Annotated in this window: 48 protein-coding genes (1 of these 48 running past the window's edge); 20 read left to right on the top strand and 28 right to left on the bottom strand. The window is 42.4% G+C overall.

What is annotated here, in order from left to right; all coding sequences use genetic code 11:
* Positions 1-2,273 carry the 3' portion of a M1 family metallopeptidase gene (locus AC1DU2_RS08265; protein WP_477383684.1) on the top strand. Its footprint begins 439 nt before the window's first position, so only the last 2,273 of its 2,712 coding nucleotides appear in the window; its start codon lies off the left edge, out of view; the stop codon is at positions 2,271-2,273.
* A gap of 212 nt (positions 2,274-2,485) precedes the next feature.
* A complete protein-coding gene (locus tag AC1DU2_RS08260) occupies positions 2,486-3,481 on the top strand; it encodes a PDDEXK nuclease domain-containing protein (protein WP_477383683.1) in 996 nt (331 codons plus the stop codon).
* Between the two features lie 220 nt (positions 3,482-3,701).
* Here the strand turns inward: AC1DU2_RS08260 and AC1DU2_RS08255 are convergent, their stop codons facing one another.
* Positions 3,702-6,377 (bottom strand): DUF7133 domain-containing protein, encoded by a 2,676-nt coding sequence (locus AC1DU2_RS08255; protein ID WP_477383682.1) that lies wholly within the window; start codon positions 6,375-6,377, stop codon positions 3,702-3,704.
* A 248-nt stretch (positions 6,378-6,625) separates the two neighbouring features.
* On the opposite strand from AC1DU2_RS08255, the gene AC1DU2_RS08250 reads away from it, so the two are divergent.
* The 6 genes from AC1DU2_RS08250 to AC1DU2_RS08225 all read left to right on the top strand — a co-directional run bounded on the left by AC1DU2_RS08250 (position 6,626) and on the right by AC1DU2_RS08225 (position 16,369).
* A complete protein-coding gene (locus tag AC1DU2_RS08250; protein WP_477359963.1) occupies positions 6,626-7,585 on the top strand; it encodes a FecR family protein in 960 nt (319 codons plus the stop codon).
* A gap of 208 nt (positions 7,586-7,793) precedes the next feature.
* The gene (locus tag AC1DU2_RS08245) at positions 7,794-11,192 is read left to right on the top strand and encodes a TonB-dependent receptor (protein WP_477383681.1); all 3,399 of its coding nucleotides are present in this window, start codon (positions 7,794-7,796) and stop codon (positions 11,190-11,192) included.
* A 10-nt stretch (positions 11,193-11,202) separates the two neighbouring features.
* A complete protein-coding gene (locus AC1DU2_RS08240; RefSeq protein ID WP_477383680.1) occupies positions 11,203-12,834 on the top strand; it encodes a RagB/SusD family nutrient uptake outer membrane protein in 1,632 nt (543 codons plus the stop codon).
* A gap of 41 nt (positions 12,835-12,875) precedes the next feature.
* The gene (locus AC1DU2_RS08235) at positions 12,876-14,012 is read left to right on the top strand and encodes a SusE domain-containing protein (protein WP_477383679.1); all 1,137 of its coding nucleotides are present in this window, start codon (positions 12,876-12,878) and stop codon (positions 14,010-14,012) included.
* A 62-nt stretch (positions 14,013-14,074) separates the two neighbouring features.
* Positions 14,075-15,235: a glycoside hydrolase family 76 protein gene (locus tag AC1DU2_RS08230; protein ID WP_477383678.1), complete on the top strand. Its 1,161-nt coding sequence runs from the start codon at positions 14,075-14,077 to the stop codon at positions 15,233-15,235.
* A 60-nt stretch (positions 15,236-15,295) separates the two neighbouring features.
* Positions 15,296-16,369 carry a glycoside hydrolase family 76 protein gene (locus AC1DU2_RS08225; protein ID WP_477383677.1) on the top strand — a complete coding sequence of 358 codons (1,074 nt, stop codon included), beginning with the start codon at positions 15,296-15,298 and terminating at the stop codon, positions 16,367-16,369.
* A 78-nt stretch (positions 16,370-16,447) separates the two neighbouring features.
* Here AC1DU2_RS08225 and AC1DU2_RS08220 read toward each other — a convergent pair whose 3' ends face one another.
* The 22 genes from AC1DU2_RS08220 to AC1DU2_RS08115 all read right to left on the bottom strand — a co-directional run bounded on the left by AC1DU2_RS08220 (position 16,448) and on the right by AC1DU2_RS08115 (position 40,257).
* Positions 16,448-16,699, bottom strand: coding sequence for a hypothetical protein (locus AC1DU2_RS08220; protein WP_477383676.1), 252 nt, complete (start codon positions 16,697-16,699; stop codon positions 16,448-16,450).
* A gap of 15 nt (positions 16,700-16,714) precedes the next feature.
* The gene (locus AC1DU2_RS08215; RefSeq protein ID WP_477383675.1) at positions 16,715-16,948 is read right to left on the bottom strand and encodes a hypothetical protein; all 234 of its coding nucleotides are present in this window, start codon (positions 16,946-16,948) and stop codon (positions 16,715-16,717) included.
* 271 nt (positions 16,949-17,219) lie between these two features.
* Complete coding sequence (locus tag AC1DU2_RS08210; protein WP_477359979.1) at positions 17,220-18,182, bottom strand: acyltransferase family protein; 963 nt, start codon at positions 18,180-18,182, stop codon at positions 17,220-17,222.
* A gap of 30 nt (positions 18,183-18,212) precedes the next feature.
* Entirely contained in the window at positions 18,213-18,602 is a 390-nt protein-coding gene (locus AC1DU2_RS08205) for a hypothetical protein (RefSeq protein WP_477359981.1), read from the bottom strand.
* On the bottom strand, positions 18,602-20,347 hold the full coding sequence (locus AC1DU2_RS08200) for a DUF1565 domain-containing protein (protein ID WP_477359983.1): 1,746 nt from the start codon (positions 20,345-20,347) through the stop codon (positions 18,602-18,604). Before AC1DU2_RS08200 ends, AC1DU2_RS08205 begins: the two co-directional genes overlap by 1 nt.
* A gap of 2 nt (positions 20,348-20,349) precedes the next feature.
* On the bottom strand, positions 20,350-21,696 hold the full coding sequence (locus AC1DU2_RS08195; protein ID WP_477383674.1) for a hypothetical protein: 1,347 nt from the start codon (positions 21,694-21,696) through the stop codon (positions 20,350-20,352).
* The gene (locus AC1DU2_RS08190; protein ID WP_477383673.1) at positions 21,696-22,310 is read right to left on the bottom strand and encodes a DUF6712 family protein; all 615 of its coding nucleotides are present in this window, start codon (positions 22,308-22,310) and stop codon (positions 21,696-21,698) included. Before AC1DU2_RS08190 ends, AC1DU2_RS08195 begins: the two co-directional genes overlap by 1 nt.
* A gap of 175 nt (positions 22,311-22,485) precedes the next feature.
* Complete coding sequence (locus AC1DU2_RS08185; protein WP_477383672.1) at positions 22,486-23,775, bottom strand: hypothetical protein; 1,290 nt, start codon at positions 23,773-23,775, stop codon at positions 22,486-22,488.
* A 169-nt stretch (positions 23,776-23,944) separates the two neighbouring features.
* Complete coding sequence (locus tag AC1DU2_RS08180) at positions 23,945-24,532, bottom strand: hypothetical protein (protein WP_147058272.1); 588 nt, start codon at positions 24,530-24,532, stop codon at positions 23,945-23,947.
* Positions 24,533-24,695: 163 nt separating this feature from the next.
* Entirely contained in the window at positions 24,696-25,904 is a 1,209-nt protein-coding gene (locus AC1DU2_RS08175; RefSeq protein WP_477383671.1) for a hypothetical protein, read from the bottom strand.
* 177 nt (positions 25,905-26,081) lie between these two features.
* Positions 26,082-27,278, bottom strand: a complete 1,197-nt coding sequence (locus AC1DU2_RS08170) for a head maturation protease, ClpP-related (RefSeq protein ID WP_477383670.1) — start codon at positions 27,276-27,278, stop codon at positions 26,082-26,084.
* 685 nt (positions 27,279-27,963) lie between these two features.
* A complete protein-coding gene (locus AC1DU2_RS08165) occupies positions 27,964-28,122 on the bottom strand; it encodes a hypothetical protein (RefSeq protein WP_477383669.1) in 159 nt (52 codons plus the stop codon).
* A gap of 16 nt (positions 28,123-28,138) precedes the next feature.
* On the bottom strand, positions 28,139-28,678 hold the full coding sequence (locus AC1DU2_RS08160) for a DUF6934 family protein (RefSeq protein ID WP_477383668.1): 540 nt from the start codon (positions 28,676-28,678) through the stop codon (positions 28,139-28,141).
* A 59-nt stretch (positions 28,679-28,737) separates the two neighbouring features.
* Complete coding sequence (locus tag AC1DU2_RS08155) at positions 28,738-28,986, bottom strand: hypothetical protein (RefSeq protein WP_477383667.1); 249 nt, start codon at positions 28,984-28,986, stop codon at positions 28,738-28,740.
* Between the two features lie 100 nt (positions 28,987-29,086).
* Positions 29,087-31,486 (bottom strand): zinc ribbon domain-containing protein, encoded by a 2,400-nt coding sequence (locus AC1DU2_RS08150; protein ID WP_477383666.1) that lies wholly within the window; start codon positions 31,484-31,486, stop codon positions 29,087-29,089.
* A gap of 293 nt (positions 31,487-31,779) precedes the next feature.
* On the bottom strand, positions 31,780-32,631 hold the full coding sequence (locus AC1DU2_RS08145) for a hypothetical protein (RefSeq protein ID WP_477383665.1): 852 nt from the start codon (positions 32,629-32,631) through the stop codon (positions 31,780-31,782).
* Entirely contained in the window at positions 32,628-34,706 is a 2,079-nt protein-coding gene (locus tag AC1DU2_RS08140; protein ID WP_477383664.1) for a hypothetical protein, read from the bottom strand. Before AC1DU2_RS08140 ends, AC1DU2_RS08145 begins: the two co-directional genes overlap by 4 nt.
* Before the next feature lie 152 nt (positions 34,707-34,858).
* Complete coding sequence (locus tag AC1DU2_RS08135; protein ID WP_477383663.1) at positions 34,859-36,931, bottom strand: hypothetical protein; 2,073 nt, start codon at positions 36,929-36,931, stop codon at positions 34,859-34,861.
* Between the two features lie 38 nt (positions 36,932-36,969).
* A complete protein-coding gene (locus AC1DU2_RS08130; RefSeq protein ID WP_477383662.1) occupies positions 36,970-37,410 on the bottom strand; it encodes a hypothetical protein in 441 nt (146 codons plus the stop codon).
* A gap of 244 nt (positions 37,411-37,654) precedes the next feature.
* Positions 37,655-38,362 carry a hypothetical protein gene (locus AC1DU2_RS08125; RefSeq protein ID WP_477383661.1) on the bottom strand — a complete coding sequence of 236 codons (708 nt, stop codon included), beginning with the start codon at positions 38,360-38,362 and terminating at the stop codon, positions 37,655-37,657.
* A gap of 106 nt (positions 38,363-38,468) precedes the next feature.
* The gene (locus AC1DU2_RS08120) at positions 38,469-39,740 is read right to left on the bottom strand and encodes a PBSX family phage terminase large subunit (protein ID WP_477383660.1); all 1,272 of its coding nucleotides are present in this window, start codon (positions 39,738-39,740) and stop codon (positions 38,469-38,471) included.
* A gap of 115 nt (positions 39,741-39,855) precedes the next feature.
* On the bottom strand, positions 39,856-40,257 hold the full coding sequence (locus AC1DU2_RS08115) for a hypothetical protein (protein ID WP_477383659.1): 402 nt from the start codon (positions 40,255-40,257) through the stop codon (positions 39,856-39,858).
* A gap of 425 nt (positions 40,258-40,682) precedes the next feature.
* Here AC1DU2_RS08115 and AC1DU2_RS08110 point away from each other — a divergent pair, with 425 nt between their 5' ends.
* From AC1DU2_RS08110 to AC1DU2_RS08075, 8 genes are all read left to right on the top strand, one after another.
* Positions 40,683-41,186, top strand: a complete 504-nt coding sequence (locus tag AC1DU2_RS08110) for an antitoxin Xre/MbcA/ParS toxin-binding domain-containing protein (protein ID WP_477383658.1) — start codon at positions 40,683-40,685, stop codon at positions 41,184-41,186.
* A 135-nt stretch (positions 41,187-41,321) separates the two neighbouring features.
* On the top strand, positions 41,322-41,786 hold the full coding sequence (locus AC1DU2_RS08105) for an RES family NAD+ phosphorylase (RefSeq protein WP_477383657.1): 465 nt from the start codon (positions 41,322-41,324) through the stop codon (positions 41,784-41,786).
* 103 nt (positions 41,787-41,889) lie between these two features.
* The gene (locus tag AC1DU2_RS08100; RefSeq protein ID WP_477383656.1) at positions 41,890-43,098 is read left to right on the top strand and encodes an AAA family ATPase; all 1,209 of its coding nucleotides are present in this window, start codon (positions 41,890-41,892) and stop codon (positions 43,096-43,098) included.
* A gap of 1 nt (position 43,099) precedes the next feature.
* Complete coding sequence (locus AC1DU2_RS08095; protein ID WP_477383655.1) at positions 43,100-43,663, top strand: DUF4276 family protein; 564 nt, start codon at positions 43,100-43,102, stop codon at positions 43,661-43,663.
* Positions 43,664-43,736: 73 nt separating this feature from the next.
* The gene (locus tag AC1DU2_RS08090; RefSeq protein WP_477383654.1) at positions 43,737-44,990 is read left to right on the top strand and encodes a BamA/TamA family outer membrane protein; all 1,254 of its coding nucleotides are present in this window, start codon (positions 43,737-43,739) and stop codon (positions 44,988-44,990) included.
* 228 nt (positions 44,991-45,218) lie between these two features.
* Positions 45,219-45,812 (top strand): hypothetical protein, encoded by a 594-nt coding sequence (locus tag AC1DU2_RS08085; protein WP_477383653.1) that lies wholly within the window; start codon positions 45,219-45,221, stop codon positions 45,810-45,812.
* A 155-nt stretch (positions 45,813-45,967) separates the two neighbouring features.
* Complete coding sequence (locus AC1DU2_RS08080) at positions 45,968-46,270, top strand: RNA recognition motif domain-containing protein (RefSeq protein ID WP_090651108.1); 303 nt, start codon at positions 45,968-45,970, stop codon at positions 46,268-46,270.
* Between the two features lie 265 nt (positions 46,271-46,535).
* The gene (locus AC1DU2_RS08075; protein ID WP_477383652.1) at positions 46,536-52,577 is read left to right on the top strand and encodes an NHL domain-containing protein; all 6,042 of its coding nucleotides are present in this window, start codon (positions 46,536-46,538) and stop codon (positions 52,575-52,577) included.
* A 67-nt stretch (positions 52,578-52,644) separates the two neighbouring features.
* On the opposite strand, the gene AC1DU2_RS08070 is transcribed toward AC1DU2_RS08075, so the two are convergent.
* Positions 52,645-53,001, bottom strand: coding sequence for a hypothetical protein (locus tag AC1DU2_RS08070; RefSeq protein WP_477362868.1), 357 nt, complete (start codon positions 52,999-53,001; stop codon positions 52,645-52,647).
* A gap of 253 nt (positions 53,002-53,254) precedes the next feature.
* Complete coding sequence (locus AC1DU2_RS08065; protein WP_477383651.1) at positions 53,255-53,758, bottom strand: GNAT family N-acetyltransferase; 504 nt, start codon at positions 53,756-53,758, stop codon at positions 53,255-53,257.
* 470 nt (positions 53,759-54,228) lie between these two features.
* On the opposite strand from AC1DU2_RS08065, the gene AC1DU2_RS08060 reads away from it, so the two are divergent.
* Positions 54,229-54,525 (top strand): hypothetical protein, encoded by a 297-nt coding sequence (locus AC1DU2_RS08060; RefSeq protein ID WP_477383650.1) that lies wholly within the window; start codon positions 54,229-54,231, stop codon positions 54,523-54,525.
* A 60-nt stretch (positions 54,526-54,585) separates the two neighbouring features.
* Here the strand turns inward: AC1DU2_RS08060 and AC1DU2_RS08055 are convergent, their stop codons facing one another.
* A complete protein-coding gene (locus AC1DU2_RS08055; protein ID WP_477383649.1) occupies positions 54,586-55,287 on the bottom strand; it encodes a S24 family peptidase in 702 nt (233 codons plus the stop codon).
* Between the two features lie 194 nt (positions 55,288-55,481).
* On the opposite strand from AC1DU2_RS08055, the gene AC1DU2_RS08050 reads away from it, so the two are divergent.
* Together AC1DU2_RS08050 and AC1DU2_RS08045 are read left to right on the top strand one after the other, a co-directional pair.
* Positions 55,482-55,679 (top strand): hypothetical protein, encoded by a 198-nt coding sequence (locus tag AC1DU2_RS08050; RefSeq protein WP_477383648.1) that lies wholly within the window; start codon positions 55,482-55,484, stop codon positions 55,677-55,679.
* A 157-nt stretch (positions 55,680-55,836) separates the two neighbouring features.
* Complete coding sequence (locus tag AC1DU2_RS08045; protein ID WP_477383647.1) at positions 55,837-56,247, top strand: hypothetical protein; 411 nt, start codon at positions 55,837-55,839, stop codon at positions 56,245-56,247.
* Positions 56,248-56,458: 211 nt separating this feature from the next.
* Here the strand turns inward: AC1DU2_RS08045 and AC1DU2_RS08040 are convergent, their stop codons facing one another.
* Entirely contained in the window at positions 56,459-56,797 is a 339-nt protein-coding gene (locus tag AC1DU2_RS08040) for a hypothetical protein (protein ID WP_090651100.1), read from the bottom strand.
* A gap of 260 nt (positions 56,798-57,057) precedes the next feature.
* Between AC1DU2_RS08040 and AC1DU2_RS08035 the strand changes: the two genes are divergently transcribed.
* Entirely contained in the window at positions 57,058-57,369 is a 312-nt protein-coding gene (locus AC1DU2_RS08035; protein WP_477383646.1) for a hypothetical protein, read from the top strand.
* Positions 57,370-57,459: 90 nt separating this feature from the next.
* On the opposite strand, the gene AC1DU2_RS08030 is transcribed toward AC1DU2_RS08035, so the two are convergent.
* On the bottom strand, positions 57,460-57,671 hold a 212-nt coding region (locus tag AC1DU2_RS08030), incomplete at its 5' end, for a hypothetical protein (RefSeq protein WP_477383645.1).

The raw sequence follows: 57,671 nt of genomic DNA, 5'->3' as shown, positions 1-57,671 counted from the left end.
GGCCGGTAATCCCTTTTGAGGCGAAGGACGAGCATATCATTATAGCCACTAAATATTTAAAGGCCGGGCATAATGATATCACGATTGATTTTGTGGCCGGTAATGGATCGTTAAACCGTAACGACGATTATTTGTACGCCCTATTTGTGCCCGACCGCGCCCGTACCGTTTTCCCCTGTTTTGATCAGCCGGATTTGAAAGCTACTTTTAAATTAAGCCTGAGGGTGCCCAAGGAATGGAAAGCGTTGGCCAATGGCAGCGTAAAGGATGTAACTGATGAGGGCGACTTTAAGCATTATGTTTTTAATACCAGCGACAAATTGCCCACCTACCTGTTCTCTTTCACCGCAGGGGCGTATGCTGATGTAAAACAGATGATAGGCGGGCGCAATGCCGAATTTTTGCACAGGGAAACAGATTCAACCCAGATCAGGTTAAGTGTCGATTCTATTTTTAAAGCCCACCGGGATGCCATCAGCTTTTTAGAAAACTGGACGGGGATACCTTACCCTTTTCAGAAAGTGGGCTTTGTGGCCATACCCGATTTCCAGTTCGGCGGCATGGAGCACCCGGGCGAGGTGCAGTACAAGGCCTCGGGCTTGTTTTTGGATGAAGGGGCTACCAAAGATCAGTTCATCGCCCGGTCTAATTTAATTTCGCACGAGACGGCGCATATGTGGTTTGGCGATATGGTGACCATGGAGTGGTTTAATGATGTGTGGATGAAGGAGGTGTTTGCCAACTTTATGGCCGATAAGGTGACCGAAAAACTAATGGGCGCCGAAACTTTTAACCTTAAATTTTTGCAGGATCATTACCCGGCAGCTTACGGAATTGACCGCACCATGGGCGCCAATCCAATTAGGCAGCAGCTGGATAATTTGCAGGATGCGGGCTCGCTTTACGGCAATATCATTTACCACAAAGCCCCCATTATGATGCGTCAGCTGGAAAGCCTGATGGGGAAGGCCAATTTTCAGAAAGGTATCCGCGAATACCTGAAAAAATATGCTTACGGCAATGCTACCTGGCCCCAACTGATTGCTATCCTGAGCAAATACAGTACGGCCAACCTGTACACCTGGAACAAGGTTTGGGTAAGCCAGCCCGGCAGGCCGGTGTTTGATTATAAAGTGAGTTACAGCGATGGTAAAATCCGCACTTTTAACATCAGCCAGCATCCCGAAGTTGGCGCGCCGCGCATATGGCCGCAGGTATTTAATATCACGTTGGTGTATCGTGCTTACAGCAAAACCATCCCGGTGAATATGAACGCGCGGCAAATTGTACTAAAGGCAGCTGCGGGATTGGCGAAGCCGCTATTCATTTTATTTAATGCGGATGGCATGGGCTATGGATTGTTTCCGGCGGATAAGGCGATGACGGCCAGTCTGTTTAATTTAGAAAGCCCGCTGCAACGGGCTTCGGCCTATATTAACGGGTACGAGAATATGCTGGCCGGGCGTGCTTTTAAACCGGCCGAACTATTAAAGCTTTACCTGCATGGCATCAGTATCGAAAAAAATGAAATGAACCTGCGCCTGCTCACGGGCTATATTACCAGCATATACTGGACCTTCACGTTGCCAAAAGACCGGCTGATTTTAAGCACGGAGCTGGAGCACACCCTATGGCAGGCCATGGAACAGCAAACAGCGCCGAATAACAAGAAAATACTGTTTGGCGCTTACCAAAACACCTGTTTAAGTGCCGAAGCAAAAAGCCGTATTTACCAGGTATGGCTAACCCAAAAACCGCCCGCCGGTGTTAAACTGGCCGAGGATGATTATACCGGCATGGCGCTTTCCATAGCCCTGAAAAGCGATACTGTTACTTCGGTACTAAAACAACAGCAAGCCCGGATAAACAACCCCGAACGCAAAAACAGGCTGGCTTTCCTGATGCCCGCCCTCTCGTTAAACGCGCAGGAACGCGATGCCTTTTTCAACAGCCTGGCCGAGCGTAAAAACAGGGCGAAAGAGGCCTGGGTTACCACAGGTTTAAGTTATTTAAATCACCCCTTAAGGCAAAGCACATCCATCAAATACCTGCCCAAAAGTTTGGACCTGGTTGAAGAACTTCAGCGTACCGGCGATGTGTTCTTCCCCCAATCGTGGCTGGGCGCGGTATTTGGCAGTTATCAGACTAAAGAAGCTTGCCAAATTGTACGCGATTTTCTGGAACAGCATCCTGGTTATAATCCTAAGTTAAAGGATAAAATATTGCAGGCTACTGATAATTTGTATCGGGCGCAGGGGATATTGGAGCGTTGATTTTAAAGGAGGATTTAGGACTGTGCGATTCTCCGACTTTGGGGTGACTACATCTGATAAGGTTATGGTGGGATTAATAATACAGTTGTTAAAAACTACAGGCATAATGGTTCGAGTCGGATGCTTGGAACAGCAGCGGGGGGAGTATTCAGTTTTCTTTAATACATCCTCTATTTTTGTAGTTTTGCCATTGAACCATAATTCTTCATACGATGCTTATTAATCAATCTGTAATAGCCGACATACAGGCCATTATCCATGATGCTAAAGACAAGGCTATCAGATTGGTTGATCATGAGCGTACTTTAATGTATTGGCAAATAGGACAACGCATTTTTGAAGAAGAACAACAAGGGAAAGACCGGGCAGATTATGGCAATTACCTCACTAAATTTATTGCTGATCAATTAGAGCCGGAATACGGTAGTGGGTTCTCGAAAAGACAGATAGAATTATTTCGCCAGTTTTATCGCACATTTCCAATTGCGAACGCACTGCGTTCGCAATTGGGCTGGACGCATTATAAAATATTATTACGTATTGATAGTACTGACAAAAGAGACTTTTACATAGCAGAAGCAATAAAAAACAACTGGACAACCCGTCAATTAGAACGACAAATCCACAGTAGTTTATGGGAACGTCTCTTAATGAGCAACGACAGGGAAAGTGTATTGGCTGTAGCCCGAAGCGAAAAACAGCCTTCTGATGCGAAAGAAATAATCAAGGACCCAATGTATCTTGAGTTTTTAGGATTGCACCGGGAAGCATCCTATTACGAAAAAGATCTGGAGCAAGGGATCATTACACATTTGCACGATTTCTTATTAGAAATGGGCAACGGTTTTGCATTTGTTGCAAGGCAAAAGAGACTGCATATTGAAGGTGATGAATTTTTTATAGACCTTGTTTTTTATAATCGTCTCCTGCAATGCTTTGTAATTATAGAGATAAAGACCACAAAATTTAACCATCAGGATATTGGCCAATTACAGATGTACGTAAATTACTATGACAGATTCGAAAAGAAAGATTTTGAAAATCCAACCATCGGTATTTTACTATGTGCAGAAAAGAACAATGCCGTTGTGAAAATCTCTCTTCCAGAAGATAATAAAACCATCTTTGCAAGTGAGTACAGATTATATCTGCCTACAGAACAACAATTAATAGAAGAAGTTAAAAAGGAAATAGAAAAGAGAGGGTAATTATTGTCTTATCCTAAATTTACTGGTTCATGATTCACGAACCAGTAAATTTATGTTCCCGCGGGGTCTCTCGAAGAGGACCCAGCGGTTATACAAAGCCAGTCGCAGTCCCAAGCCGCGTTATGCGAGAATGATTAGGTACCTCAGGGTCTCTCGGAGAGGCCCCTGAGGGGACATAAATTTAATCAACATAAAAGAGCTCCACCACTCAAACCCGCGCTTAATTTTTTTGCTGCGACAGAAAAGTTACGAGGGAGGCAAATTCATCATATGAAAGTGCGTTGGCAAGGCCGGTTGGCATCATGGATGTTTTTAGCTCTTTGCGGCTCAGTATGTCGGCGGTGTTAATAGTAAAAACGTCGCCGGTAATATTCCTCATCACTATTTTGCGGGCCGATTCTTCTGTAATAAAGCCCATGTAGCTCTTGTTGCCTTTCGCCGATATCATTACTGTGGCAAATCCCTGTGAAATGGATGCATTTGGTTTAAGAACAGATTCTGCAATTTGTTGCCGGGTCATGATCGAGCCTATCTGCCCCATAAACGGGCCTTTCTGTTTTTCGGCCCTGGTTAAACTGTGGCAGGCTATACAGCCCTGGCGGGCAAAAAGAACTTTTCCCTTAAAAGGGTCGCCCTTTATTTTCGCAAGCATCAACATAATATCTTCAATAGATGATTTTCCTATCTGGCCTTTCTTGTTAGCAATTTTTGCCAGGTCTATCTTCACTTCTTTGGTGGTTTCGGTTTTTTCTTCGCCGCCAAAGGCTGCAATGCCCATTTGATGACGGGCATTTAAATCGGCAAAAAACTGTTTTCCTTTCGGGGTTGATTTTGTCCATTCGGTCTTTAAAAATCCGGCAATCCGGGCCGAGCCATCCCAGGTAACGCCCTTGTAAATTGGTCCGTGCGAATCGGGCCTTGTGCCCCACCACCACGAAGCGTCATAGTCAGCTTCTTTTTTGTACAGGCGCGACAGGGTTACCAGTATTTGCTTTTTTGTTTTTTCGTCCTTAACAGTTGGGTACGATGCTATCAAACCATCAACCGCTTTGGTATCATACATATACCTTAAAGCCCATAGTGCCAGCGTTGAGTGTGCCGTACCGATAGCTTTAACACAATCATTAACCGCGTTTAAGCTAACAAGCGCCCTTACCGCCAAATGTGCCGGGATGATTGCCGAATTGGGTTTGGCATGCGGGCCTTCCGCATTTTTGCCCGGTGCTACAAAGCTGGCGGGTACAGGTGTTGCCAATAAAGGCTGCGCCGCTGCCTGGCTGCCAATACGGCCCAGGCCCACAATAGCCGCTGCTTTCACACGGTCGGAAGGATCTTTCAGTCCGGCTAAAAATGGATCCAACGGTACGCTTTGTATGCCTTGCTTTCTGTCGGCCAGCGCCCTTAAAGCGAATTCTTTTAATTTGCTGTCCTGCGTTAGTTGCACCAATGCCGGTACGCCTTTTTCGCCAGTTGCCTGGGCATAAGTAAATACACCGGCTACGCGGGCATACAGTGGCAAGGTAGCATCAGTTGCAACGGCCAGCGATAGCCTGCCAGCTTCTTCGGCCGGGCGGGTAATCAATTCCTGTGATGCGTTTAGCCTGGTAACCGCGCTTGCCGATTTCAGGTAGTTAGCCAATTCGGTAGCAGAAGCAGCCTTAAGGTCGGGGAATGCTTTATAGCTCCAGTTACGTGGTACGGCGCGGACCACGTAGCCTTTGGCAGGGTCGCCCGAGTAGCCTGCGCCATCCCAAGCCGAAAGGTAAAGTCGGCCGGAGCCATCTACGTCAAGGTCGGTAATTTGCGGTAACGCTATAAATTCTTCTTCTTTTTGTTGAAAACTGGCGCCATCGGCGGTTACCCTGTTGATATACAGTTCGCTTCGACCCCAGTCGGCGGTCATGGGTACGTGGTTGTATTTTTCTGGCCAGGTAGGTTCGTCCATAAACAACGATCCCGTGCCCGATCCTCCGCCCAAATCAACCAGGGCCGGTAAAATCTCATCGGTAAAATGCTGGAACAATACCGGGTATCCATACTCGGCCGATTGGATGTGGTGCGAAAAACGGATGTTCCAGCCGCCACCATCATTGGTATTATCCCTTGTAAAAATATTCATGTAAGCATCAATGGCCACATCATAAATGTTGCGGGTACCATGTGTATAAATTTCCATCTCGGTTCCGTTTGGCCTTACCCGTACAATGCCGCCGCCCAGTATGGTCAGCTTTTTGCCGCTTCTGTCGGTAGCGTCATGAAAGCCGAAATCGCCTACGGCAATATAAATCCAGCCATCAATACCCATCCGTATACCGTTTGTCGCGTGGTCAGTACCCCGCTCGGCCAGCATGTGCGCATTGCTGATATGTTCAATAAGCGGCTTCGCTGGTCCATCGGCAATACCGTCCCTGTTTTTATCTTCAAAAACTTCCAGGTTCATGCCGGTAGCTTTGCCGGTTTCTTTTGAAAACACGGTATGCATTACAAAAACCTGGTCGCCCATTACCAGGATTCCCCGCGGATCATCTACTTCGGCAAATTCGGTATGCTTATCCAGCTTGCCATCATTGTCGCTATCCACCAGCCTTAAAATTTTTCCTTTGCCGGGCGTTTTACCTAACGAGCCTATCATATCCACGCCAACAAATACCTCGCCTGTTGGCGCTGCGGCAATACAGGCCGGGCTCGGTGTAAGTTCCGGCCCTGCAAATGTGCTCACCGTTAAATCGGCAGGCCATTTCAATGTATCCGGGTGCGGGTTAGTGTTTCCGTTTTTTTGATGTTGTAATGCTGGCTTACGCCCACCGGGTTCGGGATTAAACATGGCGCCGACTAAGTAGCTGAGCATACCTAAAAAGATAATGACGAAAATAAGGTTGAAGGAAACTTTAAGCATAGGTGTGTAAATTGGTTTTGAATAAGCAGGTTAATCAAAAGATAAATCTATGTGTTTAGTTGAAGTATAGGTACAATTATTTTCAAATTATTTTACGGAGATCAGCTAAACCCAATAACTGGGCAAAACTTATGGTTGTAAAACACTCCCGGCACGAGGTGAAAAATTCTGATTTTAAACAATGCTTAAAAAAAATCAAATTCTTTTGGGGGGTAGGGCATGTTCAATGCATCCTGCATATATAAACCATGAGAAAGTTTAATTTCAGGAAAAAACAAGTCTCTGCTAAAGACCAATCTTTGCAGGAAGAAATCGTAAATCAGTATTTTGACGAATTGGATTTGGGTACCCTGCCCGAAGCAAACCATCATGGTGTTGAGTTTAACAGCGATAAGGTATACAACCGTATTGCCGCTCAAATTGATAGCGGCGGCAAAATCAAAACCCTAACCAGGCAATGGTTGGTTGCTGCATCGTTGCTTGCCGGCTTGTGTTTGTCGGCATATTTGTACCGCAATGATATCCTCAACTATGTTTCGCCTATAGCCACCAAACAAATTACGGCGGCCAATGGCAAAATTGTGAATATAACCCTTGCCGATGGCACTAAAATATGGCTTAACGGCGGTAGTAAACTTACCTATCCCGATAAATTCCGGGGCGACCGCCGCGAGATTACTTTAACAGGCGAAGCTTTTTTAGATGTAGCGCACGATGATCATCAATCATTCATTATTCATACCGGTGCTGTGCGCACCCAGGTGTTGGGTACAAGTTTCAATATAAAAGCCTATCCCGAAGATCATTTTGTGAAGGTAGATGTACTGAGCGGTAAGGTAGGTGTAATAGCGGCGGCTAACAATGCCAAAAAATCGCAAACTGTTTTCTTGACCCCAGCCCAGGAAGTGATTTTTAATAAGGACAATAACCAGGCCGTTAAAACCGAAATGGTTGATGTGGATGTATTGGTAAGGTGGAAGAGCGGCGACCTGGTATTTAAACGTATGCCGCTCCCAGAGGTAATAAACACGATTGAGCATCGCTTCAATGTTAAAGTTGATGTAGATATCAACCTTGTGAGATGTTCAATAACAGCCGACCTGACCAATAAATCGTTGGAAACCGTAATGAAGGTTTTATCAAAAATTGTAAAAGGCAAGGCTATTCAGGATAAGGGGCGCTACCGCCTTAAGGGCAAAGGCTGTTAACCAATAAAATAAACCAATTCATTTAAAATATAACCAATTATTAGCTAACCTAAATAGAAGAGCATGACAACATAAATACATACAAAAAACCCTGATCAAAGGGATTTGAACAGGGTTACTAAAATGCAGCGTATTAATAAGTGCAACGTTTCGAGGTCCAATTCAGAACAAAGCACTCAATTTCAAACACTTTAATTATCTCAAATCTATGAATATATCTCTATTTTCAAATGGAGTAGTTCGTTATGTATTAATATTAATGAAATTTACCTCGCTCGCCTGCTTTGTTGTTTGCTTCATGTGCCTTTCGGCGGTAGCAAATGATTCATTTGGCCAACGCTTTTTGGAGATTTCGGTTACGCTGAAGCTCAAAAACGCAAGGCTTTCTGATGCGCTCGATAAAATATCGGCCGATAAACATATTAAATTTGCTTACGCGGATAATGTGCTGAAGCCGGATTTCAGGGTAACGTTGAATGCCAAAAATGAAAGCATCAAAACCGTGCTCAATGAGGTGTTAACTCCATTTAACCTTAGCTATAAAATTATTGATGACGTAATTGTCATTGATGAAAAAGCCGAGGTAGAAAGCAGCACAGGCGGCATACAGCAGGCCCCGCCGGTCCCCATTAAAATTACTGGTAAAGTAACCGACGAAACGGGCCTGCCATTTCCGGGCGTAGGCATCAAAATAAAAGGAACTACAACCGGCACCATAACTGGCGTAGATGGTACTTTTACCCTGCCTAACGTGGGCAGCGATGATATACTGGTATTTAGCTTTATTGGTTACGCGCCAAAGGAAGTGCCGGTAAATAATCAAACTACTGTTAACGTGCAACTATCGCCGGAACGAACTTCGCTAAATGAAGTAGTTGTGATTGGCTATGGCACACAAAAACGGGCTAATATTATTGGCGCGGTCGATCAGATCTCGTCAAAGGCCATCGAAGGCAAGCCGTCTGTAAATTTAACGCAGGCATTGCAAGGCACATCGCCAAATCTTATTATCCAGCAAACCAACTCCGAGCCGGGTGCTTATCAAAATATTAACATTCGTGGTGTAAGTACTTTAGGCGATAACAGCCCGCTGGTGGTTATAGATGGCATTACCGGCGGCGACATTAACCTGCTTAATCCGCAGGATATTGAAAGCGTTTCTGTTTTGAAAGACGCCGGCAGCGCCGCCATATACGGTTCGCGATCAGCAAATGGCGTAATATTGGTTACCACCAAAAAAGGAAAGAAAAACTCCAACACCCAGCTTACTTATAACGGGCAGGGCGGTGTACAGGAACCACATGTGGGTTATAAACCTGTTCATAGTTACGAAAATGCCATCCTTAGAAACGAGGCTGTGGTAAATGCAGGTTTACAACCAATTTACAGCCCGCAGGACATCCGCAATTTTCAGCAGGCAGGCGATCAGCAATGGTTTTTGGATGCCATTTTAAAAAATGCGGTGTTGCAAAACCATAACCTGGCGCTAACCGGTGGTAATTCAACGTCATCATACCTGGTATCGGCCGGAGTGACAGATCAGCGGAGCAACCTTGTTGGACCTAACTATGGTTTGCGCCGCTATAATTACCGCATGAACCTAAGTACCGAATACGGTAAATTAAAGCTGACCAGTATTTTGGCTTATTCGCGTACCGAAATTAAAGAGCATTCCTACAGCACAGGAACCCTTATTGTAGATGCGGGCAGAACGCCAACTTATTACAAAATAAAGGACGACCAGGGACGATACCTCACTAACGATGTATTAACAGAATTTAACCCGCTGGGGATTTTAGAAGCAGGCGGCTACCGCAAACGCGATAACGATAACATATTCGGTAATTTAAATGCCGAACTGGCCATCACCAAAGACTTTAAACTAAAGGGTGTTTTTGGCGGTACATTATTGTCAGACCACATGTATGGCAGGGTGATAGAGGTGGATTATTTTCCTAAAGGAACTTATGGTGCCGACAGGAATACCAACGATGAAAACAATAAAAACCTGTTTTTAAATACCCAGGTAATTGCACAATACACCAAAACATTCAATAAATCGCATAATGTGGATGTGCTTATTGGTGTGGCCAATGAGTCGACAACTAACCAGGGCAACAAACTTTACCTGAAATATACCGACCCTGAATTGGGTACGCCAACAACGGGTACTATTATTGACCCTGCGTCATCAAACACAAATAATAATACTACGGAAACAAGTTTGAACTCGGCCTTTGGGCGTGCGAGTTATAATTATCAGAATAAGATATATGGTGAGTTTGATTTCAGGGTTGATGCTTCATCAAAATTCAATACTCAAAACCGTAATGCTTTTTTTCCATCCGGATCGATAGGATACCGTATTACCGAGGAAAACTTTATGCAAAACTACCGCGATCACTATGGCGATCTGAAAGTGCGGGCATCATACGGTATTTTGGGTAACCAGAATGTTGGCGATTACCAATACCAACGTACTTATAGTCTCTTCCAGAATGCATATGGATTTAACAATGCGGGAGTTGGAGGTGCTTCATTATTAGTTGCTAACCCTGATATCCGTTGGGAACGCGCCTCGACATTTAATGTCGGTATTGATGCGGGTTTTTTCAAAAATACCTTGACAATTTCAGCCGATTATTTTAACAAAGTGACAAAGGATATTTTGCTTCCACCAGTTATACCAGGAGTATATGGCGTAAGCGGGAATCAAGTACCCGATTACAACGCCGGTAAGGTTCAAAACAGGGGATGGGAACTAACAGTTAATTACCGCCTGTCAGGCAAAAACTTTAACCATTCATTTTCATTTAACGTAGCCGATACTAAAAACAAGGTATTATCCCTTGAAGGCGGCGACCAGATTAAAACCTACGATGAATTACAGGTTATTAACAAAGTTGGCCTGCCAATTGGCTCATACGTTGGATTAAAACGCGATGGCTATTTTCAAAACCTTAACGATATTGTTAACGGGCCAAAACCGGCCGGTTTAACTGTGTCGCCGGGCGATAACCGTTATGTGGATGTTAATAAGGACGGCGTAATTGATGATAACGACAGGTTTGTTTTAGGCAATGGTTTCCCGCGTTTAACATTTGGCTTTACCTATAACGTAACTTACAAGGGCTTTGACTTCAACCTGTTTATGCAGGGCGTAGGCAAACGCAGCATGTTTGTGCGTGGCGAACAGGTTGAGCCCTTCCATTTCAACTATTCGCAGGTTATTTACCAGCATCAATTAGATTTCTGGACTCCCGAAAACCCCGATGCCCGTTATCCGCGCCTTGCAGCTGCCGGCAGTCAATCAAATACCAACAATTTCAGGCGCGGATCTGATATGTACATTTTCGATGGTTCATACCTGCGTGTTAAAAATGTAACCCTGGGTTATTCATTACCACAAAGCGTGGCCAAGGCCATAGGCACGCATAAAGTAAGGGCTTACGTTTCGGGCCAAAACATCCTCACCTTTTCGGGCATGAAATTCCTTGACCCTGAGTCGACAGAATTTAACGGTAATGTACAGGCAGGCGGTGCTAATAGCGGCAGGGCCTACCCAACGCCGATATATTATGGGTTTGGTATTGATGTAACATTATAATTTATTATACATGAAGAAATTAACGACATATAGAACCGCGTTTTTTATAGCCCTGTTAACCGTTATGGTTTCAGCCTGTAAAAAGCTCGATCTGGCACCGGTAAATAAGTTTACCGATATCAACTTCTGGACAACTACCGAAAAAGCGAACAGCGTATTAAATACCGCGTATTCACAGATGTTTCGCTCAGATTATTTCTTTTACAATGAAGGCGCATCCGACAATGCGTACAATGGTCGCGGTGATGCCAATGGAGTGGCATCACTTGCAGCCGGCACTTATGATGCCTCGCTTGGGCGTATTAAAGAGGAGTGGGGATATCATTATTCAGGTATCAAAACCTGTAATATATTTTTGGAGAATGTTGATAGGGTAGCCTCTATGGATGCCACCCTTAAAGCCCGTATGAAGGCCGAGGCAAAATTTATCCGTGCCTATCATTATTTTCAGCTGGCTACCTGGTTTGGCGATGTTCCGTTGTTTGATAAGGATATTTCGATAGCCGATGCCAAAACCATTGCCCGTACACCAAAAGCGCAGGTAATTGATTTTGTACTGAAGGAACTGGACGATGCAGCTGTTGCATTACCGGTAAACACAGCTTATGCTGCTGCAGACAGGGGCCGTATTACCAAGGGCGCTGCCATTGCACTAAAAGCAAGAGTGTATCTTTATGACAGCCGCTGGCAGGATGTGGCTACCACCTGCGAAAAATTGATTAACGATAACAGCAATGGTACTTATAGCTTGTTTTCATCTTACGAAGGCGTGTTTTTACCCCAAAACGAGTACAACAGCGAAGTAATACTCGATCTGGAATTTGTGCCGCTTATTAAAACATACAGCCAATTTTTTGATTTTGCCCCACTTGCAGTTGGTGCCCGCCTGAATGCCCTTGCCCCAACACAGGAACTTGTTGACAGTTACCTGATGGCCAACGGTAAAAAGATCAGCGATGCAGGATCGGGCTACGACGAGAACAACCCCTATGTAAACCGCGATCCGCGGATGACCAATACAGTGGTTTATAATTCATACAAATGGAAAAAACCAGATGGCAGTACCCAAACCATTTATACTAAACCCGGATCTGATCCTGGTACAGATAAACTGGATGAATATGCACCCGGTAAAGTAAGTTCGCCAACAGGTTATTACATCCGCAAATATTACGACCCTACATCTGCCGTAAATTTCCAGTCGGGTTTAAACCTTATTCTTATTCGTTATGCCGATGTATTACTCATGTATGCCGAAGCTAAAAATGAATTGGGCCAGTTGGATGGCGGCGTATGGGACAAAACCATCAAGGCCTTAAGAAGCCGCGCCGGTTTTACCGATCCTGCCGCGCTTACTTTCAGTGGTGCTCCCCAGGCAGATCTGCGTAGCATTGTTCGAAATGAGCGTCGTACCGAGTTGGCTATGGAAGGACTGCGTATTTTTGATATCCGCCGGTGGAGAACTGCCGAAGTGGTATTGAATGGCTGGTCGCATGGTGCCAAATTCGGACCGGCATCGGTAGATAACGGATACATCAGGGCCGATTTGCGAAGTTTTGATAAAAGCAAAGCCTATTTATGGCCGGTTCCGAGGGACGAGCGTGCTGTCGATCCAAATCTTACACAAAATCCAGGTTGGTAGTTCAATAATTATTTATAAAGAAATTATAATCAATTAAGATCATGAAAAAAATTACTTTCTGCCTGATGGCAGGCATATTGGCACTTATTATTGTTTCGGGATGTAAAAAAGATAAAACCTTACAGCATACCCAGGTATCGGCAGTAAAAAACTTTTTCGCCCCGGTCGACAACAAATTCATAAAACTTGAACCGGCTTCCGGCTCGGCATCGTTTGAATGGGAGCAGGCACAGGCCGAAGATAATGGCCTGGTGGTGTACGAAGTTGCTTTTGATAAAACAACCGGCGATTTTTCAAAACCGGTTTATACCCTGCCATCTGATGGTAACGGCTTGTACAATAAGTTGACCATCTCTTTTAAAGACCTGAACAAAATTGCCGACCTGGCAGGCATCCAACCACAGGAAACCGGCAAATTAAAATGGACAGTAATGTCATCAAAAGGGATCAACGTACAAAAAAGCAGCTTATCACGTACCATTGAGGTACAGCGTGCTGCCGGATTCAGCGAAATTCCTGCCGATTTGTACATTACCGGAACGGCCACCGAAGGCGGCGATGACCTGAGCAATGCTGTACATTTAAAACAAACTTCAACCGGTGTTTTTGAGGCGTACACTTCACTAAAAGCAGGAGCTTTCCATTTTGCCGAACGTAATACCGGCTCACCGGCGGCTTATTCAATAGATGGTATTAAGTTGCTGAAAGATGGTAGTACTACCGTGGCCGGCGCCACAAAAGTTGAGAAAATTGTAGTTGATTTTACAACTGCTTCTGCGTCAATGACCGAAGTTGTATCGGTAGGTTTATGGTTTGCTGCCGATAATAAAATCTGGTTTAACCTGCCTTACGTTGGTGGTAGCAGCTGGGAAGTTGATAATGCATCTATCGTTTTCCACCAGGAGTCATGGGGCAGGGATGAGCGTTATAAGTTTATGTTTACGCTGAAGGATGCCGCTGGTACAACATCCACACAGTATTATGGCAGCACTAATTCGGATAATAACCCGGCTACCGCAACAACGGCTGCATCTTATTTCTACATGGTACCGGTAAACAACTCCCAGTATGATTACTGCTTTAAATTTGATCACCGTGCCGATAATGGTAAAGCGGATATTAAAATTATCTGGAGCGCAGACGTACCTGCGTATACCCATGTTGTTACCGTTAAGTAATAAATAAACTTATCAATTCTGTGCCGGTATTATTTACCGGCACAGAATTTAAAACATAATTTATGAAGATCATACCTCAACATATACAGAAATGGGCATTGGCATCACTAATGCCGTTGGTGCTTACATCGTGCTTAAAAGACAAGGCTTTTCCGCTTTATCCCAACAATAAAACCGCAACGGTTGATTACAAATACGCCGCCACTGCCGATTCGTTACAGGAAAAAACTTACAGTACTTATCTATCTGCAAACGGTAATTATTTTGTGCAGGATAATGCAGGTAATACCAATTATAACTATTGGCCCCAGGCACATACGCTGGATATTTTTACCGATGCATTTTTGCGCACCAAAAATGATGTTTATAAGCAACGAATAAAATCGTTGTTAAATGGTACCTGGGTTACCAACGGTAATAAATATCAAAACGAATATTATGACGATATGGAATGGCTGGCCCTGGCAAGCCTGCGCGCCTATACGGCAACCAACGATAATGATTACCTTGACGCCGCAAACACACTTTGGACCGATATTAAAACAGGCCAAAATAATAACCAGGGCGGTGGCATAGCCTGGCGCAAATCGCAGCTGGATTATAAAAATACACCCGCCAATGCGCCGGCTATTATATTTGCCTGCCGCTTGTATGCTTTAAAAAAGAACGACGCTGATCTTACATTGGCCAAAAGCCTTTACACCTGGCTGAGCGCTACCCTGGTTGATCCTTCGAGCGGGATAATTTGGGATGGCATTAACGGAAATCACGACGGGCAGATCAGCAAAAATAAATTCACCTATAACCAGGGTGTTTATATGGGTGCCGCGCTTGAATTGTACCACGTTACCAAAAATGCCGATTACCTGGCCGACGCCGTTAGAAACGCCAATGCAACTATTAACGATACGGATATATCGCCCGGCGGTTTACTGAAATCTGAGGGACAAGGTGATGGCGGGTTGTTTAAAGGGATTTTGGTTAGGTACCTTACCCTGCTGATACAGGAGCCCGCTGTAAGTTCCACAGATCGTGATGCGTTTGTTAAGTTTTTGAAATATAATGCGCAAACTTTATACACCAAAGGTATAAGCCGGCCGGCGCTTTTTGTTAGCCCCGACTGGAAAACGCTGCCATCAGGCAATACCGATTTAACCACGCAGTTAAGTGGGGTAATGATGGTAGAAGCTGCGGCAGCCTTAAAAGCCGATGGTAAATTATAATTTTTAACTATCTTCCGGCATTAAAGCCGGAAGATAGTTTCTATGCCCCTGCATAAACCTATGAAATACATAATACCAACCATTTACCTGTGCCTGGCAATAGTTTTGAATACTACCGCCCAAACTACCACCAGTTATAAAGAACGTATTGCCATCATTAATAAAAATATCTATGATAGGTTTTATGATGCAAAGTCAGATCTGTACTTCGAGACCGATGACAGTGCGGCCAACAAAGGTAACCACTCTTTTTTGTGGCCGTTATGCGCTATGGTGCAGGCTGCTAATGAAATGGAGACCGGCAATCCTTCAAAAAATTACATAGCTCCGGTTATGAAAGCTATTCAACAGTATTATTCTGCCAAACCGCCTGTGCCGGGTTACCAGGCCATGGTAGCCAGGGAAAAAGTTGATTCGCGTTTTTACGATGATAACGAATGGATTGCCATTGCACTGATGGATGCTTACGCCCGTAACCACAAAAAAGAGTACCTGGAAACTTCCCAATTGATTTACCGTTTCCTGTTGTCGGGCCATGACATGGTTGGCGGCGGTGGCTTTTATTGGGTGGAGGGCGATAAGAAAGGGAAAAATACCTGTTCTAATGGGCCGGCCATATTGGTGGCCTTGCAGTTATACCAGGCCACCCACCAAAAAGCCTATCTGGATACGGCGATTGTTACCTACAATTGGGCAAAAGAACATTTGTTATCGCCCAACGGTATTTATTATGATGCCATCAGGGTACCATCGATGAAAGTTGATTCGGCTTATTATACTTACAATGCGGGGACCATGCTGCAATCGGGCGTGCTGTTGTACAATATCACCCATGACAAAAAGTATCTCAATGATGCTCAAAACATAGCCAAAGCCGCCGAAAAGCATTTTTACAGAAACGGCCGCTTACCCGGTAACTACTGGTTTAACGCCGTATTGCTTAGGGGATACATTGAACTGTATAAAGTTGATAAAAACAAAGCTCAGCTGCAGTTCATGATAGACGATGCCAACCGCACCTGGGCCTCAGAAAAGGATGATCAAAATCTTTTAGGTCCCAAAAAGGTAAAATCGTTGATTGACCAGGCGGCCATGCTCGAGATTTATTCGCGGCTGAATAATCTGAAATCGTAGTTACAACCAATTATGTTCAACACATGTTCATTTTTATTAAAAAAATGGACATGTGTTGATTTTGTGTCCTCTTCATGATCACGATTTTTTGCTGTCTTTTAGTTCCCTAACTTCCTGCTGCAGGATAGTCACCTCACCCTCGAGAACTTTAAGGCGTATTTCATTAACCCTGTTTTGAGTTTCCTGGGTTGAGCGGACATCGCGTATATCCCCCTTTAATTGAAAGTAAGTTGTCATCACAGAAACAACAATACTTATCGTGCTGATGATAGTAACGGTGATATTTTTGAGGGTGATCCCCCTGATTTCACGTTGATCGAGTGTTGCCATAACTGGTTGAATAAATTATTGGGTAGAAGTAGTTGTAGCAGGTTCAGGCTGCTTCACGGCAAACTGGGCAATGGCGCCCATGGTTGTGCCTACGGCAGCCATTATAGCCGTTACAGCAACCGGAACAATGTCAATGCCTGTTAACGAAACAGAAACGGCCACCAGGCCTGCGCCTAAAATTTGAACTTTTTTAAAAAATGAGGGCGTATCACTGGTGATACGTTCCCAGAACGAATATTTTTTTTCCATGGTTGGGTCGAGTAAATAGCCTTGCGGTGAATAGGGCTATGGGGCGAATAGTATTGATAGAGCCTGATTTAAGCTTCTTAGAAAGAACGGGGAATTGGATTCAGGGGATTTTAGTTACCCGTAATATTGAAGTGCAGTTTGTATTAATACTGCGCTGACGAGGAATGTTTTAAATATCGCTTTTGTCATTTTCGGAACGAAAATATGTGGCGAGAAGATTGCTATGTGATCCACCTTAATTTCTAATACGTACAACAATCTGAATAAATCTTTACCCCTTTCTTAAGTTAATTCTTTTTGAAAGGTTTAATGCTGGTCTCTCAATTAATAAATAAAAAATATAGGCGATTAAAATGGATAATATTAAACATACAAGAAACAAAAGACCAGCATTTTTTAAGGAACCGCTTAAGGTTCTGATTACTATTGCACTAATTGGTATATGCATAAGATAAAGTGAATAGGAAATATTACCTAAAAAATTTAGTACGGGAACGTTAGTGTTACGCTTATAAAGCATTAAAAATGCTACGGCGGAAGCGGGAACCACACCGCTTATTATCGATTTTGCAAAAATTATATAAGTGGTAAACAAAAGAAAAATAATCCAAAACCATTTCCGGTCTATCAACTTCACATATGCCATAAAAGCTATATATCCAAAGGCGAATTGATAAACATTGCTAATGATTATACCATTGATATTATATTTAATAGATAACACACTAAGAAAGATAACAATTAGGACGGATATATAATTTTGTACCCGCATTAAAACAGGATACAATAATCCCAATATTATATAAAATTGAAACTCGATCGAAAGCGTCCAAAAAATGCCACTATACCAATTAACTGACTTTATAAATGGAACAAGGTAGGTTAAATGTAAGAAAATGGATTTCAGATTAATAGCGGAAAGTGGCAAAGGGACCAATATAAATAGTAGAATTATGCAACACCAATAAGGCGGGTCTACTCTAACGCTTCTCTTAAGTATAAAACCAAAGAAGTTTTTAATTTGATATTGCTTTTTAAAAAGGGAATAGGGCAAAATAAAACCTGAGATGACAAAGAAGATCACAACACCCTGTTGACCATTAATAAATAGGTAATCAAAAAAAGGATTGATTTGAAACCCGGTTGCCATTTGTATATGTATAAAACAAACCCCTAAAGCCGCAATCGCCCTTAATAAAACAACACTGTTAATTTTTGTATTTTTTTCAAGCATTATGAATGCAATATAAAATTATAATGCGATTTATAACCTGGTTTCGATTATCTCAAATGAATAAAATGGATAATCAATTACTTCAATGGAAAACCCTTTTATTTTGGTCACCTCACTTTTAACCTTTTCCGCATCGTTTAGAGCAAATTCAACTGACATGCCTTTTAACAATGTTTTATCTGCAAAAGACGTGTTATCGATCGATGTTTCCACGTATTCAATAGTACCTCCAAGAAGTTGGAAAACTTCATTTACTTCCTGTGTACCCGAGCCTGAATACGTAAATGTTTTTATTGCTCTTATACCTTTAAACCGTTGTCCAGTTGAATAACCTATGAAATTGTAGATTACAGATTGTGTACCAACAACCTCATATAAAGCATTTGGCTGAATTTCACCGCTTAAAATCTGATATGCCATTATGGTTTTAAATTATTGATTCTAATAATATATCTTATCTGAATGAACTTTGCATTTATTGGAAATTCTTGTACACCTAATCCTCCTCTAATATAAGCTGGGTCGCCGTTACCTCTAACAATTGAACCAGTGCGCAAGTCGCCAGTGTTGTTAGATGTTGGCCTAGTCCCTAGTTCGTAATGCTGGTAGCTTTCATTGCTAAATGCTACTATAACCACACCAGACCCGGAAAAAGCACTTGTATCAATTGCTTTAAATACATTACCAACGTCGTAATTAATCGCATTGTAAGTAATTGTTCCCGATACAACTTGATAATAGTTACCAACCGTCACGGGCGTACCGGAAGCGATGTTTGCGCCGCCATCACTAAACCTTGCCATAATTGTATGTCGTTGCGGCGCTTCAAGAATTTCACGAAGCACACCAGACGCGACAGACGTAAATGACGTTTGACCGGTTACAGTTGTAAACCTTTGACCGGGTTGATAAGTTGTATCGTTGTAAACGATAGCTCCAACCTCAACAATATAAGGTATGCCGGCGATTAGCGAATCTGAAGTGCTTTTAGTGGTCGTGTCCAAATCGGCTATACTATCAATATATTGGCCGTTTCTATCGGCGTTGAAGCCACAAGATGGAAAGTTCGCAAATTCCCTACCTAATGTATTTACGATGATATTGGTGTCGATTTGGGCATCTAAAAGAGGGTCAGTTAATGTTATACTATCATCAGCTACCGTAATATTAATTGCACTTGCAAACTCAAAAGCGCCTGCGCTTTCAGTTGCACGAGCTTTTATTGGATACGCGAGTGATTTTGCACCAACGTAAGTTCCGAAGTAAGAAAGGTTTTTTGCTGGACTTGCGAAACTTAAGCTAAGGTCACCTATAGCCGCGTTATTAAACAGAGGATCGCCCATAGCAGAACCGTTAAACGAGTTAAATACTGAAAGTGAATTCATATCGGAAACTAACGAGGCAATATTTGAATAGTAAGTAAATCCACTCGGTACACTCGGATAAAGATTGCCGCCCGTATTTGATATCCCAGCCGTCATTTTAAAGTTACACTGATAAAACAAACTGTATCTTAACAAACCCATGTTAGCAAGACTGTTAGATGATATATTGCATTGATAAAATAGGTTAGAAAATGCAGTTTGCAATGTATTACCGAAGGAAACTGATATGCATTTATAAAACGTGCAATTCGATAAAGTTAGGTTACCACTTTCTAAGTTAATAGGAACGTTGCAATTCAGGAAAATAGAGTTGACTATAGTAGTTGTATAACCTTGATAGATAGCAATGTTATCAAAAATACAATCGTAAACTAAGGTTGTACGTGTACCAGGTTGTTGCACATATCCTCCGGCACCTCTGTGTGTTATGTTATAAAATGAGTTGTCCCCGTTATCTGTTTGAAAAAGTCCGTAGAAACTACTATCAAAGACAACGTCTCCATCGCCTATCCAACTTTTATTGAGACTATTAAAATAGGGGATTTGCTCCCTATAAACGCCACTACCGACTATAATTACCCCACCCTGTGAAGTTAGACTTTGTGCCTTAGTTAATGTCCTAACGGGAAGTTGTCGACTGCCATTACCTGTCATGTCGTTTCCTGATATTGCTACATAACAAAAATTTACTGGCTTTACGTTGTCAGCCGAGTTCGGTATTGCAAATCCATATTTATTCGTCACTCCTGGCTTGTAAGCCCAATTGTATGTTGCACTCATAATTAATTATCTTGACATTTAAGTTTAATGTTACAGCTTGCGTTTGTTAGGTCGGTATAGTTGAAAGTAATGAATACACGATCACCAGCTTCGTAAGTAAAGGGATACGTCTGTGTGCCTAATGGATACGTGCCAGATATGCCGTTTTTTAGTTTTATACTGGCAGCACCGGAGATTAATACACTATTTACTTGCCCACTATTCTCCATTAAAATACTTACTTCATTTAATCCGACAGGATTGATTTGGTAATTCACCTTTTTCTTTTCATCCAGTATTAGGCTAATGGTTTTTAAAGCTGTCATTGCTCTTTGATCGTCATTACGGGCAAGGGCTTGTGTTGTGGTAGCCAGAGCAACAATGCCGGAAGAACTTTCGGTTGCGTCTGATATGACCCCGCCACCAGAACTTAACACCCAAAGATTATCGGTATTATCCCATATATACATTTTGGCATCAGACCCTTCACCAATATCCACATAAGCATAATCTCCAGCAACACCGGTCGGGTTTGCGGTAGTTAATACCCCCGAACTTGTATAGATTCCTTTGAAGTGTTCTGATAGGTTAGTCAGTTTAGTTTTTTCTGATGTTGTATAGTTTTCCTGGCTTAGTCCATAACCTGCAACTGTATTAACTTTGTTATCTATCTGCCCTTGCAACCCCGCATCCGCTGCACTTCTCAACTCTGCCTCATTAGCTATAGCTTCCGCATCTGTATTATCCAGCGAAAAGCCTGCCGGCCAAACGCCGGCTGTTTTTGGGCCGAAGAAGGTGTACGTTGTTGTGTTAACGTAATAATCGCCATTGGTACCGGTATACAAATTGGAGGGGTTGGTGGTACCGCTTAAAATGGTTTTGCCATTGGCGCCGGCTGGGCCGGTTGTGCCTTGCGGACCGGCAACCCCGGCAGGGCCTGTTTGCATGGAAAATACCTGCGCCCAGGCACCTGTCGATTTTTTGTAGAAGATACCGGTTAGCGTGTTTATATAAGTGTCGCCATTTTTACCAGTAGCGGTTGCCGGGATGCTGGTGCCATATAAAATGGTTCCATCGGCTGCATTTCCGGTGGGGAAGGTGTAAACCACTGTCCAGGTGCCGGCTATTTTTTGCGCCAGGGTACCCGCAGCAGTGTTTATAAAAACATCGCCGTTTTTGCCCGATATATTGGCAGGTAGGGTGGTGCCGAAGGAGATGGCCGCGCCAACGGTTAACCCGGTGCCTATAAACTCCATCAGGGTGCTGAATGCAAACTGGTAATCGGTACCGTTTTTTACCAGGATAGAACTGTCGGACGCGGCGATGGCGGATGCTACCGGCAGGTCGGTTATTTTTTTATCGGTTGCCATCAGTTTAAAAATTCGGTAATGGTTAAATTGTAATTGTTGTAGTCGCCCGGATAATTAAAGTCGGTTTTATCCACACCCCTTATCCGCGGACCGGCCTGCCTGCTGCTTTTGTTTTTGGCATTATATCGCCATAGCGGGAAGTCTGCCTTATTGTCCCACAAAAACTTTTCAATGTCGTTAGCGTAGGCGTTGGCAATGCTGCGTTGCTGCTGCACCAGCTTTACCACTTCGGGCGATGTAAGTGCATCGCCATTTTCATGCCTTTTTATTACAGGGCCGGTTGCTGTATAATGCACCGCATCGTTTTCAATAAAACGGGCAAAGGTGAAGTATACCATCGTAGGGGCCAGGCCCTCATACAACACAATATGGCCGTAATCGTCAAGGTACTCGGTGCCATTCAGGAGGTCTTTGTAGGGTTGCGGGGTATCTTCCTGTAAGGTGCCATCTTCATTAAAATGGTTTAAAAAATCATAGTACAAGGCATGCCCCAAAAAGGGTTTCAAATCCAGTTCCTGTGCTTTTTTGATGAATACCTTCAGGCGTTCGGGTTTTATGTTTACAGTAATATCCTCGTATTGCTGAAACGTAGTTTGGTTGATGAGATAGATCATAAGCCCCCTCTAAATCTCCCCCTTAAGGGGGAGACTTTTTGATTATGTTAATGGATAAGTTAATTGGCCGAAATCGGTTTATAAGAACAGCCGGTTGAGTTGCCCTGGTAAGGGCTACCTGTTTGTAGAACAATGCAGAAAAATAATCTTTGCTCCGTAGGTGCAACCCCTTACATCAGGCAGGTGAGCACATAGCCTCCGCCTCGGCCTGTTTAAAGCCGTACGCATAAACCAGGGTAGCAATTTTATTTTGCGACGGGACGGCAGATGAAAGCAGATCATTGATGGCATTACCCGCTTTAATCCCCGGGCTATCATCAGCGGCTATAGCAGGCACAGGTGTAATTGTCCAATTACCGGCTGGATTGATGTTGGTATAAAAGTGACTGAATACTTCGGCCAGCGTTTCGGCCATCTCCTGCCTGTCGGGCGCGGTATTATCGTTAAATTCGATGATGGCCTGTTTCTTTTCGCCGCCGTTGCTTAAGCCGGATGATTTTTCGGGATTAACCAGTTCTTTAGGGACCGAAAACCCTTTGATGATGCGTGCTTCAACAGATCTTTCGGTTGTTTCAAAAAGCTTATCGTTATTCTGGATAGGGTAGGCCTTAAACTCGGGTTTTGAATTTTCGTCCTCATATTCAATAACAATAATTTTTTGTGCGCTTTTTGTTCCTTGGAAAGCACCTAAATCCTGTTCCAGCTGCGATGGGGTATTTATTCCTGCAAATTCATCTGCATCAGGCCTGCTGTTATCGGCCTCTTCGCGGCGCGATTTCATGAACAACATGGTTGACGGCAAAAACCCCGTGGTAACCTCGCGGTTGTTAAAAATCTTGATGCCTGCTTCGGTTTCAAAATCCTCCCAAACAGAATCTGCTTCTATCAGGGGATAATCATCAATTTCGGGGTTAAAGTAAAGTAGCTGCCCTTTGTATTTGTCCCACCCGCCGGCATCGTCAACCTGTTGTTGTACAACCGCGGGGTCGGGGTCATATTTATCTAAAAATATAACCTTGCTGCGCATGATGTTTTTCCAGGTTTTGCGACCCCAATCGTTATAAATGGCGAACTTATTGGCGGTTTCGGGGCAATCGGTATCGCCCATGCGGATATCTTCGAACTTGATGTAATTAACCGAGGCTATTTTAAAATTGGCATTGTAATTTACATGGATGCCGAAGCCGGTAAAAAGGGCTTTATCTGTTGCCAGCGCTTTCAAAAGTTTGGCCAGGGTTAAGCCTTTGGTGTTGATGACCTGTTTGCCTAAGCCAATGGCTTCAAACCCATTGCCTCCAATAAACTTTGCCCTTTTGTTCCAGCAATCTTTAGCCGTTGGTGATCCGGCAACCAGTTCCAGCATCCGCTGCGGATAAGCATTATCGAGGTCGTAATTTAATATTCCGTAGGTTTGGTTGGGCCTTACCAATATTCTTCGCTCAATTTGCGGTAAGTAGGTTTTCATATTTTAATTAGTGAATTATTGAGTTAGTGAATTAGTGATTGGTAAGGGGGAGATTAATTATTGATTGACTGAATTACTGATTGATAAGGCAGGTTTTGAAATGGAGTATTAATTTAACTGTCAGCGATAATCCAACATTCGATAATTCAATCAATCGATAATTCGATAATTAAATAGCCAACAGCGCCTCGATAGCTGCAATAGTGCTTGTGTAAGTTGCAGAACCTGATTCGGGTGCGATAGAGATGGCTCGGGGAGGGTAGGGCTCTTTTAACTTATCGGGATTGGTTAACTTTAGTTTGTAGCCACCATCCAGGGTTTCGTCGGCTGCATTGCGTTCGGCATCTGTCAGGATCAGTCCGTTTACGGCACCAAAAAGTTCAATTGCCGAGTCGCTCGATTTGTAGTTGTTAACTGCTATGGCACGTAACCGGCCGTAGCCCATTGCCATCAGCTGGCCTTTAATATCAACAGATAAACCGGCAATATTAAAATCTATCTCTTCGGTATAACGCGGTCCCACCTGTGTTTTGGTAAGCTTGCTCATGGTGTTAAAGCTATTGTTGGTACCCTCAAATTTGTAAATTTTGGCGCTGCCTACCGCTGCCAGGCCGGTAATGATTAAGGGATTGGTAACATCATAAGTAAGGGTGATATCATCCTGGTTAAAAATGTAAATAACATCCTCTATCCCCGATGTTACAGGCTCATCTGTACCCAGTTTAAAGCCCGCGTTTATTTTATTGTAAATTGACATTGATTAATTATTGAATTATTGAATTATTGATTTTTAGTATCAAGTAGTTAGTATCAAGTATCAAGATCTTTGACTCCCGGACTTTCGACAAAAGACTTTCGGACTTAAAAATTAATGCAGCTGTCTTGCTACTTGATACTAACTACTTGATACTGCCAGGCGCTTACGCGCTTAAGTAAAACAGCTCGTTGGCAAACTTGAAGTTTACGGCTGCTTTCATGCGGGCTTTCATGCGTACTACGTTATCGTTGGTGTAGGGCTTCATGTAAACGGTTGAAAGTTCGGAAGCATCGCCCAGCAAATCGACACCTAAAAACAGGTTTGATGAGCGGGCGCCAAGGATGGTATTGGCCTGCCAGTGGTTCATGATTTGTAGCGGAATACCCAGGTAATCCATTTTCTTCATATCCGTAAAGGCGTTGATAACGTTCAGCGCTTTGTTGGCCTGCGCCTGTGCGTAGGCATAACCTACGTGTAACGGAATTTGCAGGTTAAAATCTTCCTGGATCCGGTCGGCAGGGTCAAGCTGGGCGTAAACGCTTCCTAATACCTGCAACACGTTGCTTACGTTAATGTAGCTGATGGTTGCTGCAGATGAGGTATTCAGGAATGTTGCCGGTTTGCGGCTGTTAACCTCGTTGTAGTTGCGCACCAGCCTAAACGTGGTTGACGTTAATACCTGGATAAAGTACGACTGGCCTGTTAAATCAATGCCTGCCCCTCCATTGGTAGTATCCTTGCTGGTACCGGTAACCTGGGTAACCGTTACCACATCGCCATCAGCTAAGGTTGATGTATCGGCTACAGTAACCACGCCAAAAGCACTGATAGCGGTCGCACTCATAGATGTTGTTGGTTTGCCGAGGCCTACTTTGTACACGCCCGATGCTGCAGCTATGGTTGGCAATAAGCCGGCGAACGGGGCGCTAAAGGTGGCTTCTTTGGTTGAGCCTTTGCCCAGCCAGTACAGGCGCTCGTTTGCTACCTGTATTTTGGCTAAATAGCGCTGTATCATAAAGTCGGATAGGTCTACAATGCCTTCGTAATCCATAAAGGCGCCGGGTTTAAGGGATTGGGCTTCCCAGCTTTGGGCCAGCTTGTCCCATTGTTCCTGTTTCATAAATTCGTAAACTACGGGGTCAAGGTAGCTTTCGGTTTGCAGGGTGGTGGTACCCTGGTCGTGGAATATACCCGATGGATCTTGCAGTACTACGTCATCGTCCACATCAAGTATTATTTTGCGGGCTTTAACGTCGTTAATAACAGTGAGCAATCCACGCTTTACTGAGTCGGCTTCAAGCAGCGTGCTTGCCATGAACCCGGCCAGCGCTTCGCCGGCATAGGTGTTGTTTGTGAATGTAAATTGAGCCATAAAAAGGTTTGCCCCCCAGCCCCCTAAAGGGGGAGCTTTTTGATTAATGTGATTGAATTATAGGGATTAGCCCCCCTAAAGGGGGAGCTTTTGATTGGAATAGTTTTAACTTTTGGGGATAGCTTTATTAAAAAGGACTAAAATGAATTTGCGAAGTATCGTTCCCCCTTCAGGGGGTTAGGGGGCTACCGCCCTTTTCACCGCATTTTTAGCTAACTCGCTTTGCGGGGCGAAGAAGGGTGTGGTTTCGGTTTTTGCTTTGTTGCTGCGTTTGGAGCCTTCGGGGCTGTAGGTTGATTTTATTTCGTTTTTAACTTCGGTGCGGGTTTTTTGCAGGCGGTTACTTGCCTCTTCAAGGGCTGCGCGGGCTTCGGTTAACAGCGCGTTTTGGGCATGCAGCCGGGCTTTCAGTTGCTGTAGGCGGTTTTGAATTTCGGTAGCTTTTTTTGCCGGGTTTAATTTGCTTGTTGGTACATCATCGTCTTCATCTTCGGCCTCGGGGTCGGCTTCGGGCGCGGGGGCTACTTTTTGCACCTGGCCTTCTTTAACGTCAATCTTTTTGCCTTCGGCGGTGGTGTAGGTGTCGGTTGCTGCCGGGGCGCTCATGTCTTCGTCGTTGTACACTTCGGTGCCTTCGCCCAACTCACCGGCGTGGTGCAGGGTGCCTTTGTCGGTAATGGTTTGCTTGTTAACCACTTTTTTGAAGAAGTTCATAATCTTATCCAAAACCGACGTGGTTTTCTCGATAAGTTCTTTGTTTTCGATGTTCATGTTGTTTTTATTGTTTAAGATTTTGTTAATGCATCGCTGGTAAACCGCGGGGGCTGTGGTGGTGTATTTTTTAATGAGGGCGCTGTTAATAATATCCGGGCTGTAATCCTCTACCTGGTCAATAAAGCCCATGTCCAGGGCCTGGTCGGCAGTCATCCAGGTGACGGAGTTTATTAAACTGTTTACTGTTACTCCGTCCAACCCGGACTTGTCCATGTAGATTTGCGCCAGGCGCGATTGTACTACATTCAACATCTGCACATCTTTTAAAAGTTCATCCGCATTGCCACCGCTGCCAACCATGGGTTTGTGAATCATGAGTAGGGCGTATTTGCTCATCACAATGGTTTTGCCACCCATGGCCACTATAGAGGCAGCCGAAGCGGCCAGGGCATCAATATAGGAGGTTACATTGCCCGGATATTTTTTAAGCAGATCATATATGGCAATGGCATCAAACGCGCTGCCGCCTACCGAGCTGATATGCACTTCCAGGTCCTGCCCGGCGGCTTCCTGCAGCTGCGTTTGTATGTATGCCGATGATAAACTGCCCGACCCGATGCAATCGGTTTCGGTATCGTATAAGTAGATTTTGTAGCTCATCTTTTTTAGATTTGAGATGTTAGATATGAGATTTTTTTTCTGAATCAGAATGTTCAGAATTTTAGAATTTTCAGAATAAAATCCGGTTAATGTTTTTAATGCCAATTGGCATAATTGAAATGTAATTGGACGTTAATTTGTTGGTTGCGACGGTATATTAGCGATCGGGTTTTCTGAATCTGAGCCTTTTAAATTCTGGAGATTCATGAATTCTGAAAATTCTGATTCAGACTATTGGCATAATTCAAAGGTCGTGATTAATTTTTGTTTGGGTGGTGACAGTAGTTTGTCAGTGGTTTTTTATCTGAACCGGAATTAAACGAATTGGTTGAATTTTTGGAATTTCTTTAAAATTCTACTAATTCCTTAATTCGATGAATTCCGGTTCAGATGATTGAACTATACAAATATCGGAACAATGTTTTAATGCGATGGTGACACTACTTTGTCAGTAAGCTGATTTTCTTCTGAACCGGAATTAAACAAATTAGTTGAATTTTTCGAATTCTTTAAAGTCTGTTAATTCTTGAATTCTGTAAATTCTGATTCAGACAACTTGAACTATACAAATATCGGTACAATAGTTTAGTTTGATGGTGACGGCAGTTTGTCAGTAAATCAAATTTGGTTTTTTGAGCGAATAGTAATCTAAATGGAATTCTTTGTCGAATTTCAAATTAAGTAATTAAAGAGCGCTAAATTTAACTTGCTTTAAATATTTTTTAGCGCTTTTTACTTTTTCAGGAAATAGCGTTTTATCTTTTAACTTATTTGCAACTAAAGATAATAAGACAGATTCCGGTACCTCGACCAGTTTTTCTTGTTTTTCTGCTTTAGTTTTCATAATACAAATTTATACATTAATTATTCTTAATTACAAATACTGAGTCGTATTTCTCCTCCGGAACATATGGTTCAATGAGGTTTTTGTCTTTTGAACCTCCAAAAAAACTGTATAATACTTTTAAATCGTCATAGTTTTTATTTACATAATTTCTGTAGACGTTTATTCTCCTGTTTTGATTTTTACAAACGGAAGCGTCCCCACATCTTTTTCTGCAGGTTAATTTGCAGTTTTCTACAAATTCCGGAGTGCTGTCGCTACCCTCAACCATTATAATTCCCTCGCTAAATGTTTGGAAAAATTTGGGTATAGTATTCAACACCGTATGAAAAACTTTATAAGTATCTCCGTTATCAGAATTGGATGAATCATCAACAGTGTCATTTACAACATCATAATCGCCAAATCCAAGGTTGAAAACCCTTTTATTGTGCATTGTACCTACTTCATCAAAAGCAACAACCTTGATAATCGTTTTGTACCCTTCACTGATAAAAAAATGTTTGACGCTGTTTTTTGATATTGTTTCTTCTGTATGATAAGCTGTAGTAGCCATGAAATAAATTGTAGCGTAAATATAGCTAACAGAAGCCTTAGTTTACAGTTTGATATCAGTTAATTATGGGTATCTACGTCGTCTGTAAAACAATTCAAAGCCCGCCAAATGGTCCGCTCATCCTTGCCAAATTTTACTTCGGCTTCCAGCACTGCCTGGTTCTTGGTGATATTACGGATCTGCAACTGGGCGTGGACCCAAAGGTAAATTTCGCGGTAGGCAAAAATTTTAGTGGTGATAAACCCCGCCTTGTACATGGCCGAAAATACGCCATCGTCGAATAATGTGTTTGCTGTTTTAATATTCATGAGCCCCTCCCGTCCCCTAAAGGGGATGCTTTTAGTTATGAAGAATTTATTAATTAAAAAGATTTTATTACTCCCCCTTCAGGGGGTTGGGGGGCTTCGCCTACAGATTCACCCTATCCACCGTTTGTGCCAGGATGTTTTGCTGGTTGTTAACATCTTTTACGTCAACATAAATAGGGGGGAAGTTGTTGATCATCTGGTAGGCTACCGTGTTGGCCAGTTCTTTTACATCATTTACCGGTTGGTTATAATAGCGGTTGGCGTTACCGCCGTCGGTAAATATGCCGCCGATGGCGTAGCCGTTGCCCGGGTTTGGTGCCGAAAAATCACGACCGCCGTGGGCTACGTTAATGGCGCTCACCAGGTTACGGGCCCAGGGGTTGCGCATGGCTTCGGATACTACCACCGCCTCGCCCGAACGCAGGTATGCGTTGGTGTTATCGGTACGGCTGTAACCCGGTAATAATGCGCCCCGGCCATCCGAGATAAACTGGCCGCCCCGCGCGAATTTTGGCGGCTTTTGCGATGCTATGGTGGCTATTTGCATGGCCGTCATGGCTACATCTGCTGCTATAAACGGAATAGCAGCCGGCAGGGCCATGGTCGACAAGGTTTTTGTGACAGCGATGGCACCGTTAATTACCGCCTGGGCTATTTGCATTTTTTGCTCGGCTTTAAAAGCCTTTACTTTTTCGTCGTTTTCTTTCTTTTTGTATTTGGCCTCGATGGCTGCTTTCTGGCTTTTGGTGAGGTTAGTGTTGGTCAACTCTTTGGCCTTATCACTTTCTAAAGCCTGTATTTTGGCTTCGCTGGATGATTTGATGCTGTTGCTGATGAGGGAGAAAGCTTTAGCAGATATTTGCTGGGCGGCCTGAATGGCAAATGCCTTACGTTGCTCCTCCGATTTTTTAGTAGCCTCGGTAATTTTTGCCTGGTACTCAGCCCTTAAATCGGCAGTGTCTTTACCGGCTTCTGCAGCTTTTTGAATTTCAAAATTGTATTTATCAGTTATTAGCTTCTTCTCGGCCTCAAGCTTGTTCCATGGCAGAATGGCCTTATCAACATCTTGCTGGTCCTTTTTTAAAAGTTCATTTTGTTGTTGTGCTTCAATAAGTTCTTTTGCTTGTTTTTGAACTTTTTCCAGTTCTTCGGCGCTTGTGCGTTTGGTAATTTCGCCAATGCCGATGTGATATTTTTCTTGCAGTTGGGTACTTTCCTGTTGGTATTGCTCTTGGTTGATGAGTTTGCTGTCAAAAAGTCGTTTTAAATCGGCCTGCTCTTTTTCGTACCCGTCATGTAATAATTGGGCTTTTGCGGCAATCGCGTTTGCTGTCTGTTGTATTTGTATTATAAGAAAGTCCTGGTGGGTTTTCTGTATATTATTAAAGTTTTCATCTTGTGTGTTGTCTTTTTTTCCAGAATCACTTGGCGATTTTTTCCCAATAGAGACAACGTTTTTAGGCACAGGAGTATCGTGAGCTTTTTTATAAGCTTTTGCAATTTCATCAGTAGTATCTTTTGCAAACTCTTTTACTTTTTTTAAGCCATCAGAAATTTTATCGGTAGCATTTGTTATGCCCGACCCTAATTGAATAACACCGTCTGCAATTTTCTTTAAACTGAAATGATTGAATAGCCCGTCGAAAATAACACCTAATGCTTTAAAACGATTGGCCAGATTGGTTACTATTCCGTCCCACAGCGATTTTATTGTTTTACCTGGATTAAACAACGCATTAACAATTACTTCTTTAACTGAATCAAATACTTTTTTTACCTTTTCAACCACGACCCCTAATCCGGCCAATAATCCCCTGAACTTTTTTATACCTTCGGTATTTTTTGTAAAGTAATCGAAGAGCGATTGTAAAACAAGAACTAATAAGCCAAAACCTGTTGTCTTTATAGCGCCGCCAACGCTTGTAAAACCAGTTTTTACTGTTTCAAGCCCGCTTTTTAACGACTCGAAACCTTCGGACACCTCTTTTAAACTCGGCCCAAAATCGCCTGATACTTTAACAAGTTTTTCAAGTGAAGATTTTAAGGCTTCATTAGTGCTTTTGTGCGCATCAAATACTTTTCGGCTTTTTTCTAATTTCTCTTCTTGATCAGCTATTGTGTTATTAAGTGTACCAATTTGAATGTTTAATGCCTTGGCTTCTTTTGAATTATTACCCTGGCTCTTACTTAGTTCGTCGTATTGCGCCATTAAGGACTGCAAAAAACCTTTATTCTGCTGTAAGGAATCTTTAGACAGATTAAGCGACTTGGTATTTTGGTCAATCTGTGCTGTAATTTCCTTTATTGAATCTTTTGCAAGCCGAACTTGCGCCGCCACATCCTGGTAAGCCTTTCCGCTTTTTTCGCCTGCGGCAACCAGGTCTTTTTGGCGCTTTAATAAATCATCCAATGATTTGTTTATTTCAATTACCTGGTTTTTAAGTTGATCGGTGCTTGTATTTACGTCCGATACGAGCTGCTTATTTATTTTTTCTGGCATAATTATATGTTTAATATGTTTATTGGCATAGTTGACTTCGTCGTGAATCTGAGTTTAATATTCGCAATGTTTAAGTTGTCGATACCGGCTCGCTTTAACAAACTAAAAAGCAGGTTTTATGCGATGGTGCTGATCCACTCTCACAACCACTTTAATGCTGTCGACCTTTGAAAATAAGATACTTCCAATAGTGGACTAATTCCTATTAAGAGCAACCACCGGTTGGGATATAAGCTACTGAAGTTATAGCAAGTCAGAACCGGAGCGTACAAGTAGTAATATCATGCCGTAGATCATGAATTGATTTTATGCCTGTGTTTATGATGTTTTACCGGAGGAACAGGCTGATTGTTAGCTTTAGAACTGTCTGTTGTAGAAGGTATAGCAGTTTTTACAGCTGGCGTTTTATGATCTTTGAGTGCGTTAGGTTCCTCTAACCTCACATCTTCCGGATTTACGTAATAATAATTATTTGCCAATATATAACCTTTGGGGATTTTTTGCTCGTACCCGGTTTTAACAAGCTGGTTATTAGGTATTATCGCATAAATTTTATTGGCCATATTTCCCTCAAAAGTTTTGGTAGTACTGTCTTTTGATAAAAAAGTTCCTACGAATGCAGTCCCATATTTAAAAATGCTATCCTGTGGTATAATTATATCACTTAAATCAGCTATCCGTTGCTCTGTATTGCTTGTATCTAATTGGGCCGACATCTTTCTTTTTTCGAGCAATGATATATTCATCGTATCTATATCAGATTGATTTATAGGTCTTATCATTCTTTTTAGTGGGATAGTTCTACCAGCAGTATCTGTAATGAAGAACTCAGATGCATATAATTTATCATTTACCTTTACTTTGTCCCAAGTTAATTCTATTTGATTATTGACCATCCAGATACAAAAAGCACCAACAACTGCAATTAATAATAAAGTCATCATCCTCCCGAAGCCAAAATTGCTTACTCTTTGTCCCCAGTTAGTATTCTGCTGGGTCCATTCTAATTCTACTATCTCATCAGTTAAGTTGTTATTGCCAAACAGTCCCATATGATATTGTTTTAGGTTGCTAATTTTATTGGTAAAAATAATCAACACATTTGTTTGTTGCAAATAAGCCAGCAAATTTATTTTTAGTATCATCCCAGCTTCACCAATTCCACCTTAGTTGGCTGTCCCTTGCGCCAGCTGTCAATTTTATTGATGTAGTAATAGCAGCTATCCTGCTCCAGGTAAACGGGTATCAGCAGGTCAAGATCCAGGATGTCGCGCGGCGTAAGTAAAAAATAGCGCACTACCTTTTTGGTTTGCTGTAGTATTTTTTCCAGTTCGGGATAATACAGGGTTTTTAAACCCGGTAGCATTTTGCCCTGGCCGTTGCCCTGCATATCGGTAAAGCATAGGTTGTGTTCGCCATCGGGCTTGTAAAAATAGGGAGCCGATATAAAGTCGTTCACAAACATATCGTTGGCTGCATCGCCATCGGTAAATTTGATGGTTTTGCCTGCCAGCCGTACTTTGGAATCAACCAATATCCGGGGTGTAACGCCGATGCTGAAGCTGTTATCGTCGGATGTATCGTCAATCATTTTTATCTGGGCTACTGTGCCGCCAATATAAGGCCGGTTAAGGGTGGGGGCAAACTGGCTTTCAAATAAATCGGCAGTGGCGGGCAGGGTTTTATCGGCTACTTTTATCTGGGCATCGGCAAAGCTTTTGGGCAGTACATTATCGTCGGTTTTGTATTTCATGTTGTTTACCTGTGCGTAGCCACCCAGCTGAAAGCTTACGGTTTTACCCTGGTCGAGGCATTTGCAGGTCCAGTTTTTGGCGTTAGGAATATTGCCCACAATATCCTTGAAGGATGCAAAATTGATGGTGCGGGTTGTATTATCGGTTTGGCAAATAACGCCAAATCGTTGTAAAGTGTCTTTCAATAAATCTTTTTGACTAATATCCGGGAAGATCCTTTCACATTGAATTTCCTGGCCGTATAATACCGTTTCATTTTGGGCTGTAATTGAAAATGTAGCCCCGGCGTAAATGATGAAATTGTAAGGTGCGTCGCCGTGAAAATCGTACTCGACTAATAACTGCTGGCCAACCCCCATTTCAATATCGGTAGCTTTTATTGCTGTGTTTAAATAGGTTTTGTGGGCTTGGATTGATCCGCCACTGCCGCTATCTCTTGGGGAATCGTAACCGTCGTTAAAATCAAAAATAGTGGTTGCTAAATATTGCCTTGGCAAGCCTGGGGTATCCAAAACAATGCTGATATCTACACTGCTTTTATGATCGCCCGAGGCCCGGCCATAAAAATAGAATGTGGGGATGGTAAGTGCAGCTTCAACAGTAATAATCTCCTTTGCGGTGTACCTGTTGTTAGCATAATGGCTGTTAGGGTCGGATTGGATATTGCTAAAGCCGATTTCGCCGCCAGGCTGTAACCCTGAATTTTTTGCCCTCGATACATTGATATTTAAACCATTATAAACAATACTGCCATTGGTGGCGGGTTGGTTTTGGTAATCGGCACCATGTACAAAATTATCGTTGCTGAACTGGGCTATAAGCAGCGGGTAAACCGGGTTGCTTAATAGTGATCCTGTACCCTTATAGCCATTGGCTGCCAGCATCATATCAATAGCCGTTTTAATAAAAAAGCCGGGCCTTAAATTCCGTACGTTAATCTCGTTATCGCCTGCAAAATTGTAAACGAGGTTGCCATAATCAACAACCGGCCATATCCAGCCATTGGTTTTTATTTGCGATGCCACAACATTCTCTACATTCCACTTGTGCTGATAGGTATCAAACGGTTTGTTAATGCCATAGGGCGTTGTGCTATCGCCCATATCATACATCTTGCCTTCAATGGAATCAAAAAAATCAACATTACCGCTTAGCACAGTTATGCTGGCTGTATTTTGTTCGATGGTGTTTAGCTGGACAATGCCGTAGGGCACAATCTCCAGCCCATCCTGTATAATACGGGCATCGTAGTAACTGTAGGGCAGGGCAGTAGTAAAAGCCACATCATCCGGGAAACCTAATATTTGCCGGTTACGCTGGGTTAGCGGCAGCTTAAACTGGTTGCTGGTATTGCCCTGCTGATTTTTTACCTCGGCCAGGTTGTTGATCTGGAAGGTAAGCGCAATAGGGCTGTCGTCGCTCAGATCGGCCAGTTGATCGTTTATATATAATTGTAGTTGGTTCATCTTTATTAGTTCATTAGTTCACTGGTTCATTAGTTTATTGGTCATTGTCGCTATGCTCGTCATTGGTCATTTCGCTTCGCTGTCATTAGTCATTGGATGTGCTGTACCGTTGTGGATTTTAAATCTGAAATTTCACTACTCACTACTCACACTCACTGCGTTTGTATATTGATAGACGGCATATTAAACGTGATGCTGAAAGGGGCCTGGCCGTTGCGGGTTTCGTATTCGCTGAAGGTGGCGGTATTGATGACGATGGTTTGCCATTTAACCGGGTTTTTGTTGATTAGCATTTGTACTTTGGGCGAGTACTTGATGGATTGGAGGCCTTTGATATCAGCTACCGAAAGGTCTTCGGCCATTACTTTCATTTTTTGGCCTGCGGTTTTGCTGATCACTTCTTCAATACCCTGCTGGTTTTCCCAATCGTGTACGTAGTTTTTGATGATGGTGGCATTTTGTACGTCGAGGCTGAGCTCCTGGTTAAAAACAAAACGGTAATAGTTCCATGAACCGCTCAATCCTATCCAGCGCAGGTAAACCGATTGGTCGTCAACCGCGTCATCTATCCTTATTGTTTGTGTTTGGGTAACGGTATGTGTGCCATGCTCATCGTCATACTTAAGGGTGAGGTTAAAATAAAATGCCTCGCGCGGGAAGCTGTTATTAATCATCACCCGGTTTAAGCCCAACTGGCCGGGGACAGGAAAGCTTACCTGGTTTTGCCCGGCAATGATGTATTTGCTGCCATCCTGGTTTAACAGCCATGTGCCATCTTCGTTAAGCAGGCTGCTTACCTCGGTTCCGCCGGCTAAGGGCTGGCGGTTAATATTTAGCAGGGTTATTTCGCAATATAATTGCCGGCCAACCATCTCTTCGCTGTAAATAAAACCAATATCAAAAGGATACCCTATAGAGTAGGCGGGTTCGGCAAAGTCGGTTATCCAACGGGCGCGTTGATTAGCATCATTAACCTGGGCAAAAGGAACATATGCAGCCAGGTTGCCGGCGTAGCGTTCGCCTAATTGTTTTGCGGCATAAACAACATAATAGCGGTTTGTTAAGTTTACAAATGTTGATGTATGGCCGTCGGTTGTGCCATCGTCCCAGTGTTGGGCATATTGTACCTGGTAGCTGGCGCTCAGGTTGTCGTCGCGAAAATTGGTTTGGGTATAATCGCTGTTATCGATGGGTAATAAAAGGCTTTGCAAAAAGTTGGATAGGTCGGCCTTTACCAATCCCGTTCCATCGGGCCGGTTATTTGAAGTGATGGTTTCCTGGCGGCCGGTGAGTTTATCTATATAGGTTATTTGGGTAATTACCTTGTAATAAGGCCGCAAATTGTTAATGTTGATAAAACCAGTTGCATCGCCAACAAATGGTGTTTTAATCACCAACTGGTTATACGTATAGGGTTTTACTATTTCATAAATGCCCTGGTAAAAGCCCGCGTTGATGTAAATTTTGTCGCCGGTTTTTACCAGGTAATCGCCGGCAAGGTTGGTTAGGTTTGTGTTTAGGGTGATGCAGGCGTAGCCGGCTTCGGAATTAACGGTAACGGCCGATACGCTAAAATCTTTACGCTGATAATTGAACACCACGGGATTAAACGCCGCGTTCCAGCGGGAGGTATTGCCGCCGATGGTTACTGATGGATCGCCGATCAGCAGATCGGATAGGGTAGGGATATTTACCGAACCATAGGCCGTACAGCCCAAACTGTTGCTATCTTTAACTTCGATTGCGAATATACCCCCGCTAAGGTTTGTAAACGTAGCCCCGGTTTGCCACGTGGTACCAGCGTCGGTACTGTATAGGATAGGACCGTAGGTTGACGATGCATTAACTGTTACCTGGGCATCGGCTGCCCCTGGCGCCGATTCGGGCTTATCTATGTGGATAAAATTGATCTTCAGGTCGCAGGTGTTTACCGGTGGCTCGGGATCGGGTACGGAGCCCAGCTGCGGCGTACTGAAAGTAACAAAGTAACCGGTTATTTTATCGGCAATTAGCCCGCCAAATATTTTGATGCTTTGCCCGGGTATGGTTACCGACCTGGTAGATATGCTGCCGTTTATATTTTGGGTAAAGGTTACAACAACATTATTGCCATTAACGGGCTGATTGGTTTCAGAATCTGTTAAAAAAATGTGGGCGTCGCCATAAACCTGGTCGTCGCTGGGGCTGGTGGTGTTGGTAATGGTGATGTTTGCTACTATTGCCATATTTTTATTGTTTTGATTTTAGGTGGTTATAAGTCAGCTTAAAATGTATTGTAGTACATGGTTGGGAGGGTGATGGTTAATCCGACACCTGTAGTATTTACATCAAACTTGTTATATACCGGCAGGCATTTTGCCTTGATGCCTGCCTTTATGCGAAAGTACCGGCCTTCGCCTTCGCGGTACTTTGATGCTTTTACTATAAATTGGTTGGCCATTTGCAGCGCCTGTTGTACATAGGTTTCATTATCGGCAGTAAATTGCCCGAAATCGGTTTTGAACAAAAATTCCAGGTAAATGGTAAAGGTATTATCAACAGATCCGTTTACCTGCGGCGATACCTCGATAGGCTGCAGCGGATACATAAACACGCACGGGAAAATTTTATCATCTGCCAGGGTGTTTAATTCGTTTTGGGTGCCATATGCAAACGCGGGGCTACCCGTAAGTGTTTGTACTATGGCTTCTATTTGGTTGCGCATGGAGGCAATTATTGAATTAATGATTTAGTGAATTATTGATTTTGAAAGTGATTTGCGAGTGAGATTATGTTAAACCAAAGAGCTTAAGACTCAAAACTTAGAACTCACGACTCCCGACTAATTTCCCCGTACCTTTTCTGGTATTCTGCTTCGGTTTTGTTGAGCAGGAGTTTGGTGAGCACCCTTTCGTAGGGCATGTTCAGGATGATATCCCATTTGGTGATATCGCCATCGGCAAGGGCATTTATGGTGTTGATATATTTAAACTTTTGGAACGATTGGATGCCAGCACGTTTTTCCAGAATTGTTGCAGGCGACGCCAGAAGCTTATTTTCGGTGTCGATAAGCTGGGATAACAGGAAAAAAAATGCTTGGATATGGGCAGTGCCTCCGTTACCCGCATGTTTTTTATATGGTTGCTAAATTCTTCGGCCTGGTATTCGTGATAGGGTTTGCCTGTTGCCCGGCAATAAAAATAGTGGGCCAATACCTGGCAGCAGGCGTTTAATGATGGGTTAAAATTTTCTTTCCAATCCTCTTCGCCAAATTGTTTAATGTGGGTGTTTACTTCTTCGGCAATAATCTCCCGCGCGGCCATAAAAGCGCCTGCCGGTTCAACGGATAGATTATCCAATACCTTTACTGTTTTTGGCCGGTTTCCGCCTGGCAGCAGGAAACTCACTTGTTTGGGTATCACATTGCTGTTGTACAGGTATTTGATCTGGTATGCCAGTGCCAGTACGCTATCGGCAAAAACAAGAAAATCATTGGCATCTTTTACCTGCTGAAGTTCTTGAATAGCTATGCCTGATAAAATGCTGATGGCTTCAATGTCGTTTAAATTGGGCTTGGCCTGCATGGCCATCATTTGCCCAAGCGTAACATCGCTTAACTGCGTGGGAATTTTGATGTGCAGTTTGCCTGTAGTTGTTTTTAATGTTTTTTCTATCATAATGAGCCCCCCAGCCCCCTGAAGGGGGAGTTTTTGATTGGTTAATTTACAGGGATAGTGTTATTGGTTAGCCCGACCCCACTGAAGGACGAGTTTTAATGGTTAATTAAAAACGTGAGCCGATTAGTTCATCGAACATGCTGCGGTCATTTGATTTTGGATTATATGGCAGCCGCGATCTTAATTTTCTGTCACGGTTGTTTATTGTCAGTTTATTTAAAGCCACATACCTTAGCGCATCTATCAAGTGGTTGTAGGAATCTACAGCTTCATTGATAGTTTTGCCGCTACGGTCGATACGCCATTTATAACGGTCGAGCTCTTTGCGCAGGTTAACGCTGGCGCGGGTTACATTTATTTTATACCGTTTGAGTATATCAATAGAATTATTAATACTGTCGGCGCCTTTTTTTGCCGCGGTAATGTACCAGCCCATGCGTTTAAATTCTTCTATCGATTTTGGCTCGGCGCTATCGGCAATAATCTCGGTTTTAATGCTCACGCCTTCGGCTTTTAGCCTGGTGGCTATATCGGTATTGGTGAGCCCGGTTTGGTATATCAATTCGTGTATCCATAGCTCGCCATTTTGCTGGTATACCTGCAGACAGGCGGTTGGGTCGTTGGTGAAGCCAAAATCCAGGCCGGTGGCAATTAGCCTGGCTTCGGGCGGAATTTGCTCGCAAACATACCAGTTGGGGAATATTAGGCCGGATATTTTACCGGTGAGGCCCCGGGCGTACACTTTCCATAATTCGATATCCTCGGTTTTTAACGATTCTATTTTTGTCCGGATGGCGTCATCCAAAAAGGGGTTATGCCGGTGATCGGATATAATGGTTTGTACTCCCGGCCTGCCTATTACCTGCTCATGTACCCAAAAGGTGCTGTTGGGGTTATAATCTATATAAATGCGCTTACGGGTGCGCAAGGCCAGCTCGGCATAAACCGCATAGCTTATGCCATTGGCTTCATTTATAAACAGGTAATCGCGCTTGCCCGATTTGGCGTCCTGCGCATCGGCATAGCTTTTAAATTCGATTAAAGTACCGTTATGGAACTCAAATATCCGGTCGCTTTTATTATAGCTTTTTACCGCTGTTTGTAACACGGCCGAACTATTGTAAATGCTTAAGGCATCGCGCAGTACACCTGCCTTTAAGTTGGGAATATCCTGGCCTACTATGGTTATAACCTGTTTGGGTGCCTGGCACGCTATGCAAAACAATACCTGACCGATGGCGTAGGTTTTGCCCGAACTTGTGCCGCCCTGGTTTACCACAACATGGGCGTCGGTATTGTAATTTTGCCCAAACAGGACGGATACTTCAAACTTTGGATCATTAGTTAATTGGTCATTTGCTTTACTGTCATTGGTCATTTTGCTTCGCTGTCATTAGTCATTGGTCATTTCGCTGCGCTGTCATTGGGTATTGGAGGGAGGGCAATTAATTTTCAAATCTTCAAATTCTCAAATTTTCAAATTCGAAAGATTCTCAAATCAAAATATTCACTTCCCTTTCGGTTGCAGCGGGTTTGGGGCCAGTGTTTGTTATTTCAACTTTGAGGGTTTTGTGTGATTCTGCTAATAGTTTGGTTGGTTCCGGTTTGTCAGTCCACCCCATATTTTTTAAGGCGAATATGGCACCAGTTGGTTTTTCGAACAAAAGTTGTTCGTAGGCTGCCTCTATTCTAAAACGGGCATATCGGAGTGGCTTTCGGTGGCTTCGTTTTTTTTCATGATCTTCAAAATCAGCAATGTTTTTAAAGTTCAGAAACAACGCCAGGCCGCGAATTGTGGGTATCTCCGGTTCGCGGATCCATTTTTTTTTCAATCCGGTTGTTGATGTATCCGGCGAGGGTTCACCTTTAACATATTCAAAATAATCATTCACCATCTGCATCCTCCGGGGTGCACGGGCATATTTAAAAGAAGTTTCCATGTTTTATGTTTTAAATGCCGATTGGCATAAAGTAGAATCAAATGTAAGAATTATTTTTTAATTGTGCTAATTTTTTTGGTAAAATAATTCGTTCATTGGTTCACTTGTTCATTGGTCGTGTCTGATTGGATTACCAGGCAGGAGCATTCAGCAAAAAAATAATCGCGCACCGTGTCCGCTATGCCCGCGTTCCAATGAACCAATGAACCAATGAACCAATGAACCAATGAACCAATGAACCAATGAACCAATGAACCAATGAACCAATGAACCAATGAACCAATGAACCAATGAACCAATGAACCAATGAACCAATGAACCAATGAACCAAAAATAACTAAATTATTTTCTTTTTAAAAAGAAAATAATTACATTTGTTTATGAAGTCAGTAAAAGGACAGAACACCACAACAAAGGTTGAGCAGGTACCTTCAAAGCCATATGTAATTCCTGAACATGATGCATCAGCATTTATGTTGCACGATTTTTTTGTGCCTTACGAAACTTATTTTAAATCGCCATTGGCCAAGCTTGGCGCTATAAAGCAGGGTTTGCAATCTGCCGCCATTACCGATTTAATTCGTGTTACCGGGGCTACGCAAATTGATGTTGCTAAATGGCTTGATATTACCGAGCCAACCCTGCGTAAACACATCCAGGGTTCAAGGGATTTAAACCAGGGCCTAAGCGAGCACATTATCCAGCTTTTTGAGCTCTTTAATAAAGGCCTTGATACCTTTGGTACACTTGATGAGTTTAAAAGCTGGTTAAAACATTATAACCCAGGTATTGATGCTGTTCCGTTTGATCTGCTCGATACCATCACCGGCATAAACATCGTAATAACCCAGCTCATTCGTATTGATTACGGGGTACTTGCTTAATTAATTATTGAATTATCGATTTATTGAATTATTGATTGTGCATGGTTGCCTCAAATTTAGATAATCCGACTAAATCAATAATTCAGCAATTCAGTAATTCAATAAATCAATAATTCAGTAATTCAATAATTAAACTTGCTCACCTACCGCATAAGCCAAACCAAATATGCCCATGACCGTAAAGGCTCGGGGATCGACGGGAGATGGAACTCGTTGGGGCAGTATGTAATTTACACCGGCGGTTCGCTTGCGCTTTCCTGTTTGGAGAAACTTGCCCACTCGGTTGGTACGTCGTTACAAAGCGGCAATTTTTCGGTAATCATTATAGAGGTTCCGGATAAGTTGGCTATCACCGAAATTACGATCAGGCAACTTACCAAACTCAACCAACACTGGGCTAAGGTGATCAATTATCCCCTTACGCAACAGTTAGGCGATGAGTGGCTGCATAAAATGGAAACCGCAATATTAAAAGTACCATCGGCAATTATCGACCTGGAATATAACTACCTGCTTAACCCGGCCCATCCGGATTTCGAAAAAATAAAAATTCGCAGCGTGAGCAAATTTACTTTCGACCCGAGGTTAAAGGCGCAATAGGCAGTTAAGGTAATTCTATCATAAATTTGCCGCTTGGTTGTTTAAAAATGACAATGACCATTTATATTGTATTTTTGTTGATAAGGGTAAACTAATTAAGTAAATGAACAGGATATATTTAGCAGAAGCTAAACTACAGGGTTACCGGACAATAAAAAATCTGGATGTTAAGTTAAATCCAGGCTTAAATATCATTATTGGTAAAAATGGCAGCGGTAAAACCAATTTTATAACATTTTTAAATAACGTTTTAACTTATAATCATAAGAATCTAATTAACAGTAAAACAGAATTGACTTTCGCCGGAAAGGATAAATTTGAAATATCATCCGATAAAACTATCGACTTAAATATAAGCGACGCTGCCGATTTTAAAGAGTTTCTTGCCAATGATAACGGAAAGTTTATTTTTGGATATAACGGAAAACTTAAACGTTACAACTCTTCTAATTCACTTCAAAAGGAAATCATAGAAAAGAAACTATACTGCTTTCCTATTTTATTACCTCATGGTTTGCGAAGTCCTGAGAATAATTTAATTATTGCATCTCCACTGTCGCTTACAGTAGGGGGGGCTTTGGTAGATGAAAGTTTGATGCTATGGTCAAATGAAGAAAATTCTTATTTTCTAAAGACAATAGGCTTCGATCTCTTCATGGAATTATCATCAGTTAGAGATAAACTAAAAAACAATTATTCTTTGGTAATTGAGGATACTTCAAAAACTATCTCAAATTATTTTGAATGGCAATGTGGACTTTTTAATGAGACTATTGGTAGTTATTTGCCAATTCAAAAAATCAGGCTTAGTCCATCTTTTAATATCTACCATGATGAAAGCAATAAACAATTAAGGATTGAAAATATCTTATTAGAATATTTAATCAATGGCGACTGGCTTCCTTTTTCGAGCCTCTCTGACGGGACAAAAAGAATGTTTTCTCTTTTTGCTGATATATACGTCAGGGAAAGTTCAGGAATATTTGCCGAAATAGCATCGCTTATTGCTAAGAACAAAATAATTTTACTTGAAGAACCCGAATTAGGCATTCACCCGCACCAGTTAGAGCAATTTATGAACTTTTTAAAGGTTGCTTCAGAGGATGCCCAGATAATTATAACAACCCACTCGCCCCAGGCATTGGATGTTTTAACTAAAGATACCCTAAGCTCCCTTTTTATATGTAGCCATGACCCCGAGAATGGAACAACCATATCAAACTTAAACGCTAATCAAACCGAAAAAGCAAAAGCTTATATGGATGAAATGTATTTAAGTGATTATTGGCGCTACTCGGATTTAGAAAAATAGTATGAAGATTGGGTTAGTGGGCGAAGCCCCGCACGATACAAATTGTATAAGTGTATTATTGAACCAGATTTATAACGATGTGCTGTTTTTTCCGTTGATTAACCACATTCGCGGATCGCAGCTTGATCAGCTTCAACCAACCAAAAGGTTATTGCGACTTGAGTATCAGTATGAAAAGCCTGATCTGGTAATTTTTATTCGGGACTTAGATGGCTTAATTAATGAACAAGAAAAAATAAGATTGAGAAAAGAATACTTTGCCGAATACAGGCGGGTAGTAGATGGTAAAGCTATTTTCCTGTTAAACATTTATGAACTGGAGGCGCTGATATTTTCGGATATAGATAAATTCAACCATCTATATAAATGCAATATTCCGCAACACCACGATCCTTCTTCGATACCCGATCCCAAGGGCGAACTTAAGTTGAAAAGCAAAGGAAGGTATTCGGAAACCCATAATTTAAGAATCTTTGAAACTTTGGATATTCAAACAGTTGCTGCAAATTGTTCGTATTTTAATCAATTCTTAAATAATCTTCAAAACCATTTGGATATTAATTGAGAACTGGCAAGCCGAAAGGTTGAGTAATTATGCTATACTTGCAATTTTACCGAACTTTAAAATGCCAATAATAATGCCTGGCAAAAAAATATTCACTTTTAGCTTTGCACCCTTTGTCCTGTTGTTCTGTTGCACGGTATTACACGCGCAGGATAAAAAGTATATACCACTTGGCCACTCCAAACTTAAGGATACTATTGTTGCCGCCCCCGCCGATACCGCCAATGAAAAGGACATTATTGATGTTATAAGCTCGGTTTTTGTTAAGGCTGATAAAAATGCAAAAGTCGATTCTATCGGCACAAAACCGGTTATTTCCATTTTACCTGCTTTTGGGTACACTTTGCAAACATCACTGGCGGCTACCATATCCGGTAATATCGCTTTCCGCACGGCTTTAAAAGCCCGTATATCTACAATAACTGTAAATCCGGCCTATACCGAAAAAAAACAAATTATCATCCCGCTGCTGGCCAGCATCTGGACAAGGGACAATCAATTTAATATCATCAGCGATTTGAGGTATTTTAAATATCCGCAAAGTACCTTTGGCCTCGGCAGTCACTCTAATATGGCTAATGAAAACCCGCTCGATTACTCTTTTTTCAGGATTAATGAAACGGTGTTACGAAATGTTGGCGGGAACTTTTTTGCCGGCCTGGGCTATATTTTTGACGACCGCTGGAATATGCAGGAAAAAGGGCAGATAAACGGAGGAGTGTCCGATTATGAAAAATACGGCCCCATAAAACGTGCTATATCAACCGGCCTGACTGTTAATGCATTGTTTGATAGCCGCGATAACTCTATAAACCCGGCACGTGGTTTTTATACAGCAATAACTTACCGGGATAACTTTACATTTTTAGGCAGCACAACGCCCTGGCGTTCGCTTATTATTGATATCAGGAAGTACTATCATTTGCCAGGCAACTCAGATAACGTTTTTGCCATATGGTCATACAACTGGCTTATACTTAACGGGCGCCCTGCTTACCTTGATTTGCCTTCAACCGCAAATGATCAAAACTTCACAACCGGCCGGGGCTATATCCAGGGGCGCTTTCGCGGTGCCCAGATGATGTATCTTGAGGGCGAGTACCGCTTTAAAATTACCCGCAATGGTTTGTTGGGCGGGGTAATGTTTGTAAATGGCCAGTCGTTTTCGGCAGCACCGGGCAGTGGTTTGCAGGCTATACAGCCGGGCTACGGGCCGGGCCTGCGTATTAAGCTTAATAAAGTATCAAAAACAAACATCGCCATTGACTATGGCTTTGGCCGGCAGGGCTCCAGGGGATTGTTCATCAACGTGGGCGAAGTTTTTTAGGCTGGTAACAGGTATCCGGATACGGCGTGCATGCCCTCTTTCGGGAGCCTTGTTAATTAATTATATTTTTGACTAACAGGTGATATTTTTAATAATATCCTGAACAATAATATGGTAACGTTGTTTATTTATCATAAGGGCGTTAAAAAAAGTTAAATATTTACTGAATTAATTTGTATTGATAAAATTTTAGAATTTTTATTGTTAGCTTTAACCATCAATTAGCCTATGGACGGTATCCGGTTTACTAAATGGTTTGCGATATATGCCTTGCTCATTTCGGTGGTGGTTTCATCCTGCCAGAAAGATGAGAATGTTAAGGACATGGAGACCACTAAGCCGGCAACTGCAGCTGATAGTACTGCCTTAGGTATTATTAATACTCCCGGTAACTTTTTAGCAGGCAAAGGGGTGTTAAAAATAACTATCGAAGATTCTACCTATAGTTTTGATGCTGCCACAGATTCAATAGCCTTCATTAACGTACATAATGGCGACAACAAGTATTTTGGCATTACGGCCATCAACAAGGCTCATACCATGAGTTTTGGTATAAGCTCGGAAGGTCTTGCCTCGGCCAGTGTTAACAGCAAAGTTGCCGGCAGCCAGTTTTTATTTACAGTTGACGAGAAAAAGCCACTGTTGCAATACACACTGACCAAATTTGTTGGCAAGGATGACGCGGGCAAAATAACAATAGATAAATACAACAAAGATAATATGATAGCAAAAGGTACATTCTTTACCTTTTTAGCTAAAGACGATAAAGAAAACTCCCCATTTTATCGTGTAGAAGGTAGTTTTGAGCTCCAACTGAAATAATTATCATTCCGTTTAACAGCAGTTATTTATATTGTAAGCCAGTATTGTTTGCGTAATTTAAAGGTAAAAAAGCCGTTGCAACTAAGCTATTTACAAAGGCGACAGCTAAAATTCCCCTTATTTTTTGTACCTTTATGCAAATTTTAAAGACATTGATGAAAGTATTTATTGCAGGGCTTCCTTTAGAAGTAGATGAGGCCGAATTAACAGCAGTTTTTGGTGATTTTGGGCCGGTTAAGTCCCTCAGGATCATTAAAGATCGCGAAACAAAAGAGAGTAAGGGTTTTGGGTTTGTAGAGATGGTGAACGATAACGAAGCGAAGGAAGCGATAAGGTGTATGAATGGCGCAAGTTATTATGGACGCAGGATTACGGTTAACATAGCCGAAGATAAGGGTCCTGGTTTTAACGGTGGTGGCAACACTGGCGGTGGTAAAGGCGGTTTCAGACGCAACTAAGAGCTTTAAAATTTATTCTTTTTTAAAATATAAGCCGGGCAGTGCCCGGCTTTTTTATTGGCTTATTTCCTGCTTTTCTTCAATTTTAAATGATTACGCTGGTTATTAGTATTTCCGAAATAAATGCATAATTTAGTGTATAGTTATAGGGTGTTATAATGCCTATAATTAACGATTGATATGCCCAAACCTGCGTCTGTTTTTTCTCCAATTTCTGAGGTAAATAAAACGTGCATTGGTTGGTTTCGTAATTTAACCTAAGCAAGTGCGCACATCTATAAAAATCGGGGTATCCTTTCTGCTTTGGCTGGCGGCTTTAACTGTTTTTGGGCAAGCGCCGGTAATTACCTATACAACACCAAATGTTTATAAAGTTGGCACAGGCATACCTGCTTTAACTCCAGCTAATTCTGGCGGCGCGGTGCCAGCGACGGTTTACGGCCAGACAGATGTGTTTGCGGGCACTGGTTTACACGGTACACAGAATGGTAATACAAACCAGGCGCAATTTACGGAGCCGTATGGGATGACGATTGACGCCGCGGGCAATATTTACCTGGCCGATGCCGATAACTACCGCATCCGAATGATAACACCGGCCGGCGTAGTATCAACACTTGCCCCGGATGGCATTCCGGGCGGGCCCAATTTTGCTTCACCAAAATTTAACCTGCCACATGGGGTGGTGAGGGATGCTGCGGGTAACCTGTTTGTAGCCAATTATAATAACCACAATATTTTGAAAATTGTGCCTGATGGCACAATTACCGTATTTGCAGGCGGCTTATTAATTGGTACGCCGTTGGATGGGCAAGGTACCGCTGCCAGTATTATTAACCCCAATGCAATAGCGATTGATGCCGCCGGTACCTTGTATGTATCTGATGGGAATAACCTTATCCGCAAAATTTCTCCCACTGGTTATGTGTATACATTTGTTGGTAGCGGGGCAGCAGCCACCGTTGATGGTAAATACAATACTGCAAGTTTTAACCAGCCGGCCGGTATGGTTGTTGATGCCGCAGGAAATATTTATGTAGCCGAGCAAAAAGGCAATGTGATTAGAAAAGTTACGCCATTTGGTGATGTAACTACCATAGCAGGCAGCGGGCAATTTGGAGCGAGTGATGGTACGGGCTCAGCAGCAAGTTTTGCTTCGCCTACCGGTATCACCATTGATAAATCTGGAAATTTATATGTAACCGATTGGGGTAACGGCAAAATAAGAAAAATCTCTCCGGATAATGTTGTTACCACTATAGCCGGGGGCGGGCCACAAGGGACAAATAGCGGGGTAGGCAGCCAGGTTTATTTTAATCTTCCGGCGGGTATTATTTTGGATAATGAGGGTAACTTACTGGTATCTGAACTCAATGGCAATATTATCAAAAAGGTTATTGCTACGGGCTATACTATTGATAAAGCGCTTCCGCCCGGTTTAGTATTTGATCCTAAAACAGGTATTATAACAGGAACGCCTACTGTGGTATGGCCATCTACCGATTATAAGGTTACAGCTTATAATGCAGGTGGCAGTAGCAGTTTTACATTAAACATCGAGGTTAAAACCCAAATTACGCCACCGGTACTTGTAGCCCCTCCTAAAATTAGTTACACAACCCCCAATGTTTATACCGTAAATAAAGTTATACCGGTATTGACTCCTAAGAACACAGGCGGGGCGGTTCCGGCTACCATTTATGGCAAGGTAAGCACTTTTGCCGGTAGTGGAGTACAAGGTAATACCGATGGCACAGGTACCGGTGCCACCATGTATTTTCCTTTTACTGTTGCCACCGATTTGCAAAACAATATTTATGTGGCAGATGAAGGTAACCATAATGTGCGCACAATAACACCTGCCGGCGTTGTAAAAACACTGGCAGGCAATGGTAATAGCTTTTCTGTTGATGGAAATGGCCTGGCTGCAAGCTTTGATGTCCCTTTGGGGATATCCACTACTGCAGATGGTAATATATTTCTTTCAGATGCAGCTTCAAATTTAATACGCCAAATAACCCAGGCAGGTGACGCTACCACGTATGCTGGTAGCGGTGCTCAGGGTTTTGATAATGGGCCGCGCCATACAGCTACTTTTAAAAATTCTGCAGGTACGGTCACCGATGCTGCGGGCAATTTATATATTGCTGATTTGGGCAATAATGTAATCAGGAAAATAGATGGGAATGGCAATGTAAGTACGTTTGCAGGTAGCGGAATTGCCGGTAATGTTAATGATTTGGGTTTGGCTGCCAGCTTTAATGCACCTAACGGACTTGCTATTGATGGTAATGGCAATATATATGTTGCCGACGAAAACAATAACCTTATACGTAAGATAACACCTGCGGGGCTGGTTTCAACGCTTGCCGGGAGTGGAGCTGCCGGGGCCCAAAATGGTACAGGTATAGCGGCTTCTTTTAACCTTCCAATATCTGTGACTGTTGATGCTGCAAATAATGTCTACGTTGCCGAACTTGGGAACAACCTGATACGTAAAATAACTCCGGGTGGTGTGGTGACCACTTTAGCCGGCAGCGGGCAAGGAGGAGCTATTGATGGTATTGGCAACCAGGCATCTTTTAACGGCAGTACAGGAGTGGCTGCAGATCACAACGGAAACCTGTATGTTGGCGATTTTGGTAACCATAAAGTGCGTAAGATACAGATTACCGGCTATACTATTGATAAATCCTTGCCCGCAGGTTTAGTTTTTGACCCCACAACAGGCACCATAACCGGAACGCCAACAGTTGTATGGCCGGCTACTGATTATGTGGTTACTGCTTACAATGCGGGCGGTAGCAGCAGTTTTACATTAAACATCGAGGTTAAAACCCCAATTACGCCGCCGGTACTTGTAGCCCCTCCAAAAATTAGTTATACAACCCCCAACGTTTATACTGTAAATAAACTTATACCGGTATTGACCCCTAAGAATACCGGCGGGTCGGTGCCTGCAACCATTTATGGCCAGGTAACTACTTTTGCAGGTGGTGGCAAAGGCGACTATTTTAACAGCCCAACGAGGCTTGCCCAGGATGCGTCCGGGAATTTATACCTTGCTGATAGGGATAACAACGTGATAAAGAAAATTACACCCGATGGAGTTGTAACTGTATTTGCAAGTGGGTTCAATCAACCCAATGGAGTTACTGTTGATAGCAATGGAAATATATTTGTGGCTGATGCTGCCAGTAATCAAATTAAAAAGGTTACGCCAGATGGTACTGTTTCTGTGTTTGCAGGCAGTGGCTCGTCCGGAAGTAATAATGGTCCGGCCGGGGCGGCAAGTTTTTCTTACCCTTATTCGGTAGTTGCTGATAAAGATGATAACCTGTATGTGGCCGACTCACAAAACAATTTAATACGCAAGGTTACACCGGCCGGCGATGTTACGATCCTTGCAGGTAGCGGGGTTCCAACATTTGCAGATGGTGACGGTATCCTGGCTTCTTTTAATAGTCCTACTGCTGTAAATGTGGATGCCGATGGCAATGTATACGTAGCAGACCCGTATAATTACAGGGTAAGAAAAATAACCCCCGCGGGCGCTGTAGTCACTATTGCAGGTAGCGGCGGGGCCGGCTCAGATAACGGAGCGGCGTTGTCGGCAACTTTCAACGTTCCTGCCGGTGTCGCTGTTGACGCTGCCGGTAATATTTATGTGGCTGATATATCAAATAACCTGATCAGGAAAATGGATGCGCAGGGAATTGTTACAACGCTTGCGGGTAGCGGTGGTTCCGGGGCTGCCGACGGGGTGGGGGCTTTAGCAAATTTTAGTCGGCCGAATGACGTACAGGTAAATGCAAATGGCTTTTTATATGTAACGGATTACGGTAATAGCCTGGTACGAAAAGTGGTTGTTACCGGCTACACTATTGATAAAGTACTGCCGGATGGTTTAACGTTTGACCCTACAACAGGCATCATAACCGGCACGCCAACAGTAACCTGGCCTGCAACAGATTATGTGGTTACAGCTTATAACACCGGTGGCACCAGCAGTTTTATTGTAAATATTAAAGTAACAGAAGTGGGTGGCAACATTTCGGCTTCAGTGGTAAGCGGGAACATAAGTAATTGCGAAAATGGCGCTTCGTCCTCATATCAGCAATTTACGGCTTCAGGTACCTTTTTGTCTGATAATATTAAAGTTACAGCGCCAGTCAGTTTCCTTGTTTCGTTAAGCCCAACTACCGGCTACAATAATTCAATCTCGCTTGCGTTGAGCGGCGATAAAGTAAATCCAATAAAAATTTATATAAAATTGGATGATAACGCAGTTGCCGGTAATTATGCAGGTAATGTAGTTTTATTATCTGCCGGGGCTGCTAATATGTTAGTGCCGGTAAGTGGCGAGGTGCATAAATTGCCGGTAGTGGCTCCGGTATCTGATCAGCCTGGAATTTGCAGCGGCGCCACACTAACTATAAATTTCACCGGTACTGCAGATGCTTACAGCTGGACAAATAGCGACACCCGTATTGGGCTTGCTGCCGCAGGTACAGGCGATATATCCTTTAAGGCTCAAAATACCACAAGTGTACCTATAATAGCAACTATAACTATTACACCAAATTCAACATCGGGCTTGTGTCCTGGTAAACCTGTTACTTTTAAAATTACGGTTACACCGCCTGTTACGCCCGTTGTTGATATTAAGCAGATGAATGTTACTTGTCCGGGTCAGTTAGTAATATTTAATGCTGCGGCAGGCAATGCGGGCGTGAGTCCTGTGTATCAATGGCAGATTAACGGCTCAAATGTCGGTACCAATAATGCGATATTTAGCAGTAGCAGTTTGCAGGCCAATGATTTGGTTACATGTGCAGTTACCAACACCGGTAATTTTTGCGATGCGCCGGCTTTGTCAAATACCCTTAAAGTGTTTTACAGGCCCGATGATGCACCGCCAACGGTTAGTATAGATAAAGCGGGTGACGTTGGCGGATGTACAGGGACAGATTTTTCTTTCACAGCTATAGCGGTAAATGGAGGGATTAACCCAACCTATCAATGGTTGTTAAACGGTCTGCCGGTTCCCAATAATATTGGTAAAACCTACAATAGTAACACATTAGCCAACGGCGATAGGATAACTTGCGTAGTTATCAATAATGATGGTTGCAATCCAATTGCTTCACCTGTATCAGCACCGGTAAATATTGTTATTGCAGCATCTCAGCAGGTAAGCACTGTAGTTATTAATCCGTCGGTTAACATGCCGGTATGTGCAGCAAGTACACTTACTTTTACCCCAACGCCGGCAAACTATCAAACAGCCGCAGGGGTACCAACTTATGTATGGTATGTTAATGGGAGCATTGTTGGCAATAATGATACCTATACCACAAATAGCCTTATCGAAGGTGACCTTGTGTATTGCGTTATGACAACCTATGAAAGATGTTTTGCTCCGCACGAAACTAAATCAAACACTATTAAAGTAATAAACATACCGGCCCCGGCCCCGCCGTCGGTGAGCATTAGCCCTAACGGCGGAATTGCCTCGTGTGTGGGGCTTCAGCTTATATTTACAGCGACCAGTCAGGGCGCTGGCAATAACCCTACTTATCGATGGATGGTGAACGGGCAGCAGATTAATAATCCGGGGAATGTTTTTACCACGAGTACACTGGCGGTTGGCGATAAAGTAACCTGTATAGTAATTAATAACGATGGATGCACACCAGTTTCTTCGCCGGTATCTGAAACTGCCGATATTATTACAACGCCGGTTCAGGTAAGCACTGTAACTATTTCGGCTTCTGTAACGATGCCGGTATGCGCTGGAAAAGAAATAACCTTTACACCTACACCCTCAAATTATCAAACATCAGGAGGCGCGCCAACTTACGTTTGGTATGTTAACGGCGTGCTTGTAAGTGATAAAGATACTTATACTACCAAAACCTTAGCCGATGGCGACCAGGTATATTGCGTTATGACAACTTATGGCATGTGTGTTGCTCCCGCACCTGCACAATCAAATATCATCAATATAAGCCTTGCGCCAGAAAGTGGTTGTATAATACCGCCGATAGTTATACCCAATGCCTTTACGCCCAATGGCGATGGTCATAATGATACCTGGAACATACCGGCCCTGGCAAATTATCCGGGATGTATCGTAAGTGTATTTAACCGTTATGGAATTTCGGTATTCAGATCGGTAAATTATACAAAGCCATGGAACGGAAACTACAATAGCAGCGCGTTGCCGTCGGGAACCTATTACTACATTATTGATCCTAAAAACGGGTCCACAAAATTATCCGGATACGTGGTTGTTATTAGGTAACAGTAAAAAGTAAAATAAGCAATGCTATTCCCGCGCTAAGCAAGTTTCTGGTTAATAACGGCTAGTTTTAAAAAGCTTGTGATAGCTCAACGCCATCTGTATTGAATTTACTCAATAAGGTGTCGAGTTTGCTGTTTAATTCGTTTAAATGAATTTTACCCTCATTAAAGGCTTGTGTTAATTGCGCTATTTCAAGCTCAATTTCAGTTGAAGTCGTTGTTTTGCTTTCAATTTTTTCGCGCCTTAGTTGCTGCTTGTTTTCTAATGCGTTAATTTTATATTCGGCAGTTGTGAGCAGGTAAAGCTGTTGCACATCATCTGTGTAGATGTTGTTACTTACTTTGCTACTTTGTTGCTTGTTAAGCATAACTAAAATAATTGCGGCAACGATACCACTAATTAAAAGTGACATTACAGGATCCATCTTTATTCTTCTTCTCTTTCGTTTATAATTTAGTCTGCACAGGCTTGGAGTATTAGCTGTGGCATTGGCTGAAATAAATATATGGTTATTGTATATGAATGTTTAGTATGTGTTAATAAATCGGCAGAATGTTAATAACTATTGGGTAAATCGATGTTATTAAGTGGCTTATGAACTAAAAATGCGATATTTATTAGTGTTTGTAAGTCGCTTTTCTAAACAGGCAACAATTGCGGGCTATTTGCTTGACGCTCTAATCAAGTCGTTTTTCGTAACAATAAAATCGCAGGCCGGGCCTGAAATTCAGGCCAATCTCTCCGGCAAAAACATATCCCAATTTAGGGAACAGCTTTTGAGTGGCCTTATTGTGGGTGTTAGTATCAATCCTAAGTGTTTTTATACCACGCCGGGCGGCCTCAAGTTCGGCGTGGGTCAATAATGCCGCAGCGATGCCAAGGCCGCGATAGTTCGGGCTCACCGCTAGTCTGTGTGTAACAATAGCCAGCTCAGTAATGTCCCAGCCCACTTGTGCGTATTCGGCCTCCTGGTTGGTTGTTATGGCGGTAACCCCAGTAATAAGGCCGTCTATCTCTGCCACCCAAAGGTGGCCAGCAGCTATGTCATCAGTAAAAACGCCAGTGTTTGGATAAGTGCTATCCCATTGTAGGTTGCCGGAGGCAATCATTTCTGGTATAAGCCCCGCAATAATTTCCATTATAAGAGGGATATCATTTAAAGTAGCGAGCCTAATAAGCATAAGTTGAAATTATCGGTACAGATCAAAGGTGAAATTAAAATTAATCTGCTTATAGCTTACACTATATAAGAAATTTAAAGCTGGGAAATACTGGGCAGATAACTTCTTTTTGTTTACTTGGAAATTGCCCGTTGCCGGATTGGCAGATGTTTAGTTTGCAGCTGTGCTACAATAAGGCAAACTAAAAAAGCCAACATCCCGTAAAAAAGGATATTTTGCAAGGCACTGCCAACACTGAACTGTTGGGCTATAAATTGTGGTACCTGGCTTGCCATGTTGATTGTTATATCGGTAAACGAAATATTTATTAATTTGTTTTACAACTTATAAGAATATAATAACGGTGAAATTTATATTTTGGTATAGATACCGCTGCAATTTAAATTCGATACGGTGCAGGGGAGTCGGCCGTTTGTTTATACCTTTGCTGAGGTATATAGACAACGGATTATAAAGTTAAATAATAAATTATGATTCCCGAAGAGTTTTTGAAACATATAAAAAAGGAATCGGCTGATATTGAGGGTTTAACTAAACGAGATTACTTCGCTCATCTTAGTAAACTGTTTAAACTGATAGCTTATGATGGCAATCGTTTAAATAGAAAACACAATCTCATGATTACTCCTTACCTGCAATATTTGAGTAACACCGCCCGGAATGATTTCAGGGAAGGTCTGTCCCAGGCCGAAATTGACGAGCTGCTTGAAAATGTAAAAACCGACCTCGATTGTATAATATTCAGGATGAGTGGCCCGATTGCCTGAATGGAATAGCCTTACATCTAAAATCTACATATTTGAAATTTGCACATTAGCTTCTTTCGACTAATGATTGTGTTTTTTATGAATGTCCTTTACAAGACAAAGTTTTTTAATATCGGCAATGTTGATAGGGAAGGGGGCATACTTAAGACGGTTACCAATCATTTCAGTAGTGTTATCCGAGTGGGCTATTACTTCATCGGGGCTATCGCCGGCCAATAGCCTTTTATACATGCGGTAATCGCCCCATTCAATATAGTAAACCTCGCCCGGCAATATTTTCTTATCGTGAATAATTTTTAAGGCTACCCAGCAACCATTTTCCAGGTATGGATACATGGAGTGGCCCCAAACTGGCAAAGCAAAGTCACAATCCTCGATGCCCGGGAAGTTCATGCGCCCCACTGGTTGGGAGTCATTAATATCATTATACACTTCTACACCCGATGCGGTTGCAATAATTTCATACATCGGAATGCCTTCTTCTGCTTTATTTACTGTAATTTTTTCTTGATTAATTGCGGGTTTTTTATTGTTTATAAATTCTTTATATTTTTCTTTAAAAATTCTGAATTTTTCTGGATCGATATTCTGCCTGCTCTTTACAATTTCGGTAATGGAACTGGGCGAGTTAAAGCCTAATGCTTCTGCAAGTTGCGCATTGCCTGCAAATGCTTTTCCTTTTAATTGAGTATACAGAATAATAAACTCTAATGTTTCGGGGCGAATCGTTTTGATTTTATTTGGTTTTAATGCATCATCCATGGTGAAAAAATAATTACAGATTTTTCTTGATTGTGTTAAAGATAATTCTTTATATTTGTCCTGTTATCTATTGCTAATGTAAGTTAAATTAAATCAAAAACAAATTTAATTACATGAAATTTAAAGAAATACAATACAGAGGAATGTTTTAGCAATTAACAGCCGAAAATATAAATAATCAAAAATTTAAACATATGCATATTGCCTACTCAGCCTTAAATCAACCAAATGCAACGGCGGTGTTTTCACCGGAATTAAATATCGATAGTAATAACGATTTGCCCGAGCCGTTGCTGCGTTACCAGGCTTACCTGGCCGCCTGTCAAAAACTAAGTAAAGAAATTACCGCCATTCAAAAATACACCCCCGGCTGGATACCTGCTTTCCGGTGAGCAGTTTGCAGTTGCCGGTTTGCAGATGGCAGTTACTAGTAAGCAGTTTGCAGTATTCACTTAAGAACCGCAATAGTTTACACGATGCCAACCGGATGATGAGTAATGAACTAATAAACCATTGAACCAATAAACAAAACCAATAAACTAACGAAAAATGAAAATTACACAAAAATTAAAAGATCAACTATGGTGGATGATTATATCTGTTGATTACGATTATAGCCGTATAGCCGTTGCCGATCATGACCTTACCGATGATACCCTGATTTTATGGTTGGAGGACAAGCAGGATTTTAAAAACTCGCTGGATGAGTGTTTACAGTTGGATGTAAAAGCGCGGGATTTTGCGAAAGTAATTAAGGCAGAAAATTTTAATAGTTACGAGGGGAGCAAAATGCACCCCACAAAAAACTTTGTTTATAAAGCCCGCATAGAAATTAACAGCCCGCTTAAATGGTACCAGGAGGATGCGTCAGCCGTTGAGCAGCAATGGGCGCGCGAAGCAGCGTTAAAGGCTATACTTACCCAACTTGTAGAAACAGAAGCTGCCGGGACTTATGATTGAATTTATGCCAATTGACATGAATTGCATATACTTTACGCCTCATCAATCGGCTTTAATTTGGTGCTCTGTTAACCAGATGCCTAAGAATGAATTAAAATCAGCAGAATAAAAATTCAGTACGCTGATTTTAATTCATTTCTAATTCGCCTACAAAATCTTTATTTAAATACGTGATATGAGTTTCGGTGGCTTAATTTATTTATCCGGGTTACTATTTAACTTTTACCTGTTGCTGTTCTTTTTCCAGTTGCTCTATCAATTCCTCTACTTCGCTTAGTGCCTCTGCCGGCTGGCTGGCATAATTTAGCTTTCGGAAACGCCATTGGGCAAACGCAGGCTCCTGGAAACGGTTTATCAGTTTAAAAAACTTAGGAAAGTTGTGTACTTCTTCCAGTAACACGCCTGTAACAATGCCATTATTATCCAGTATCTCGCGAATGGTGTATTCCTTATCCCTGGTTATCCAAATCTCAAAATCGCGCCGTATTTCTTCGCTTTTTTCGGGATCTATCTTGTCATTAATGCAAATTACCTTATCTCCTGGTTTCATATAGTATAAGCGTATTAAAATGTTGTTTTGTTTGCGCTATATTAAGTAAATACAAAGTACCGCTTTTTAAAGCAGATAAAAAAAGAGCTCGCTAAAATACGGCTTTGTAAAACAATCAAATAATTCAAAAAAATGAGCATAAGGTGGGCTTTTAGTTAACCATCCGTTAAGGCGTTAAAAACTTTTATTAAATATTCGGCAACCAATAGTTTAAAATTAGCGTATTAAACAAGTAGTTAGTCACTATTAATTTTAATGTTATGGACGCTTTTTACTTTTTTGTAATCCTTGGAACAGCCGCTGTGTTTTTAATATTATATTTTGATAAGCAACAGCGTCGTAAGGTGAATCAAATATTACATCAAACCAACGATGTTGAGCCTTTATTGTTAATGCAAAGTCTTGGCCAAAAGCTGGATAGGTTAAATCGCGTTTTTAACAATACCACGGCACCCTCAAATGCCGAGCAACAATTTCAAAAGTTAACATCTGATTATAAATCGGGACGAATAAGTATCAGCACTTATAACAAGCACCTCAGCGAACTATTGCGCATGGTAGAGGTTCATTAGTAGTTCTTTAGTTCATTAGTCTCGTCTTTTCGTTCATTGGTTCACTCGTTCATTAGTTCATTGGTCTTGTCTGATGGCGTGCAGGTGATTTCAGGAAGCCAGGCTTAAAACGTTCTGCCCGCTATGCCCGCTATGCCCGCGTTCCAATGAACCAATGAACCAATGAACCAATGAACCAATGAACCAATGAACCAATGAACCAATGAACCAATGAACCAATGAACCAATGAACCAATGAACCAATGAACCAATGAACCAATGAACCAATGAACCAATGAACCAATGAACCAATGAACCAATGA

The sequence above is a fragment of the Mucilaginibacter sp. P4_C11 genome, from assembly GCF_056402115.1.
The sequence above is the reverse complement of the archived record's forward strand: the minus strand, read 5'-3'. Positions and strand labels throughout refer to the sequence as shown.

Coding starts and splice junctions, on each gene's coding strand:
- AC1DU2_RS08260 (WP_477383683.1), top strand. CDS start 2,486: ATGCTTATTAATCAATCTGTAATAGCCGACATACAGGCCATTATCCAT.
- AC1DU2_RS08255 (WP_477383682.1), bottom strand. CDS start 6,377: ATGCTTAAAGTTTCCTTCAACCTTATTTTCGTCATTATCTTTTTAGGT.
- AC1DU2_RS08250 (WP_477359963.1), top strand. CDS start 6,626: ATGAGAAAGTTTAATTTCAGGAAAAAACAAGTCTCTGCTAAAGACCAA.
- AC1DU2_RS08245 (WP_477383681.1), top strand. CDS start 7,794: ATGAATATATCTCTATTTTCAAATGGAGTAGTTCGTTATGTATTAATA.
- AC1DU2_RS08240 (WP_477383680.1), top strand. CDS start 11,203: ATGAAGAAATTAACGACATATAGAACCGCGTTTTTTATAGCCCTGTTA.
- AC1DU2_RS08235 (WP_477383679.1), top strand. CDS start 12,876: ATGAAAAAAATTACTTTCTGCCTGATGGCAGGCATATTGGCACTTATT.
- AC1DU2_RS08230 (WP_477383678.1), top strand. CDS start 14,075: ATGAAGATCATACCTCAACATATACAGAAATGGGCATTGGCATCACTA.
- AC1DU2_RS08225 (WP_477383677.1), top strand. CDS start 15,296: ATGAAATACATAATACCAACCATTTACCTGTGCCTGGCAATAGTTTTG.
- AC1DU2_RS08220 (WP_477383676.1), bottom strand. CDS start 16,699: ATGGCAACACTCGATCAACGTGAAATCAGGGGGATCACCCTCAAAAAT.
- AC1DU2_RS08215 (WP_477383675.1), bottom strand. CDS start 16,948: ATGGAAAAAAAATATTCGTTCTGGGAACGTATCACCAGTGATACGCCC.
- AC1DU2_RS08210 (WP_477359979.1), bottom strand. CDS start 18,182: ATGCTTGAAAAAAATACAAAAATTAACAGTGTTGTTTTATTAAGGGCG.
- AC1DU2_RS08205 (WP_477359981.1), bottom strand. CDS start 18,602: ATGGCATATCAGATTTTAAGCGGTGAAATTCAGCCAAATGCTTTATAT.
- AC1DU2_RS08200 (WP_477359983.1), bottom strand. CDS start 20,347: ATGAGTGCAACATACAATTGGGCTTACAAGCCAGGAGTGACGAATAAA.
- AC1DU2_RS08195 (WP_477383674.1), bottom strand. CDS start 21,696: ATGGCAACCGATAAAAAAATAACCGACCTGCCGGTAGCATCCGCCATC.
- AC1DU2_RS08190 (WP_477383673.1), bottom strand. CDS start 22,310: ATGATCTATCTCATCAACCAAACTACGTTTCAGCAATACGAGGATATT.
- AC1DU2_RS08185 (WP_477383672.1), bottom strand. CDS start 23,775: ATGAAAACCTACTTACCGCAAATTGAGCGAAGAATATTGGTAAGGCCC.
- AC1DU2_RS08180 (WP_147058272.1), bottom strand. CDS start 24,532: ATGTCAATTTACAATAAAATAAACGCGGGCTTTAAACTGGGTACAGAT.
- AC1DU2_RS08175 (WP_477383671.1), bottom strand. CDS start 25,904: ATGGCTCAATTTACATTCACAAACAACACCTATGCCGGCGAAGCGCTG.
- AC1DU2_RS08170 (WP_477383670.1), bottom strand. CDS start 27,278: ATGAGCTACAAAATCTACTTATACGATACCGAAACCGATTGCATCGGG.
- AC1DU2_RS08165 (WP_477383669.1), bottom strand. CDS start 28,122: ATGAAAACTAAAGCAGAAAAACAAGAAAAACTGGTCGAGGTACCGGAA.
- AC1DU2_RS08160 (WP_477383668.1), bottom strand. CDS start 28,678: ATGGCTACTACAGCTTATCATACAGAAGAAACAATATCAAAAAACAGC.
- AC1DU2_RS08155 (WP_477383667.1), bottom strand. CDS start 28,986: ATGAATATTAAAACAGCAAACACATTATTCGACGATGGCGTATTTTCG.
- AC1DU2_RS08150 (WP_477383666.1), bottom strand. CDS start 31,486: ATGCCAGAAAAAATAAATAAGCAGCTCGTATCGGACGTAAATACAAGC.
- AC1DU2_RS08145 (WP_477383665.1), bottom strand. CDS start 32,631: ATGATACTAAAAATAAATTTGCTGGCTTATTTGCAACAAACAAATGTG.
- AC1DU2_RS08140 (WP_477383664.1), bottom strand. CDS start 34,706: ATGAACCAACTACAATTATATATAAACGATCAACTGGCCGATCTGAGC.
- AC1DU2_RS08135 (WP_477383663.1), bottom strand. CDS start 36,931: ATGGCAATAGTAGCAAACATCACCATTACCAACACCACCAGCCCCAGC.
- AC1DU2_RS08130 (WP_477383662.1), bottom strand. CDS start 37,410: ATGCGCAACCAAATAGAAGCCATAGTACAAACACTTACGGGTAGCCCC.
- AC1DU2_RS08125 (WP_477383661.1), bottom strand. CDS start 38,362: ATGATAGAAAAAACATTAAAAACAACTACAGGCAAACTGCACATCAAA.
- AC1DU2_RS08120 (WP_477383660.1), bottom strand. CDS start 39,740: ATGACCAATGACAGTAAAGCAAATGACCAATTAACTAATGATCCAAAG.
- AC1DU2_RS08115 (WP_477383659.1), bottom strand. CDS start 40,257: ATGGTGAATGATTATTTTGAATATGTTAAAGGTGAACCCTCGCCGGAT.
- AC1DU2_RS08110 (WP_477383658.1), top strand. CDS start 40,683: ATGAAGTCAGTAAAAGGACAGAACACCACAACAAAGGTTGAGCAGGTA.
- AC1DU2_RS08100 (WP_477383656.1), top strand. CDS start 41,890: ATGAACAGGATATATTTAGCAGAAGCTAAACTACAGGGTTACCGGACA.
- AC1DU2_RS08095 (WP_477383655.1), top strand. CDS start 43,100: ATGAAGATTGGGTTAGTGGGCGAAGCCCCGCACGATACAAATTGTATA.
- AC1DU2_RS08090 (WP_477383654.1), top strand. CDS start 43,737: ATGCCTGGCAAAAAAATATTCACTTTTAGCTTTGCACCCTTTGTCCTG.
- AC1DU2_RS08085 (WP_477383653.1), top strand. CDS start 45,219: ATGGACGGTATCCGGTTTACTAAATGGTTTGCGATATATGCCTTGCTC.
- AC1DU2_RS08080 (WP_090651108.1), top strand. CDS start 45,968: ATGAAAGTATTTATTGCAGGGCTTCCTTTAGAAGTAGATGAGGCCGAA.
- AC1DU2_RS08070 (WP_477362868.1), bottom strand. CDS start 53,001: ATGGATCCTGTAATGTCACTTTTAATTAGTGGTATCGTTGCCGCAATT.
- AC1DU2_RS08065 (WP_477383651.1), bottom strand. CDS start 53,758: ATGCTTATTAGGCTCGCTACTTTAAATGATATCCCTCTTATAATGGAA.
- AC1DU2_RS08060 (WP_477383650.1), top strand. CDS start 54,229: ATGATTCCCGAAGAGTTTTTGAAACATATAAAAAAGGAATCGGCTGAT.
- AC1DU2_RS08055 (WP_477383649.1), bottom strand. CDS start 55,287: ATGGATGATGCATTAAAACCAAATAAAATCAAAACGATTCGCCCCGAA.
- AC1DU2_RS08050 (WP_477383648.1), top strand. CDS start 55,482: ATGCATATTGCCTACTCAGCCTTAAATCAACCAAATGCAACGGCGGTG.
- AC1DU2_RS08045 (WP_477383647.1), top strand. CDS start 55,837: ATGAAAATTACACAAAAATTAAAAGATCAACTATGGTGGATGATTATA.
- AC1DU2_RS08040 (WP_090651100.1), bottom strand. CDS start 56,797: ATGAAACCAGGAGATAAGGTAATTTGCATTAATGACAAGATAGATCCC.
- AC1DU2_RS08035 (WP_477383646.1), top strand. CDS start 57,058: ATGGACGCTTTTTACTTTTTTGTAATCCTTGGAACAGCCGCTGTGTTT.